Genomic DNA, 41388 nt, shown 5'->3' on the forward strand with positions numbered 1-41388 from the left:
GGTGGGGGTGGGTGGGGTGATCGTGCCCGTCCCCCGACGTCTCGTGGGCGGCTGCCTGTCGGTGGGGGTGGGTGGGGTGGAGCGTCGCCCTGCTCGTGCCTTGCGCTGGCGGCTGCCTGCCGGTGGGGTGATGTCCCGGGGACTGCGGTGCGCCCCCGACGGCGATGCACCCCGCGGGTGGACAGAAGGCCGACGTCCCACTTGCACGCGTGGTGGGGGTGGGGAACACCCCGCGCCGCCAGGCGCGGGAAGCCCCAGCGGTGGGAAGCCGTGCTCCCGGCGCGGGGGTGCGCCCCGCAGGGGCTACGTCGGGTCCGGGCGGGAGTAGGTGCGGCCCTTCCAGGCCGCCCCGCGGCCGCGGTAGTGCTGGACCGCGGAGTCGACGGTCATGAGGAGGTACAGGGCCGCCGTGCAGGGCAGGGTGAGGGCCAGCCACAGGGGCTGGGCGTAGTAGCGGAGCATCGGCAGGTACGTGAGCGTCATGACGGCCCACGCGGCGGCGCCCGCGGCGCACAGGGCCCAGGCGCCCGCGGCGGCGCCGCCGATCGCCGCGGCCGGGGGGACGAGGTAGATCAGGGCGAGCCCGAGCACCGTGCCGGCCAGTACCGCCGGGTTGTGGCGGAGCTGCGCGTACGCGCTGCGCGCGACCATCCGCCACAGCTCGGCGAGGTGCGGGTAGGGGCGGACACTGTCGACGCGCTCGGCCAGTCCGAGCCAGATCCGCCCACCGGACCGCTTGACCGCGCGGGCGAGCGCGACGTCGTCGATCACGGACTGCCGGATGCTGTCCGGCACCCCGGCCGCGTCGACGGCCGCCGCGCGGATCAGCACGCACCCGCCCGCGGCCGCCGCCGTGCGCGAGCGGTGCCGGTTGATCCAGCGGAAGGGGTAGAGCTGCGCGAAGAAGTACACGAACGCCGGCACGATCAGCCGCTCCCAGCCGGTCTCGACGCGCAGCCGGGCCATCAGCGACACCATGTCGAGGTCCGCGCCGGTGGCCGATGCGGCGAGCGCGCGCAGGCTGTCCGGGCGGTGCGCGATGTCGGCGTCGGTGAGCAGCAGGTACTCCGCGCCGGTGCGCTCGCGGGCGAGAGCGATGCCGTGCCGCACGGCCCACAGCTTGCCGGTCCAACCGGCGGGTGGCTCGCCGGGGGAGGACACGGTGAGCGGCAGTCCGCCGTGCCGGGCGGCGAGCTCGCGGGCGAGGTCCCCGGTGCCGTCGGTGCTGCCGTCGTCGACGAGGAAGACCTCGGCCCTCCCGGGGTACTCCTGCGCCAGCAGCGACGGCAGGCTCGTCCCGAGCACCTCCGCCTCGTCCCGTGCGGGCACCACGACGGCGACCGCGGGCCACCGCTCGGGCTCGGAGGCCGGGCGCGGCAGCCGGACGTCCGTGCGCCAGAAGAAGCCCTGTCCCAGCAGCAGCCACACCCACACGAGCAGGGACAGCCCTGCGATCACTGTCGTCACCGTCACCCGCGCAGTCTGCCGCACCGCGGGTGCCGCCCGGTGGCGCGGTCCCGGCGGCGCCTATTGTGAAGGCGTGAAGATCGCACTCGTGGACTCCGGGATCGGACTGCTGGCCGCCGCCGCGGCCGTACGGAACCTGCGGCCGGACGCCGACCTGGTGCTGTCGTGCGACCCGGCGGGCATGCCCTGGGGGCCGCGGACCGCGCAGGACGTCAGCGACCGCGCGCTGCGCTGCGCGCTGGACGCCGCCGAGCGCGGACCCGACGCGCTGATCGTGGCCTGCAACACCGCGTCCGTGCACGCCCTGGCCGCGGTGCGCGCCGCGCTGGAGCCGGGCCTGCCGGTGGTGGGCACGGTGCCCGCGATCAAGCCTGCCGCCGCGGGGGGCGGAGCCGTCGCCGTCTGGGCCACCCCGGCGACCACGGGCAGCGCCTACCAGCGCGAGCTGATCGCCGAGTTCGGCGGCGCCGCCGAGGTGACGGAGGTGCCCTGCCCGGGCCTCGCCGCCGCCGTGGAGGCGGGCGACGGCGTGGCGGTGGGGGCCGCGGTGGCCGCCGCCGCGGCTCTGACCCCGGTAGGGGTGCGCGCGGTCGTGCTGGGCTGCACGCACTACGAGCTGGTCGCCGACCGCATCGCGGCGGCCGTGCCCGGCGCCGAGCTGTTCGGCTCCGCGGGGGCGGTGGCCGCGCAGGCGCTGCGCCGGATCGCCGCCGTGGGAGGTGTGACCGAGGGCGGTGGGGGCCTGGAAGTGCTGCTCAACGGGGTGAGCGCGCCGCTGCAGGCCGTCGCGGCGGGCTACCCGCAGGGCGCGGCGCTCGCCGTGACCCCCGCCACGGCTTGACGCGTCGGGGCTGCCCGAATCGTGCCGGGTGAGTACGCTTCGAGCATGACGCACGCTCCCCGCTCGGAGTCCGTCGCGCCTCAGGTGTGGACGGGCCGCGCCAGCAACCGCATGCAGTGGGTCCTCGCCGTCGTGGGTGCCGCCTGCCTCGCACTCGGCGTCGAGCTGGCCGTTGACCAGCCGGCCACGACCGATCTCGTACCCCTGGTGATGTCGGTCGTCGGCTGCCTGGCCGCCGGGCTGCTGATCCTCTTCGGCACGGTCGCCTTCACGCATGTGAAGGTGCAGGTCGACCAGGAGTGCGTGGAGGTGCGGTGCGGCCACATCGGGCTGCCGCGCCGCCGTATCCCGCTCGCGGACGTCAGCGGCGCCCGGCTGGCCCCGCTGATCAGCCCGCGCAGCTGGGGCGGCTGGGGCTACCGGTGGCGCCCCGAGAAGGGCACCGCGGTGATCGTCCGGCGCGGCCCCGGCATCGTCATCGACCTCGGCGGCGACCGCCGCTTCACCGTCACGGTGGACGACCCGGAGGGCGCCGTGCAGGCCATCGCCGCATGGCTGCGGCTGCGCCCGCGCCCGGTGGCCAGCTCCTGAACCCCGTCGGCGGTGTCGCCGGCCGCCCTTTGCGGTGGAGGAGGGCACCTTCCCGGGCGGTCACGGCGGCCATGTCACCCGTCCGGCTCAGTCCTCCGGCGGGAGCTTCTCGGGCGCGAGCGGGCGGGCTGTCGCCACGCCCGCGAGGAAGCCGGCACCCGCGGTGACGACGGCGTAGCTCAGCACATGGTCGACGGCCGCGAGCATCGCCAGGCCGGTCAGCGTGGTGGCGGCGGTGAGGACGACGGGGGTGGGACGCGGGGAGCGCCACAGCGCCGCGAGCAGCCACCCGAAGGACACGGCCAGCAGCACCACCCCGGGAATGCCCTGCTCGGCGGCGAGCTGGAGCGGCGCGGACTGCGGTGACCGGGCCGGCAGGCCCTCGGCGAGTGTCACGTCCGGGTACGCGTCCGCCCCCGCGGAGTCCACGGGCGTCGAGTCGGCGAAGCGCTCGGGGCCCACGCCACGCATCGGGTGGCGTTCCGCGAGCGTGACGGCCTCGTGCCACAGGTCCACGCGCTGCTGGGTGAGCTGACCGGTGAGGGACGCCGAAAGGCCCGCCGGCAGCGCGTCCACGGCGGCCGCGCAGGTCGTGCCCACCGCGAGGGCGGCGGCCAGGGCGAGCGCGGCCAGCGCGGGGAGGCGGCGGCGCAGGCGCGCGACGGCCGGCGAGCACAGCACGACCGCCAGCCCCGCCGCGAACCCTGCGGCCGAGCCCAGCGCCAGCGCGGCGGCGGCGGCACCCAGCCCCGCCGCGCGCAGCGCGAGCCGCCGCCGCCTGCCCCGTACGGTCCAGGCGGCGCAGCACGCGGCGCCGGTGGCCAGCACCAGCAGCGCGGCGTCGGCGTTGGGGTAGCCCAGCGGGGGCGCGCCGGGGTGGGCGGTCAGCCGGCCGGCCGGGGCGAGGACCAGGGCCAGGACGGCTGCGGCAGCGGCGGTGGGCGCGAGCGCGGGCAGCAGCGCGCCCAGGATGCGGCCGAGCGCGTAGCCCGCGGAGACGGCGAGGACCGCCAGCAGCGTGCCCTCCGGCCGGGCGGGGCGCCCCGCGGCGGCGACGAGCGCCCATACCGAGGCGCAGCCGAGCACCGCGATCCCGGCCGCGTCGGTGAGACCACCGCCCTGGCGGCGCCCCCCGGTGCGCTCGTCCGGACCCTGCGCACGCCGCGTGTGTGCGGCGCCCGGCGGTTCGCCGGCCGTCGTGTCCATGCCCCCGTTACCCCCCTGACCCACGAGGGCGCGACGGGCTGCCGTCGCGCCCGCGTTCCCCGCGCGGGCGCTCTTTCCGGGGTCACGGTAACGGCTGGGCGGGCCGCGGGGGACACTTGCGCAGCAACCTTGTCGCCCTTGGGAAACGTGGTGCGAATGTGGTGTTCACCCGGCGTCTCGTAGGCTCGGGCCATGGCGACTCCGCAATTCATCCTGGACATCCGTGCCAAGGCGGGCGACACGCTCCTCTTCCTGCCGGGCGTGGTGATGGTGGTGTTCGACGACCGCGGGCGGGTGCTGCTGAACCGGCGGACCGACACCGGCAGATGGGCGCTGCTGAGCGGGATCCCCGACCCCGGTGAACAGCCCGCGGAGGCGGCGGTGCGGGAGGTCGAGGAGGAGACCGGAGTCCTGGCGATCGTGGAGCGGGTGCTGAGCGTCTTCACCAACGAGCCGGTGGTCTACCCCAACGGCGACCGGGCGCAGTACATCGACATCGTGCTGCGCTGCCGCGCGGTCGGCGGGGAGGCGCGGGTCAACGACGACGAGTCGCTGGACGTGCGCTGGTTCGCCGTGGACGAGCTGCCCGAGCTCGGCCCGACCGCCCGCGGCCGGATCGAACTGGCGCTGCGCGACGACCCCACCTGGTTCGCGCCCGCCGCCGTCCCCGGCAGCGCCGACCGCGGCTACCGGGCGCCCTGACCTCGGCCGGGCGGGGCCGCCGCGCCCCGCCCGCCCGGCCGGACCGCCCCCGGCGAACCGCACCCCGCCGCGATGTCACATCGCGCCGCGCGGCGCCCCTCTGACTGGCAGGAGCCGGGAGGGCGCGCCGAGCGCACCGGCTCGTCCGCGTACCGCGCCCGCCGTCCCGTACCGGGACCGCGAGCGGTACGACCACGAGGCCGCGAGCGCGCGCACGCACGCGGCGAGGAGGGAAAAGTGAGTTCAATGCGGGGCAACCCGTGGGCGGTCCTTTCCGTGCTGTCCGTCGGGTTCTTCATGACGCTGCTCGACCTGACCATCGTCAACATCGCCATTCCCGACATGGTGGGCCGGCTGGGCGCCTCTCTCGACCAGATCCTGTGGATCACCAACGCCTACACGCTGGCCCTCGCCGTGCTGCTGATCACCGCGGGCCGGCTGGGCGACCTGAACGGCAAGAAGAACCTCTTCATCGGCGGTGTCGCGCTGTTCACCGTCGCCAGCCTCGCGTGCGGGCTGTCGCAGGACCCGGGCCAGCTGATCACCTTCCGCGCGGTGCAGGGCGTGGGCGCGGCGCTGCTGCTGCCGCAGACGCTGTCGCTCGTCGTGGACGTCTTCCCTGCGGGCAAGCGCGGCGCCGCGCTCGGCGTGTGGGGCGTCGTCGCCGGGGTGTCGGGGGCGGCCGGGCCGACCGTGGGCGGCCTGCTGGTCACCCGGCTGGACTGGCGCTGGATCTTCTTCGTCAACGTCCCGCTCGGCGTGCTGTGCGTCGTCGGCGCCCTCGCGTGGTTCCCGGCGCCGGTGCGCACCGTGCGGCACCGCTTCGACGTCCCCGGCACGCTGCTGTCCACGGTCGCGCTGTTCCTGCTGACCTTCGGCCTGACGGAGGGCCAGCGCTACGACTGGAACGGCTGGATCATGGCGTGCCTGGCCGCCTCCGCGGTGGTCGGGGCGGGCTTCCTGCTGCACCAGCGGGGCCGTCAGGACGGCGAGCCGCTGGTGCCCTTCGGGCTCTTCCGGGACCGCAACTTCACCCTCATGAACGTCGTCGGCGTCGCCATCTCGTTCGGCATCGTCGGCCTGTTCCTGCCGCTCACCGTCTACCTCCAGTCGGTCCTGGGCTACAGCGCGCTCAAGGCGGGCGTGGTGCTGCTGCCGCTGTCGGTCGGGACCTTCGTGACGGCCGGGCCCGCCTCGGTGCTCGCCGACAAGCTGGGCGCCAAGTACATCCTGCTGGCCGGGCTGCTGATGTTCGGCGGCGGCCTGGCGTGGATCGCGCTGGCCGCGGACGCCGGCGGCAGCTGGACCGGCGTCGTGACACCGCTGTTCGTGATGGGCCTGGGCACCGGATGCACCTTCTCGCCCATGGCGGGCGAGGCGATGCGCAACGTGCCGCCGCAGCAGACCGGCGCCGCCTCGGGCGTCAACAACGCGCTCCGGCAGATGGGTTCGGTGCTGGCCGGGGCCGTCGTCGGGGCGGTGCTGCAGGGGCGGTTCGCGGCCGGGCTGAAGGACCAGGCCGCGCGGCACGCGGGCGAGGTGCCGGCCGAGTACCGCACCGCCTTCGTGCACGGCTTCGACGCGGCCGGGCGGCGGCTGGACGTCGCCTCCGGGACGGCGGGGCCGGTGCTGCCGAAGGACGTCCCGGCGGGCACCGCCGCGCGCGTCCGGGAGGCCGCGGGCACGGTCTTCGGGCACGGCTTCGTCGACGCGATGGGGCCGACGCTGCTGGTCTCCGTCGGCGTGCTCGCGGTGGGCGCGCTGAGCTGCCTGTTCGTCAAACCGCACGCGGGCGCGTCCGGCAATCCGCACGGGCTGCCGCTGACGGAGGAGGAGATCGCGGCCGCGCAGGCGGGCACCGCCGCCGCGGGGTGACAGGGCGACGGGGTGACGGGGGTGACGGGTCGGCAGGAGGCGTGGGGGCGGCTCGGCGGTGATGCGGTCGCGCGGTCGTACAAACATTCGTCATATGGCGTCTGGCCAGCGGACTTTGTCAGTGGTCGGCAGTAAAATAGGCAGTGTTCGAGAGGTTCGGCCGACGCCGCAGGAGGTTGCCGATGCCCGCTGCCGTACTGTCCCCGCCGAAGAGCCCGTTGCTGAAGAGTCCGCTGCCGAAGCGGGCGCTGCCCGCCGGCCGTCCGCGTGCGTGGTACATCGCGCACAACCGGCGGTTGAAGTCCATGCGCCTGGTGATCGCCCTGCTCGACTCGGGCGTGTACGAGCCGGCCCAGGCCGGTAACGGGCGGATACGCGACGCCGCCGAGCGGATCGGCGTCCACGAGCCGTCCGACACCACCTGCCGCATGGTCCGCACGCTGCTGGTCTACGGCCGCTGAGCCGCCCTTCCGGCGCGCACGGCCCGCGGTCCCTCCCCGCTCACGACGGGGGAGGGGCCGCGGGCCTCCCGCTCAGACCTTGCGGTAGGCGTACGCGTCCGCCGCCGCGGCAGCCACCGCGTCCAGGTCCGCGCCGGTCGAGGCGGTGACCACCGCGGCGACCGCGCCCTCCAGGAAGGGGGCGTCCACCAGCCGCGTCCCCGCGGGCAGTTCGTCGTCCGCGAGCAGTGCCTTGACGGTGAGCACCGCGCTGCCCAGGTCCGCGAGCACCGCCACCCCCGCGCCCCGGTCCACCGCGCTCGCCGCGGCCGATATCAGGTCCGAGCTGGTGCCGAAACCGCCGTCCGGGGCGCCGCCCGCGGGCGCGACCGGCACCGTGCCGCCCGCCCCGCTCAGCCCGGCGGCGAGGTCGGCGACCGCCTGGGCGGCCTGCGCGCTGTGCGAGACCAGCACTATTCCGACCAGCGGGGTGCTCATGCGTCCTCCCGTGCTGCCTCGGCGAAGGCCTCGACCAGCAGCGCCGAGGACGTCGCGCCCGGGTCCTGGTGGCCGATGCTGCGCTCGCCCAGATAGCTGGCCCGGCCCTTGCGGGCCCGCATCGGCGTCGTCGCCGTCGCTCCCGCCCCGGCCGCTTCCGCCGCCGCTGCGAACGCCTTGGCAGCGCCGTCGCCCGCGTCCAGCGCGCCGCCCAGCGCGTCGAGGGCCGGCAGCAGCGCGTCCAGCATCGTCTTGTCGCCCGGCACCGCGCCGCCCAGCTGCGCGACCCCGTCGACCCCCGCCCGCAGCGCGTCCCGCAGCCGCGTGACCGGCACCGCCGGCTCCTCGCCCAGCTCCTTGCCCGCCCGGCGCAGCAGCGTCCCGTACAGCGGCCCGGAGGCGCCTCCGACGGTGCTGATCAGCGTGCGGCCCACCAGCACCAGAACCCCGCCCGGGGTCTGCGGCGCCTCCTGCTCGACGGCGGTCCGCGCGGCCAGGAAGCCGCGTCGCATGTTCGCGCCGTGGTCGGCGTCGCCGATGGGGGAGTCCAGCTCGGTCAGCCGCGCGGCCTCGCGCTCGACGGCGGCGGTCGCCGCCGCGAGCCAGCGGCGGGCGAAGGCCGCGTCGACCGGTGCCTCGGGATCGGGGGTTGCGTTCATCGGGGTCGCGCGGTCCTTTCGCCGGTGGTGCGGGAGGAGGTGCGGAAGTACGGGCCGGGCGGCGGTGCGCCGGGGCGCGGGCGGGACCGGGGTCAGCAGCCCCAGCGCAGGCCCGGGGTGGCGACCGGGGCGTCGTACAGCCGCAGCAGCTCCTCGTCGGCCCGGCATATCGTCACCGAGGCGCCCGCCATGTCGAGGGACGTCACATAGTTGCCGACCAGGGTGCGGGCGACCGGGACCTTGCGCTCGGACAGCGCGCGCTGCACCTCGGCGTTGAAGCCGTACAGCTCCAGCAGCGGGGTGCCGCCCATCCCGTTGACCAGCAGCAGCACCGGGCCGTCCGGCTGCAGGTCGGACACCACCGCTTCCACGGCGGCGTCCGCGATCTCGCCGGAGGTCATCATGGCGCGCCGCTCCCGGCCCGGCTCGCCGTGGATGCCGACGCCCAGCTCCAGCTCGCCCTCCGGCAGGTCGAAGGTCGGCCCGCCCTTGGCCGGGGTGCTGCACGCGGTGAGCGCCACGCCGAAGGAGCGCGAGGACGCGTTGACCTGCCGGGCGAGCGAGGCGACCCGGTCCAGAGCCGCGCCCTCCTCGGCCGCCGCGCCGGCGATCTTCTCGACGAAGAGCGTCGCGCCCGTGCCGCGCCGCCCCGCGGTGTACGTGCTGTCGGTCACCGCCACGTCGTCGTCCACCAGCACGGTGGCGACCTGCACGCCCTCGTCCTCGGCCAGCTCGGCGGCCATCTGGAAGTTCAGCACGTCACCGGTGTAGTTCTTCACGATGAAGAGCACCCCGGCGCCGCTGTCCACGGCCGCCGCGGCGCGCACCATCTGGTCCGGGACCGGCGAGGTGAAGACCTCGCCCGGGCAGGCCGCGTCCAGCATGCCGCGGCCGACGAAGCCGCCGTGCAGCGGTTCGTGCCCCGACCCGCCGCCGGAGACCAGGCCGACCTTGCCCTCGTAGGGCGCGCCACGCCGTACGATCACCCGCTTCTCCACGTCCACGATCAGCTCGGGATGCGCGGCGGCGACACCCCGCAGCGCATCGGCGACCACGTTCTCGGCGACGTTGATCAGCATCTTCATCGGCTACTCCGTCCGCACGGGCCACGGGATCTCCAGCCTACGGTTCTGCCGCCCGCGGGGCACCATGTACGGCGGGGCCCGCGGGCCCTGCGGTATCCTCCCGGCCCCCTCCCCGGCGGGCCGGGGGCGCGGTTACGGTGGGCCGGTGAAGGAGGCCGCCATGAGCGACGCCGACCCCGGACTCTTCGGGCCCGACTCGGTGACCTGGCAGATGCACGCCGACCCGGTCATGTGGGTGGCGGGCATCCGGGCGCTCTACCTCCAGGCGCTGCACCCGAGGGCGGTGCGGGGCGTCGTGCAGAATTCCGACGTCCGGCACGACTCGTGGGGGCGGCTGCTGCGCACCGCCTCCTTCGTCGGCGAGATCACCTACGGCACCGCGCCCGCCGCCGAGCGCGCCGGCGCCCGTATCCGCGGCATCCACCGCAGGCTCTCGGCGACCGACCCGGACACCGGCGAGCGCTACGGCGTCGACGACCCCGAACTGCTGCTGTGGGTGCACTGCGCCGAGATCGACTCCTACCTCGGCGTCGCCCGCCGCTCCGGCTACCCGCTGACCGCCGCCCAGGCCGACGCGTACGTGGCCGAGCAGCGCGAGTCCGCCCGCCTCGTCGGCCTCGACCCCGCGGGCGTGCCGGGGAGCACCGCCGACCTCGCCGGCTACTTCGACGCCGTACGGCCGCGGCTGGCCGCCACGCCCGAGTCCGGTGACATCGTCCGCTTCCTCGCCGCCCCGCCCGTGCCCTGGCCCCTGCTGCCGCTGCGGCTCGCGGTGTGGCGCGCGGTGTCCGGCACCGCCTACGCCGCACTGCCGCCCTGGGCGCAGGAGCTGTACGGGCGGCCGGGGCCCGCGCCGGCCGCCGCCGACCGGCGGCTGCGCACCGCCGGACGGCTGCTGCGGGCCGTTCCGGCGCGGGTGCGGTGGCAGCTGCCGCCCGGCCACATCCTGCGGGCCGTCGCCCGGCTCGGCCCCGGCACGCGCCCCTCCTCCCGCAGGCTGCCGCTCGCCGCGGGCGCGGGCGGCGGCGGGCCTTGAGCGGATATGCCCTGATGCGAGGTGACGTGTTCGGCGCGGCCCGGCCATACTGAGTGCGGGGAAGCACCGAGGACCACGGGGGCGGGTACGCGATGGCGGCGGGACATCACGGGGACCACCACGGGCAGAGCGGCGGGGCGGAGCAGGCCGCGGTCATCCAGGGGCGCTACCGGCTGCACGAGCTGATCGGGCGCGGCGGCATGGGCGAGGTGTGGCTCGCGCTCGACGAGTCGCTGGGCCGCAAGGTCGCCGTGAAGTGCCTCAAGCCGCTGGGCCAGGCCAGGGACGCCGGATTCACCCGGGTCCTCCAGGAGCGCTTCCGCCGCGAGGCGCGGGTCGCGGCCGCCCTCCAGCACCGCGGGATCACCGTCGTCCACGACTTCGGCGAGCACGACGGCCTGCTCTTCCTGGTGATGGAGCTGCTCGACGGGCGCAACCTGCTCCAGGTCCTCGACGACGCCCAGCGGCACCCGCTGCCCGTCCCCGACGTCATCGACATCGCCGAGCAGGTCGCCGACGCGCTCGCCTACACCCACTCGCAGGGCATCGTCCACCGGGATCTCAAACCGGCCAACATCATGCGGCTCACCGACGGCGGCGTGAAGATCTGCGACTTCGGCATCGCCCGGCTCGGCCACGACATCGGCTTCACCTCCCGCCTCACCGGCACGGGCGTGGCCATGGGCACCCCGCACTACATGTCGCCCGAGCAGATCGGCGCCTCCGGCGAGGTCGACCACCGCAGCGACCTGTACTCGCTGGGCTGCGTGCTGTACGAACTGGCCACCGGGGCACCGCCGTTCGACCTCGGCGACACCTGGGCGATCCTGGTCGGCCACCGGGACACCGCCCCCGACCCGCCGCGCGCCCGGCGCCCGGAACTGCCCGCCGAGCTTGACCGGCTCATCCTCGACCTGCTCGCCAAGGCCCCCGACGACCGCCCGCAGGACGCCGCCGGCGTCTGCGGCCGGCTCAAGGCGCTGCGCGGCGGCGGGCTCCCGCACCCGCCGCCGGCCGTCCCCGGCGGCGCCGTGCCGACCGCCGAACTGCCCGGCTGGGCGCAGTACCTGACCACCGGCACCGCCGCCGTCCCGCTCCGTCCGGTGCCCGCCCCGCACCACGAGCTGACCGGCGCGTGGTCCACCCGCGGGGTGCGCCCGCCCGTGCCCGGCCCGCCGCCGGGCCCTGCCGCCGGCGTGCAGGCGGAGCTGGCAGGGCGGCACGCCGAGGCCATCGACCTGGCGCGGGCCGGCAAGTGGCGGCAGGCACACGACCTGCACGCCGCCGTGGCGGCCGCCCGCGAGAACATGCTGGGCGCCGAGCACCCCGACACCCTCGGCAGCTGCTACGAGACGGCCTACTGCCTCACCGGCCTCGGCCGCACCGAGGAGGCGCTGCGGCTGTACGCGTACGTGGGTGAGGCCCGCGGCCGCGTCCTCGGGCCCGACCACCACGACACGCTCGCCGCGCGGCACGAGGCCGCGTACGCGCTCGGGGTGCTCGGCCGCCACGAGGAGGCGCACCGCGAGTACGCCGACGTGCTCGCCGCCCGGCTGCGCGCCTCGGGACCCGACGACCCCGACACCCTGCAGTGCCGGCACAACCTGGCCTACAACCTCGGGTGCCTCGGCCGTACAGAGGAGGCGTACGCGCTGGCCGCCGAGGTGGCGGAGGCGCGTACCCGGGTGCTCGGCGCGGACCACCCGCAGACGTTGACAACGCTCTTCGAGGTCGGCCACATGCTCGGCAAGGCCCGCCGCTGGCCCGAGGCGCTCGACGTCTACCAGGACGTCGCCGCCGCGCGCGGCCGCGTCCTCGGCCCCGACCATCCCGACACGCTCGCCGCCCGCTACGAGACCGGCATCTGCCTCGGCCGGCTCGGCCGCAGCGCGGAGGCCCGCGCCCTCTACGAATCCCTCGTCGAGGCCAGGACGAGGACCGCGGGCTCCACCGACCCCGAGACGCTGCGCGCCCGGCACGCGCTCGGCGTCAACCTCGGCCGGCTCGGCGACTGGGAGCGCGCGCTCGTCGAGGCCCGCGACGTCGCCGCCGTCCGCGCCCGCGTCCTGGGGCCGTTCCACCCCGACACGCTGGTCAGCAAGCGGGAGATCGCCGTCGCCCTGGGCTGGCTCGGCCGCTGGTCCAGCGCGCTCGCCGTCTACCACGAGGTGGCCGACGCCCGCGAGCAGGTGCTCGGCGCCGACCACCCCGACACCCTCGCCAGCCGCAGCGACGAGGCGCAGTGCCTGCGCCGCCTCGGCCGCACCGCGGAGGCCCAGGCCCTCGACGAGCGCGTCGCCGCCCGCCGCGACGCGCCTTCGCCGCCCCCGCTGCCTTCCGGCGGTTGAGCCCGCCGCGAACGGGGGCGGCGCGGGCGGCGGGCCGGCAATAGGGTCCGGGAGCATGAACGCCATGCGCACCTTCCGCTCCGGCGGCGTCCGGCTGGCCTACGAGCAGGACGGCCCCGCCGGCGGGGCCCCGCTGCTGCTCCTGCACGCCCTCGGCGAGAACCGCGGCTCCTGGGTGCGGGTCGTCCCCGCGCTCGCCGCGGACGGCTGGCGCACCACCGCGCTCGACCTGCGCGGCCACGGTGACAGCGACCACGCCGACGACTACGCCTACGAGGCGATGCGGGACGACGTGTTCGCGCTGCTGGACGAGCTGGGGCTCGACGGGGTCACCGTCGTCGCGCACTCCGTCGGCACGGTGGTGGCCTCGCTGGTCGCCATGGACCGGCCCGCCGCCGTCCGCCGCATGGTCCTGGAGGACGGCCCGCTGCCCTTCCCCGCCGACCCGCCCCGTCCGGTTCCCGCGGGGCCGGGGCCGGGCGCCGAACCCACCGGCTACGACTGGCGGGTCGTCGCCGCGGTCGCCCGCCAGCGCAACGCGCCTCCGGCGCGGCATCGGGAGGGGCTCGCGGAGATCACCGCGCCGACGCTGATCCTCGGGGGCGGGCCGAGCAGCCACATCCCGCAGGACCAGCTCGCGGACGTCGCCGCCCGCATCCCCGGCGCCCGCTTCACCACGATCCCCGCGGGCCACATGATCCACGACGACCGCCTCCCGGACTTCCTCGCGGCCACCCGCGCATTCCTCTCCGAGGGGTGAGCCGGGTACGTCCCGGGCCGCCCCTTGCGGTGGACGCCGCGACCTTCTGCCAGTGGTGGGCTGGTCGCGCGGTTCTCCCCCAGGCTTCGCCCGGGAGGCCCCCACGCGCCCCCGATTGCTTGCCCTCTGCCCGCAGGGTGGGCGTTTTTCAGGGGCGCGGGAACTGCGCGCGCAACCATCCACCGGGGGAAGGTCGCGGCGTCCACCGCGAGAGACACCCCGGAGCGTCCGGGACGCGGGCCCTACGGGGTCCAGGGGGCGGAGAAGGCCCGCGCGGGGTTGCCGGCGAAGACGGATTCCGCCGCGGCGGGGCCCAGCTCGCGGACCAGGCGGGGGCGCAGGGTGCGGAGGAGGTAGGCCGCGCCGGGGCCCGCGCCCGGCGCGGTCGTGTCGGCGCCGAGCAGCAGCTGGGAAGCGTGGCCCGCCGTGGCGAGGGCCACGAGCGACTCGACCAGCCACGGATCGGTCGCGCTGTGCGCCCGGCTCGGCCCGTCGAAGGCCAGGTACGCCCCCGCGGCGGCGAGCTCGCGGTGCACCCCGGGGTCGGGGAAACGGTTGAGGTGCCCCAGCAGCAGGCTGCCCGCGGGCACCCCGAGCTCGCCGTGGAGCAGCCCGAGGACGTCCACCGCCGCGGTGCCCATCTCGTGGTGGATGCCGATGGGCGCCCCCGTGGCGTGATGGGCCTGCGCGGCCGCGGCCATGACCCAGCGGGTGTGGTCGTCGAGGGCGTGGAACATCCCGGCGACCTTGATCATCCCGGCCCGCGGGCCGGTCCGCGCTCCGTCCGGGTCGTCGCCCGTGACCGTGCCCTCGGTGAGCTCGGCGACGAAGAGCTCGGCGAGCGCGTCACCGCGGCGCAGCTCCCGCAGCAGCTCGGGGTCGTAGTGCACCTCCTGGTGGAGGCCGGTCGCGGCGATCACGTGCACCCCCGTGGCACGTGAGACCGCGGTCAGCCGCTCCGACCGCCGCCCCATCGCGAAGGGCGTCCACTGGGCCAGGGCCCGGCCGCCGAGCCCGTGGAAGGCGCGCAGCGTGCCGAGCGCGGCCCCCTCGTCGTCGAGGGCGGCGGCGGACAGCGCGGGGCTGCGCAGGAAGAGGTGGTCGTGCGCATCGACGACGCCGAGAGCTGCGGGCCCGATGTCGCCGAGCACCGTGCGGACGGTGCGGGGGCCGGTCACGGCGCCTCCGTCCCCTCGGTCTCGCGCAGCACCGCAGCGGCGACGCGCAGGCCCGCGAGGGCCTTGGGCACCCCGACGTAGGGAGCCAGATGGACCATCACCTCGATGATCTCCCGCGGTTCGACGCCGATCCGCAGGCTGTTGCGGACGTGGTCGTCCAGCTGCGGCTCGACCCCGCCGAGTGCGGTGAGCGCGGCCGTCGTGGCGATCTGCCGGTCGCGCAGCTCCAGGCCGTCGCGCTGGTACGTCCCGCCGAACAGGCTGGTGACGATCCAGTCGGCGAAGCCGGGCGCGAGCGCGTCCAGACCGGTCAGGGTGCCCTCGACCGTCCCGGGCCCGGCCAGCTCGGTGAGCAGCCGGTAGCCGGCCTCGCGGTCGATCACGGCCTTGCGTATCACCACATCCTCCCCGCGGGCAGCTTGTCGAGTTCCGGGCGCGACAGGTGCAGCACTTGGTAGCGCTCCTCGCCGGGTGTTCGGGGCACGGTGTCCTCCCAGAGGGTGAAGTGGAGCATTTCCCAGTGACGCGGGTCGACGACGAGTGCGGTGGAGTGCACGCCGGGCCGGGCCGCGGTGCGCGCCAGGTCCTCCAGGCCGCGCTCGACCGCCTCGGCCGGGGCCGTACCGGGCGGGACGGGGTACGCGCGGCGGGCGGCGGCACGCGGCACGGCGTCGTAGGCGGAACCGCGGGCGAAGCCGAGCCCGGTCCAGTGCTCGACGGCCGGGCGCCCGAAGTCGGCGCACAGGCCCTGGAACCCGGCTCCCCACAGGAAGCTGTTCATGCCCTCGGGGGTGTTCCACAGGTAGAAGGGCGCGTACTGGTTGACGGGCGAGCCGTCGATGCCCCGCTCCCGTATCAGATAGGCCTTCTGGCCGAGCCCGGGGAAGTCGTCGAGCAGATGGCCCTTCGTGGCGACCCGGTGGCGGATGATCCGCATGTCGTAGTCGGCGGGCAGGGTGATCCGGTAGTTCATGGCGTGCACGGGCACGTTCTCCTGGAGTCTCGGCCGGCAGCGGACGTACGGCCGCGGGGTTCAGGCACCGGGCGCGGCCTGGGCCGCGAGGAGGGCGACCGCCCCGCGGACGGCGGCGTCGAAGGGCTCCTGCGAGTCGGCGGCGCGGGCCAGCACGTAGCCGCCCTGGACGACGGCGACGATCGCCGCCGCGGTGTCGTGCGGGTCGAGGCCGGGCCGCAGTTCGCCCGCCGCGACGCCCTCGGCGATGACGCCGGCGAGGTGGCCGGTCAGCCATGCGAAGGTCTCCTCCACCGGCGCGCGCAGCTCGGGGCTCGCGATCACGTCGGGGTCCATCGCCATCCGCCCGACGCGGCAGCCGCGCATCGCGTCGCGCTCGCGGACGAGGTAGGCGGTGGCCCGCTCCAGCGCGGTGCCGCCGCGGGCGATCTGCTCCTCGGCCTGCGCCCGCAGCTGCGCGGCGCTGCGGCGCATCGCGGTGACGGCGAGGTCGGGCTTGCCGCGGAAGTGGTGGTACATGCTGCCCTGCCCGGCGCCCGCCCGCTCCTGGATGGCCTTGGGGCTGGTGCCGATGTAGCCGCGCTCCCACAGCAGCGCCTGCGCGCTCTCGATGAGTCGTTCCGACGTCTCCATGACTGCAGTGTACATACTAGTAGGTACAGAAAACCAGTCGGAAAAGCCGGAAGGCCGGGGCGGCCCCTCCCCCGTAGGGGGCCGCCCCGGCCCCGGTGGTGCGGGCCGGACGGGTCAGACGTGCAGCCCGGCGGTCGCCAGGCCGGCCTCGTCCGCGCCCGGCGCGCCCTGGAGGACGACGCCGCCCTCACCGGGGTGCACGCTCACGCCGCCCTTGCCGGGCTGCGTGGTGACGCCGCCGGCGCCGGGCAGGCCCTTCGGCGGCGCCGGGCACGCGCCGTCCTTGCCGATGTGCACCGAACCCGCGGGTGCGGGCTTGCCGTTGACGTAGACCGTCACCTTGCCGTTGACGATCTTCACCTCGATCTTGTCCCCGGTGCCGTTGCCAGGCTTGCCCGGCGTCCCAGGGTTCCCAGGCTTCCCAGGCTTCCCGGGCAGCGGCGGCAGCGGGACCGGGCCGCCCTTGCCGCCCGGCTTGCCGATCCGGACGATGCAGACGACCTGCCTGCCGCCCTTGGCCCCGCCCTTCCCGGCGCTCTTGCTCCCGCCCCCGGCGGCCTGCTTGGCGGGCTGCGCGTGGGCCGCGTGCGCGGCCGACGGTGTCGCGGCGCCGCTGACCGGCGCCGCCGCGACGCTCGCCAGGCCCAGCCCCGCCACGAGGGCGAAGCCCGCGGCAATTTTCTTGTCGATCATCGTGTGCTGTCTCCCGTTCGAGATCGCCGGACCGGCCGGTCCGGCGATCAACAGGCTCGTCCGCGGCGGCTGAAGCCGACCTGAAGGCCCGGCAGATGATCTTCATGTTCGCCTTAGGTGGCAGGCCGCACGCTGAGGAGGTGCGCATACTCGTGGTGGAAGACGAACGCAGGCTGGCCGAACTCCTCGGCGACGGGCTGAGCCGCGAGGGCTTCGCCGTCGACCTCGCCCACGACGGGCGCGAGGGGCTGTGGATGGCCACCGAGCAGAGTTACGACGCGATCGTGCTCGACGTGATGCTCCCGGAGCTGGACGGCTACGGCGTCTGCCGCAGGCTGCGCGAGGCCGGCGTGTGGACGCCGATCCTCATGCTCACGGCGATGGACGGCGAGTACGACGAGGCCGAGGGGCTCGACACCGGCGCCGACGACTACCTCACCAAGCCCTTCTCCTACGTCGTGCTGCTCGCCCGGCTGCGCGCGCTGGTGCGGCGCGGGCTGCGCGAGCGCCCCGCGGTGCTGGCGGTGGGCGACCTTCGGGTCGACCCGGCGGGGCTGCGCGCGAGCCGCGGCGACGTGCTGATCCCGCTGACGCCCAAGGAGTTCGCGATCCTGCACTGCCTGGCACGGCGGGCCGGCGAAGTGGTGCCCAAGTCCGAACTGCTCGCGCGGGCCTGGGATTTCGCCTACGACGGCGACTCCAACGTGGTCGAGGTCTACATCAGCGCGCTGCGCCGCAAGATCGACAAGCCCTTCGGCCGCAGCACGCTGCGCACCGTACGCGGCGCCGGCTACCGGCTGGAGGCCTGAGATGAGCGTCCGGCTGCGCACCACGCTCGCCGCGACCGCCGTGGTGGCCGTGGCCCTCGGCCTCGCCGCGGCCGCGCTCCTGCTGTCGCTGCACGCGAGCCTGACCCGCTCGGCGCGGGAGCTGGCCGTCCAGGACGCGGGGCGGAATGCCGCGATGTTCCTGGAGCAGCACGGCGCGGCGGGCGGCGGCACGCCGAAAGGCGGCACCACGGTCGCCGGCGGGAACGCGGGGCAGGCGCCGGACCAGCTGCCGCCGGGGATACCGCTGCCCGGGAACAGCGGCGGCAAGGTGGTCGTCTCCGTGAACGTGGACGCCGGCGCGGGCCCGGTCACCATTCAGGGCACCGCTTCCCTGGCGCCGGTCCGCGCCGCGATGCGCACCCTCACCTGGGTGCTGGTTCCCGGCATCCCCGCGCTGCTCGCGCTGGTCGCCCTGCTGTGCTGGCACACCACCGGGCGGGCGCTGCGTCCGGTGTCCGCGATCCGCGCGAAGGTCGCCGAGATCACCGCGCGGGATCTGCACGAGCGCGTTCCCGAGACGGACGCGCGCGACGAGGTCGCGGCCCTGGCCCGTACCGTCAACGCCACCCTCGACCGGCTGCAGACGGCGGTCGGCGCGCACCGGCAGTTCGTCGCCGACGCGGCGCACGAGCTGCGCAGCCCGATGGCGGTGCTGCGCACCCGGCTGGAACTGGCCGCGCCGCCGGAGCAGCACCTCGCCCGCGAGGCGCTCGCCGACGTCGAGCGCCTCCAGACGCTCACCGCCGACCTGCTGCTGCTCGCCCGGCTCGACGCCCGCGAGCCGATCCGCACCCGGGAGACGGACCTGGCGCAGATCGTCGCCGAGGAGGCGGCGCGGGCCCGGCCGCGCGGCGACGTCGCGGTGCGGATGCGGCTCACCCCCGACGTATTGATCGACGGCTCGCCGGACCACCTGCGGCGGATGGTGGCCAACCTCGTCGACAACGCGGTCCGGCACGCGGCGGGGGCGGTGACCGTCGAGCTGACCCGCGACGGGGCGTGCGGCCGGGCGCGGCTGGACGTGGCCGACGACGGTCCCGGTATCCCGGCCGAGCACCACGCCACCGTCTTCGACCGCTTCACCCGGCTCGACCACGCGCGGACCCGCGACACCGGCGGATCGGGGCTCGGCCTGCCGATCGCCCGCGACATCGCGCTCGCCCACCGCGCCTCGCTCCAGGTCGTCCCCGGCGGCGGGCCGGGGGCGACGCTGCGCGCGTCCTTCCCGCTCCGTGCCCCCGCCGGCCGCTGAGCTCGCCGGCCGCGCCTGCCGTTCAGCCCGCGGCGAAGCAGATCTGCGCCGCGCTCACCACGGTGCCGAATCGCGGGAAGTCCAGTGCGACCGCGGCCTCGTGCTCGGCGGCGGTCAGGGCCGCCATCGCGTCGGCCGCGAAGACCAGCCGGTAGTCCAGGTCCGAGGCGGCCCGGGCGGTGGACTCCACGCCCAGGTTGGTGGCGATCCCGGCGAGCACCAGGGTGTCCACGCCGCGCTCGCGCAGCAGCTCGTGCAGGCCGGTGTCCAGGAAGCCGCCGATGGTGCGCTTGACGACGACGAGGTCGCCGTCCCGTACCACGCCCGCCGCCAGATCGCTGCCGGCCGGCTGGTCGGCGACGCCGGGCCGCTGCGTCCGGACGGCCACCACGGTGGCGCCCGCGGCCCGGAAGGCGCCGGCCAGCTCCAGAGCAGCGGCGAGCACCGCGGGGCCGGGCACCGGGGCGAGGGGTAAGGCGACGATGCGGTCCATGAGATCGATGGTGACCAGCGCGGTGCGCGCCGGGTCGAGGCCGGGGGCGAGCGGGGATTCGCCGCGGCGTCCGTGATCATGTGCGGTCATGTGCGGTCACCCTACCGGCAGCCCCCGCCCGGCCGCCCGGTGTTCGCAACGGACCGCTTTCCGCTCGCGGACCGCCCCTGCAGTGGCCCCGGCGTGATCGGAACCAGCCCTGCCGCGGGCGGGTTCTGCCATCTTGTGTCGGCGTGCGCCACGGCCGCTAGTGTGGTGGACACGCAACGCAGCGGGAGGAGCACGACGTGGCGGAAAGCACCACGGGACAGCCGGTGGCCAACGGGAAGAAGCCGCAGCTCGATCTGACGGACGCCGAGTGGCTGTCGAGCAAGCAGGGCAACGGCGATGTGCAGATCGCCTTCGTCGAGGGCTACATCGCGATGCGCGACGGCCGGCACCCCGACGGCCCGGCGCTGATCTTCACCCCCGCGGAATGGCGGGCCTTCGTACTCGGCGCGCGCGACGGCGAGTTCGACCTGACCTGAGCGCCGCGGGGCCGGCCGGGGCACGCGCGCACGCGTACCCCGGCCCTTTCGTGTCAGGCCCGCGTCCCGGCCGTCACGGCCAGTTGCCCAGCTCCGGCAGCGGCCCGCCCTCCAGCGGCTCCTCCGGACGGCGCCCGGCGAACCACGCCGCGAGATCCGTGAGCCGGCCCTCGACCGCGACCGGCGTTCCACGGCCGAACGTCCACACCCCGCCGGTGTCGACGGCGGTGACCGTCAGCCCGACCCCGCCCGGTACCCGCACGGACAGGAAGTCGAGCAGGTGGGTACACAGCTGCGGCGACCAGCCGGACGGGCCCGCGCCGAGCAGCGCGTCCACCGTGTGGATCTCCAGCTCCCGCCACCAGGCCAGCCCCACCGTGCGCAGAGTGCCGTCGCGGTACGCCACCGGGCGCCCCCAGTCGCCGGGCCCGACCGCGGCCCAGGACGTCTCCGCCTCGTCCAGGGCGTCGGCCAGTGCCGCGGACAACCGCGCCGCGGGGCGGCCGTACCCGGCCTCGATCGCGGCGTCCCGCGCGGGCCTGCCGCCGTCGTAGACCTCGATCGTCCTGCCCCGCAGCGCGTAGCGCGCCTGCCGGGCGAGGGCCAGCCCGACACCCTCGATGTGGGTGAGTACATGGCCGCGCGTCCAGCCGGGCAGCGCGCTCGGGGCGCGCAGCACCTCGTCGGTCAGCCCCCCGGTGAGCCCGCGCAGCCTGGTCAGGCCCGCCGTGAAGGCCGCCTGCAGATCGGGCTGCGGCTGCTCCGCCGCGCCCTCGCCGTCCGTCCCGCCCGCAGTCCGCTCGGTCACGGCCACAGCAGTCCCCTTTCCCATCCCTCGCCGGTGTGCGTGTAGACGACCCTGGTGTGCCGCCGGTCCCGGTCGCCCTGCCAGAACTCGACGGTCTCCGCGTGCAGCGTGTAGCCGGTCCATCCCGGCGCGACCAGCCCGGGGTCGGCCTCGACGCGGGCGGCGGCCTCGCGCACCGCCGCGTCCAGGACCGCCGGCTCGGGCAGGGGCGTGGACTGCCGGCCCAGCAGCGCCTCGGCGCGCGCGGCGGGCGAGCGGGCCAGGAAGTCCTCGGCGCTGACGGCCGCGCTCCCCGGCTCCACCCGGCCGCGGATCCTGACCTGCCGGGCGAGCGGCGACCAGTAGAAGGTGAGCGCGGCCGCCGGCTGCGCCGCCAGCTCGCGGCCCTTGCGGCCGCCCGCGTCGGCGGCGAAGTGCCAGCCGTCGGGGGAGACGTCCTTGAGGATCAGGACGCGGGCGGCCGGGGCGCCGTCCTCGCCCGTGGTGGACAGGGTCATCGCGTGCGGCTCGCGGACCCCGGCCCGTACGGCCGCGAGCAGCCAGTCGACGAACAGCTCGCGCGGGTCGGGCGGCAGCGTGCCGAGGTCGAAGCCGGGCAGATCTCCGGCGAACACGTCCAGTCCGCGCAGCAGTTCACGCAGGTCGGACACAGACACCCCCTCTGTGTTAATGGTTTTCGCTGACGATACCATTAGGTCATGGCCGCTGATCATCTCGCGCTGGACCTCGCCGTCACCATTCGTCACGACGGGCACGGCGGCGTCGCCGACGACCTCGCCGAGCCGGCCGGGCTGACGCGCTGGGTGCGTGCGCACGCCGACGCGCTGGGGGCCGACCTCGCGGCGGGCGGCGGCGCCACCGCCCCCTTCGCCGCCGAGGACTTCACGGCCGACGCCGCCGCGCTCGCCGCCGCCGTCGAGGTGCGCACCGCGCTGCGTGCGCTCTTCGCCCGCGCGGTGCGGCCGGGCGCGGCCAGCTCCGCGGACGAGGGGCGGCTGCCGCCCGCCGGTCAGGCGCTGGAGCGGCTCAACGCGGCCGCCGCGCTGGTCCCGTACGCGCCCCGGCTGGAGTGGCCCGCCGACGGGCCCGCGACTGCCGCGCGCGCCGCCGCCCGCACCCCGCGGGCCGCCGACCTCGTCGCCGCCGCGCTCGCCCGGCACGCCATCGCCTTCCTCGCCGGGCCCGACCGGGAGCGGCTGCGGGCGTGCCCGGCGCCGCGCTGCGTGCGCTACTTCGTCAAGGAGCACACCCGCCAGGAGTGGTGCAAGCCGTCGTGCGGCAACCGCGCCCGCGTCGCCCGGCACGCCGCTCGGCAGCGCGCCGCGTCCGGCCTCGCCGACCAGGCGTAGCGGAGGGGTACGGCGGCGGTACGGCGGGGCGGCCGCGGGGGAGCCGCACGGACCCGCAGGGAGCCACCGCGCGCCACTGACGCAGCGTCACTCGTCCGGGTGAGTTCGGCCCGTGGGGGCTACGCGCGGTAACGGGGCGCACCGGGGGCGCACGGAGGAACGGGCCTGGCGGCGCGTACCCCCGGGAACGCCGTCCCGGCCCCGCGTGGCAGGCTCCGCAGCGGCCTTCCGGCCTTCCGGCCTTCCGGCCTTCCGGCCTTCCGGCCTTCCGGGCGACCGCGCTCCGCGTACGCTCCCCGCCGCCTCGCGAGCCGTGTCCGGCCGTGCCCCTGCCGGGCCGTGGCCGAGCGGATCCCGCCTGCCCGGCGGTGCCCGACACGCGCGCCTTCCCCTGCCTTCGGCGGGAGGTGCCCGGTGCGCTCTCCCCCTGGGTGTCGCGGCCCCGGAGGTGCTCCCACGCGGCTGAAGGCTGCTCCCGGGCGAAGCACCGTCGGGCACGGCCCGGTGGCCGACCGGCACGGCTGTTCCCGCTCACACACCGCACCTGACGGCGTACGCTGTGAGGCCGTACGAGGTCGACAGGCGGAGCGCGAGTGCGGCGGCGCGGCCGCCTGAGCCCCACCGGCCGCGAGGGGGTGCCCATGTCGCAGCGCCACACCCGGCTGCGGCCTGCGCTGCTCGAACGCGACGCTCAACTCCTCGCCGTGGAAGAGGCACTGGACGAGCTGACCGGACGGCGCGCCGACGGGACCGGGTGCGAGGAGGCTGCGCGCAGCGGCGGCCTGCTCGCCTTCTCCGGACCCGCGGGCCTGGGCAAGACCGCGCTGCTCGCCGAGGTGCGCCGGCAGGCCACCGGCCGCGGCTGCACCGTGCTGTCCGCGCGCGGCGGCGAGCACCAGCAGCACGTCGCCTTCCACGTCGCCCGGCAGCTGCTGCAGCCGCAGTTCGCCGCGGACGGCGAGGCCGAGGCCCGGGCCGCGCTGGGCAGCTGGTACGACGTCGTCGGCCCCGCGCTCGGCCTGTGCACCGCCGAGGGCGACGCGTCCGACGCCCAGGCGCTGCGCGACGGCCTCGACTGGGTGCTCACCCACCTCGCCGTGAAGCGCGCGCCCGTGGTGCTGGTCCTCGATGACGCCCACTGGGCCGACGCGCAGTCCCTCAACTGGCTGGCCGCTTTCGCCCCGCGCACCGACGACCTGGCCATGCTCCTGGTCATCGGCTACCGGCCGGACGAACTCCCGCCGGACGCCGAGGCGTTCCGCGGCCTGCCCGGCAGGTCCGGGCACCGCCCGATCGGGCTGCCACCGCTCACCGAGGCCGCCGTCGCCCGTATCGTGCGCGACGCCGTGGGCGCCCACGCCGACGACGCCTTCTGCCGCGAGTGCTTCGAGGTCACCTCCGGCAACCCCTTCGAGGCCGTCGAGCTGGCCGCCAAGGTCGCCGAGCACGGCGTCACCCCGGACCGCACCGCCCTGCACCAGCTGCGCGACCTCGCCGCCGCCGTCAAGGGCCCCGGTTTGGCCCGCCGGCTGGACCGGCTCGGCTCGTCCACCGTGCGGCTCGCCTGGGCCGTGGCCGTGCTCGGCACCGCCGGCACGCACGAGCTGGCCGCCGACGTCGCGGGGCTCGGCCACGAGGAGGCCGTCGACTGCGCCGAACGGCTGCGCGCCGCCCGTATCCTCGCCGGCGGCGAGACGATGGACTTCGTCCACCCGCTCATCGCCACCGCCGTCTACCGCGCCATCCCCGACACCATCCGGATCGGCCTGCACGCCCAGGCCGCGTGGTCGGTCGTGGACGCCGGGCTCGGGCCCAGCGCAGCCGCCCGGCACCTGCTGGAGACCCGCCCGGCCGGCGACCCGTGGGTCGTCGCCCAGCTGCGGGCCGCCGCCCGCGACACCCTGCGCGCCGGTGCTCGCGAGGCCGCCCGCAGCTACCTGCGCCGGGCGCTGCGCGAACCGCCGCAGGACGACGACCGGGCCGCGGTCCTCTACGAGCTGGCGTGCGCCTCGCAGCTGCTCGAACCCTCCGTCACCGTCGGCCATCTGAAGGCCGCCCTGGAGGAGCCCACGGGCGACCCGGCGCTGCGTGACGGCATCGTCTTCCGGCTGTCGCAGTCGCTCGCGCACAGCGACCAGCTCGGCGAGGCCGCCGAGGTCGTGGCCCGGGCCGCCCGCAGCGCCACCACCGCCCGCGGGCGGCTGCGCATGCAGGCCGAGCAGTTCATGTGGGACGCCTTCCGCGCCGACGAGCCCGACTCGCAGGGCCGCTCCAAGCGGTTGACCCTGCTCGCCGACCGGCTGACCGGGCGGGACGCCACAGAGCGCTACATCATCGGCCTGCGCGCGTGGGACGCGACGCTGCGCGGCGAACCGGCCGGCGAGGCCCTGCGGCACTCCGAACGCGCCCTGGCCGGCGGCCTGCCCTGGGCCGACGAGACGCGCGGCTTCGAGGTGCCGGTGCTCGTTGCCATGACCTACGCCTACGCCGACCGGCCCGAGCGCACCGAGGAGCTGTTCGCCACCGGCATCGATGAGTTCGAGCGGTTCGGCTTCCACGGCGCCCATCTCGCTTTCGGCCAGGTGCTGCTCGGCTACGTCCGCTACCGACAGGGCCGGCTCGCCGACGCCGAGCGCGCCGCCCGCGACGGCCTCCGGCTCGCCGAACGCGTCGGGCGCGGCACCCCGGTGCACTGGTACGCGGTGGCCGGGCTGGTCGCGGTGCTGCTGGCCCGCGGGCAGGTCGCACCCGCCGTCGAGGTCGCCGGCGACCAGGCCTTCCACGCGCCCTTCCCGTCCGCCGTCACCTTCCCCGACGCCCAGGCGGTGTACGGCGAGCTGCTGCTCGCCCAGGGCCGGTACACCGAGGCCGCCGCGGTCCTGGCCGAGACCGGCGGACGGCTGGACCGGCGCGGCTGGCGCAACCCCGCCTGGTGCCCTTGGCAGATCCACCTCGCGCTCGCCCAGCAGCACGCGGCGCCGGACAGCGCGCTGACCACCGCGCTGGACGCCGTGAGCCGGGCCCGGCACTACGGTGCCGGCTCCGCGATCGGGCAGGCGCTGCGGGCCGCGGGCCTGGTCTCCACGGGCGCCGAACGGCTGCGGCTGCTGGCGGAGGCCGTGACGTACCTGGACGCGTCGCCCGCGGTGCACGACCTCGCGGGCGCCCTCGTCGACCTCGGGAGCGCGCTGCGGGCGGCGGGCAGCCACGGAGAGGCCGCCGACCGGCTGCGCACGGGCCTCGCCGCCGCGGAGAAGTGCGCCGCGGACGGTACGGCGGAGCGGGCCCGGGCCGAATTGGCGCTGATCACCGCCGCACGGGGCGCTGCGGGCTGAGCCCGGCCCAGTACCATGGCGGCATGTCCTTCCTCCGCCGCCGCCCCGCCACGCCCACCGGGCCGGACTTCGACGTTCTCGCGATGGACCCGGGGGACTGGCCCGGCGACCTGGGCGCCGGCCTGCTGCCCGGCCCCGACGGGCGCTGCGAGGGCATCTACCTGCGCTACGACCTCTTCGGGGGCCGCGGTCCCGCGATGCTCATCGGCAATCTTCCGGAGGGCTCGCCCGCGCGCCAGCTGGAGGAGGGGCAGGTGCCCTTCGAGGTGGCGCAGCTGCTGGCCGCGCTCGGCAACGACGAGCCGGCGGTGGTGACCGAGACCGAGGACACCCCGGTCTGGCAGGGGGACGGGCTGCTCATCGTGCGCCGCATCAAGATCTCCGAGTCGCGCGTCGCCTGCGCGCAGTTCGACCGCAGCGACGGCGTCCAGGTGACGATCGCCACGTGGGACCGGCCGATCACCGACGACCTCTACCAGCTGCTCAAGCCGCTGCCCGCGGAGATGTTCCAGGCCGGCTGAGCCCCCGCGCTCAGCCCGACCGCTCAGCGGGTGCCGACCGCCGCGCGCACGGCCCTGCGGGCCAGCCCGCAGTCGTCGTGCAGCCGACGCAGCAGCAGCCGCTGCTCCTCGCCCGTCTCGGCGGCGCCCGGCGCCACCGGGGCCGTGGCGCGCATCGTGCGCTGGACGGCCGTCTCGTAGGTGCGGATCTCCCGCGTCAGCACGAGCATCAGGTTCACCAGGAACGCGTCCAGCGCGGCGGGCCCCTGACTCTGCGCCTGCTGGCTGATCTGGCGGCGCGCCGCCTCGTCGTCGCCGAGCACCGACCACAGCACCGCCAGGTCGTAGCCCGGCAGATACCAGCCCGCGTGCTCCCAGTCGACCAGCGACGGGCCGGCGGGCGACAGCAGGACGTTGGACAGCAGGGCGTCGCCGTGGCAGAACTGCCCCTGGGAGTGGGCCAGTCCGTGCAGCAGCTTCTGCAGGTCGCCCATGTCCCGATCGGTCAGCAGGCCCAGCTCGTGGTAACGGCCGAGCCGCGCCGCGTAGTCGATCGGCGCGTCGAAGGAACCGGGCGGCGGGCGCCACGCGTTGATCCGCGCGTACGCCGACAGGGCCGCCCGCACGTCACCGCGGGCCGGGGCGTGCGAAGGGTGGCGCTGCGGCGATACCACCCGGCCGGGCATCCGCTCCATCACCAGCACGCAGCTCTCCGGGTCGGCGGCGATCAGCCGCGGGACCCGCACCGGAGGGCGGTGGCGGACGAAGGTGCGGTAGGCCGCTATCTCGTGGCGGAAACGATCCGCCCACGCGGGGGAGTGGTCCAGCAGGCACTTCGCCACGGCCGGGGCGCGCCCCGAGGTGCCGACCAGCAGAGCGGTGCGGCCGCCGCGGCGCAGCAACTGGACGGGGGTGAACTCGGGGCAGATCCGCTGCACCGCGGCGACCGCGGTCCGCAGCTGGGCTCCCTGCGGGCCGGTCAAGTCGAGTCTCCCGCTGAGCGGATGGGGCCCGCCGAGCGTCGCGCGCCGCAGGCCGGCCGCCGGCCGCGGTCTGAGCGCCGGTTCGGGCACGACGGGGAAGCCCTGGCGGCTCGCAGCCGGCCGGGCAGGAGTGGGACGGGGCGGGGCGGACACGGAGGACGATGCCGAATACATGGGAGAAAGCAGATCCCTTCGTGTGCCAGCAGGCGAGGAAACGCCGGGCCCCGGCCCGGCACCGCACCCTGGGGAATGCGGCGCCGGGACGGGGTGGCGCGTTCCTACCTGACACCCTGGCAGCCGTGGCAGACCATCTGGCGGACCCTGGCGAACCCTGGCGAATAGTCACGGGGCCCATGTCGGGGGGATGTCGGGGGGAATAGTGTCAACAGCGCCGAGGAACCTGGGGGCTTGACGTGGGCAATGTGGCCAACACCCGACTCGCGGACCTGTTCGCACTCACCGGCTGGTCCAAGGGCGAGCTCGCACGGCTGGTCAACCGGCAGGCGGCGGCCATGGGCCACCCGCAGCTGGCGACCGACACCTCGCGGGTGCGCCGCTGGATCGACACCGGCGAGTCGCCGCGCGATCCCGTGCCGAAGGTGTTGTCCGTGCTGTTCACCGAGCGTCTCGGCCGTGTCGTGACCATCGAGGATCTCGGGTTCGACCGGCGCCGGCAGACGAGCAGGAAGAAGGCCGACGACGGCCTTCCGTGGGCGCCGGACAGAACGGCCGCGGTCCTCACCGAATTCACGGGAATGGACCTCATGCTCAACCGACGCGGTCTGGTGGGCGCGGGCGCCGCGCTCGCCTCCAGCACCGTCATCAGCAATGCCATGTACGACTGGCTGCACTCCGACCCGGTCCTCGCGGCCGACGCCCCGGTCCTCGACGATCCGCTGCACGCCGACCCCGCCGACTACGACCGCTACGAGGCGGCCCCGGTCGGCTCGCAGGAGGTCGACTCGCTGGAGGCCTCGGTGCAGGTCTTCCGCGCCTGGGACGCCTCACGCGGCGGCGGGCTCCAGCGCAAGGCCGTCGTCGGCCAGCTCAACGAGGTCGGCGGCATGCTCTCGTACCACCATCCGGCGCACCTCCAGCGCCGGCTGTGGGGCGTGGCCGCCAACCTGGCGGTCCTGGCCGGCTGGATGTCCCACGACATCGGCCTCGAACCCACCGCGCAGAAGTACTTCCTGATCGCCGCGCACGCCGCGCGCGAGGGCGGCGACCGGCCGCGCGCCGGCGAGGCGCTATCCCGTGCCGCCCGGCAGATGGTCCACCTCGGCAAGCCCGAGCAGGCACTGGACCTGATGAAGCTCGCGCAGTCCGGCGCGGGCGAGCAGTCGCTGCCGCGCACCCGTGCCATGCTGCACACCATCGAGGCCTGGGCGCAGGCGTCGATGGGGCGCGGCCAGGCGATGCGCCGCACGCTCGGCGAGGCCGAGGAGCTGTTCGTGTCGGACCGGACCGACGGCCCGGCCCCCGACTGGATGCAGAACTTCGACGAGGCCGACCTGCACGGCATGCAGGCCCTCGCCTACCGCACCCTCGCCGAGCACGACCCCGCGGCCGCCGTGCAGGCCCAGCACCACGCCAAGCAGGCGCTGGGGCTGCGCACCGAGGGGCACGAGCGGTCGACCATCTTCGACTACCTGTCGCTCGCCTCGGCCTGCTTCATCGCCGACGACCCCGACCAGGCCGACCGCTACGCCCGGATGGCGCTGCTCACCATCGGCCAGACCTCCTCGCACCGCACCTGGGACCGGCTGCGCGAGATGTACCGCCTCACCGGGCGCTACTCCGACTACACCCGGGTGCGGGAGCTGCGGCAGGAGATCGAGTCGAAGCTGCCGCGGCAGAAGGGGGGAGGCGCCGGCGGAGCCCGCTACCGTGAGGCCTGACGGCCTCGCCGGGCACCGGTACTGCGCACTCTCCTCACACCGTTTCCCGGACCGGAATCCGGCTGTCCGCTGCCGCTGACACGGCACCGTACGGCCGTCCCGTGGTGTGCGCCCCGCCGCTGCCGCTCAGCCGATCCTGGCGATCAGCACGCACGCGTCGTCCTCGCGGTCCGGGGTGCCGAACTCCTCCGCCACCAGCCGTACACAGTCCTGTGCGCTCCTGGTGGCGGTGAGCCGCGGTGCCATGGCGAGCAGCCGGTGCCCGCCCCCGTCGCTCTCCGGTGTGCCCTGGCCGTCGGCCGCGGCGCGCCGCGGAACGAGCCCGTCGGTGTGCAGCACCAGCAGGTCGCCGGGCGCCAGCTGCTCGCTGGCCTGGGCGTACTGCGCACCCGAGGTCGCGCCGAGCAGCACGCCGTCCGGCGCGTCCAGCAGCCGCCCTGCCCCGTCGCGGAAGAGCAGCGGGGCGGGGTGGCCGGCCTGCGCCCAGTGCAGCACCCGGGTGGCCGGGTCGTAGCGGCAGCACAGCGCGCTGCCCAGGGCGGGCTGCGGGGAGGTGTCGAGCAGTTCGTTGAGCCAGCCCATCAGCGGGCCGGGCTGGAGGCCCGCGACGGCCATGCCGCGCAGCGCGCCGAGCAGCATCGCCATGCCGGAGGTGGCGGCGACGCCGTGGCCGGTGAGATCCCCGACGGTCAGTAACGACGAGCCGTCCGGCAACTGCATCGCGTCGTACCAGTCGCCGCCGATCAGCGCGCTGGTCGCGGACGGCAGGTAGTGCGCCGCCAGATCCATCGTGGTCGGCCCCCCGTCCTGCGGGAAGCGCTGGGCGCCGCGCCACGGGGGCAGCACGGCTTCCTGCAGCTCGACCGCCATCCGCCGCTCGGTCTGTGCGATCTGCCGCTGCCGCTGCAGCGACTCCCTGGTCTCGCGCAGGGTGCGCTGGCTGCGCCGCAGGTCGCTGACGTCCCGCAGTACCGCCCACATCGACTCCGTGCCGCCGTCGGTGCCGAGCACCGGCTCGCCCACCATGTGCACGGTGCGGACCGAGCCGTCGCCGCGCACGATGCGGAACTCGCCGTCGATCGGCCGCCCGTCCACCAGGCAGCCGGTCACCATGCCGGTCAGCAGCGCCTGGTCCTCGGCGAACAGCCACGACGGCAGCTCGTCCAGCGTGAGCGGCCCGTCGTCCGCGGCGCGGCCGAAGATCCGGTACAGCTCGTCCGACCAGTGCGCGGTGTCGGTGAGCAGATCCCACTGGGCGCTGCCCGCCCGGCCCAGCGCGCCCACGGCGGCCGCGTCGGGCCCGCTGTCACGCAGCGGCACGTCCAGCAGCAGCGGCCGCCCGTCGGGCGTGCCGGTGTCGGTGAGGCCGTCCCGCAACTGCCCGAGGTGGGCGCCGAGGTCGTCGAGCTGGTGCACCGCGAGGTCGCACAGCGCGCGCCGCCAGCGCAGCTGGGGATCCCCGTCGCCGTCGCCGTCGCGCAGCATCGCGTCGACCCGGGTCCGCAGGTGGCGCGCCTCGGTGATGAGTGCGTCCACCGCACCGGGGTCGGGCAACTGTGCGGCGGTGTGATCCGCATGCGTTGGGGACGGCATGACGCACTCCGAACGTGTCTGCTGGCAGGCGCTCTCGGCCGTGGCGGACGGAAGGGGCCGGTAACGACTGTTGCACAGGGAGCGATGGCCCGTAAGGGTTTCCGCGATACCCGATCCGGTGGTGCTTCTGGCATATGCCACGTGCTCAGCGCGTTTTTGGCCGTCCGGTGGCCATCCGGCCGCCGTCCGGCCGCCGCCCCGCGGACGCGTCGACGCCCCCTGGGAGCCATCTTGCTCCTGGTGGCGAGGGTCCCGGAAGCGACAGCTCGCCTCCGAGTCGGTAGGCTGCCGCCGCCCGTCCCCCTCGTGGTCCACCCCTGCCGCCAGGCATGAAATGCCCGGTGGGAGGTAAGGATGCCGGGCATCAGCAGCGGAAATCCCGTTGCCATGGAATCCCCCGCACCGGATGCTGACCTCATGTTCGACCCAGACATAGCGCCCAGTGGCACTCTTCTCGGCCTCCTCCAGCGGGGGCGCGGAGACGGTCCCCTGCATGCCCTCGCGGCGCCGCGGGCCGAGGCACTCGCCGCCCTGGAGCACTGCGTGCTGCACGACCCCCGGCTGGACTGGCGGGTCGAGTCGCGCTCCCTCTACTACGCGCGGCTCTACTCCGACCTGGAGGGTCCGCTCGACGGGATCGAACAGCACCTCTTCCACCCCGACGACGTGATCGCCCCCGACGAGCACCGCTGCGGCTTGGCGCTGTCCGTCCTCGGCCACCTCGCCGGATACGGCCGGCGGGACGCGCTGCGGCTGCTGCGCCGCTACGCCGCGACCGGCGGCTGCTGGGAATGGGCCCTCGACGAACTCGCCGTCCGGGACGGGGAAGCCGGGCTGCGCGCCCTCGGCCCCGCCGTCGTCGCCCGCTTCCCGCGCACCCCCGAGGGCGACGCGGACCTCGCCCGTGCCGTCCGCGAGTCCTACGAGCCCCGGCCCTGGCAGCTGTGGGCCGAGGACACCGTGCACCCCGAGACCGCCGAACGCGTCCGGCGGGCCGGCGAACAGGTCAGCTTCGACCGCTGGCAGCGCCAGATGCGCTCGGCCGGCCCGACCCCCGGCTGGGGGGTCGCCGCCGTCCTGGACTGGGCGCAGCAGGGCCTCGACGCGCACCCCGCCGTCGAACGGGACCAGCCCGCCGCCCGCTGCCTGGCCGCCGTCGCCGGCCCCGAGGACCGCCCTGCGCTGCTGGCGGCCGCCGAGCACGGCCCGTCCGCCGCCCGCGCCGCCGCCCTGCGGTACATGTCCGACCGCCGCGACCCGCGCTGCCTCGACCTGATCGGCGCCGCCGCCGAATCCGCCGACGAGCGCGTGCTGCGGGCCGCCGTCGAGTCCTTCGAGCGCATGCACGACGCCGCCGCTCTGGACCGCGCCCGCAGCTGGGCCTCCCGCACCGACGCGCTCGGCGCCGCCGCCGCCCGCACCCTCGCCCGGCACGGCGAGCCCGCCGACAGCGACCTGGTGCTCGCCGCGCTGCGCCGCGCCGTCCGGAACGACGGGGCCGACGCCGAGGGCATCGAGCCGCTCGTCGAGGGTGCGGGGCGGCTCGCCGCCTCCCACGCCGCCCCGCTGCTGCGCCATCTGTACCGCGAGACCTCCAGCTCGCAGCTCCGCGGCACCGCCGCCCGCGCCCTGGCCGGCGTGGACCCCGGCTTCGCCGCGGGCTTCGCGGTGGAGTGCCTGTGGGACTGCGAGGAGGCCACCCGGGAGCTGGCCGCGCACCGCGCCGCCTCCGGTGACGTCCGGGTCCTGGCCCAGTTGCGCCGCCTCGCCGCCGATCCGGCCGAGGAGGCCGAGGTGCAGACCGCCGTCCGCGGCAGGCTCAGCTCCGGCGGCACCGGGCGCTGAAGCGCCCTTCGCGGTGCCGGGGCGGCGCCGGTCCGGGCCCGGGGCGCCGCTCGGGCCCGCGGGGTCTCCCGGACCCCACCGGGCGGGGGCGGAAGGCGGCTTGCGCCGCGGATTTCCGGGCCGGAGTGTGAGGCGCGGGCCAACGCTCACGGGGCGTTCCCCTTCGGGAAAGATCCTCGTGGCCGTGACAACGCCCGGTCCGGCGACAACCACCGTATGAGAGTCGCCATCGTCACGGAATCCTTCCCGCCCGACGTCAACGGTGTCGCCCACTGCGCCCTGCGCACCGCCGAACACCTCGCCAGGGCCGGCCACGACCCGCTGGTCGTCGCCCCCGCAGGACCCGGCGAGCAGGAGGCCGACGACCCTTGCCCGGTCGTCCGCGTCCCCTCCCTCCCGCTGCCCGGATACCCCCAGGTGCGCGTCGCGCTGCCCGGCCGCCGCACCGCCGCCGCCATCGCCGCGCACCGCGCCGACCTCGTCCACCTGGCCAGCCCCTTCGTCCTCGGCGTACGCGGCCAGGCCGTCGCGACCCGGCTGCGTATCCCCGCCGTCGCCGTCTACCAGACCGACCTGGCCGGCTACGCCAGGACGTATCTGAACGCCGGAGAGGCCGCCGCCTGGCGCCGCATCCGTGCCGTCCACTCCGCCGCCGCCCGCACCCTCGCGCCCTCCAGCGCGTCCGTCGCCGCGCTCACCGAGCACGGAGTCCCGCGCGTCCACCTGTGGCCGCGCGGCATCGACGCCGTCCGCTTCCACCCCCGCCGCCGCGACGAGGCACTGCGTCGCGAACTCGCCCCGCGCGGCGAGCTGATCGTCGGCTACGTCGGCCGGCTCGCCGCCGAGAAGCACGTCGAACTCCTCGCCGGGACGAGCGAACTGCCCGGCGTGCGGGTCGTCGTGGTCGGCGACGGCCCCAGCGGGCCGGGGCTGCGCCAGACGATGCCGCGCGCGGTCTTCCTCGGCCGCAGGACGGGTGACGACCTCGCCCGGATCTTCGCGTCCCTCGACGTCTTCTGCCACACCGGCCCCTTCGAGACCTTCTGCCAGACCGTCCAGGAGGCCATGGCCAGCGGCGTCCCCGTCGTCGCCCCTGCCGCCGGCGGCCCCCTCGACCTCGTCGACCACGGCCGCACCGGCCTGCTCGTGCCGCCCGGCGACGACCTCGCGGTCCGCACCGCGGTGCGGCTGCTGCACTCCGACCCGCGGCTGCGCGTCCGCTACGGCGCCACCGCACGCGAGACGGTCGCCGCCCGCAGCTGGGAAGCCGTCGGCGACCTGCTGCTCTCCCACTACGCGCAGGTCCTCGGCGAGCGCGCGAGGGTCGCCGCATGAGGACCGCCGGCCTGCGCATCGTCCGCGTCGCGAACTTCGTCACCCCCGTCTCCGGCGGCCTGCGCACCGCGCTGCGCCACCTCGGCGAGGGGTACGCGGCGGCGGGACACGAACCCGTCCTCGTCGTCCCCGGCCCCGAGGCGTCCGACGAGACCACCCCGCAGGGCCGCGTCATCACCCTGCCCGGCCCGGAGATCCCCGGCAGCGGCGGCTACCGCGTCCTCGCCCGCCGCGCCCCCGTGGCCGCCGTCCTCGCATCGCTCGCGCCCGACCGGCTGGAGGTCTCCGACCGCACCACTCTGCGCTGGACCGGCGAATGGGCCCGGCGGCGCAGGGTGCCCGCCGTCATGGTGTCGCACGAGAGCGCCGACGGTGTCCTCGGCACCTGGGGCGTCCCGCGCGGCGCCGCCCGCCGCGCCGCCGACGCGCTCAACCGCCGCACGGCGCACTCCTACACGCGCGTCGTGTGCACCACCGCGTGGGCCGAGGAGGAATTCCGCCGGATCGGGGCCCGCAACGTCGTCCGCGCCCCGCTCGGCGTCGACCTCGGCGGCCTGCACCCCGCCCACCGCGACCCGGGACTGCGGGAGCGGTACGCGCACGGCGCCGCCGTCATGCTCGTGCTCTGCTCCCGGCTCAGCCCCGAGAAGCGGCCCGACGACGCACTGGAGGCCCTCGCGCACCTGCGGCGGGCCGGCGTCGACGCCGCCCTCGTCGTCGCGGGGGAGGGGCCGCTGCGCAGCCGGCTCACCGCCCACGCCAGGACGGCACGCCTGCCCGTGACCTTCCTCGGCCACGTCACCCGCCGCGACGACCTCGCGGCGGTCCTGGCGACCGCCGACGTCGCGCTGGCTCCCGGCCCCGTCGAGACCTTCGGGCTCGCCGCCCTCGAAGCGCTGGCCTGCGGCACGCCCGTGGTGGCCAGCACGCGGTCGGCGCTCCCCGACATCATCGGCCCCGCGGGCGGCTGCGGCACGACCCCCGCGGAGCTCGCGGCCGCCGTCCGTGCCCTCCTCGCGGTGCCCGCCCCCGCCCGCCGTGCCCGCGCCCGCGACCGCGCCGAGCTCTACACCTGGCCGGCCGCCGTCTCCGCCTTCCTCGCCGCCCACACCGCCCTTCCCGCCGGAATCCCCCGATGAGGCCCCACTCGCCGCCCGCGCCAGGGGACACCCGAGGGGGAGGGCACACGTCGTCCAGGGGCGCGTGGGGGCACCTCCGGGCGAAAGCCCCGGGGGAGAACGGCGTGCTCAGCCCTCGACCGGCGCAGGGGCGCCGACACCCCCGACGCGGCACCCCGCGGCGAAGGAGGCGGTCTCATGGGTGAGTTCAGGTTCGCCGTGCTGGGCGACTCCGTCAGCGAGGGCCTCGGCGACCCCGCGCCGGCCGGCGGCTGGCGCGGCTGGGCCGGCATCCTCGCCACGAGCCTGGACGCCGACCTCCTCAACCTCGCCCGCAGCGGCGCCCGCACGGGCGACGTCGCCGGCCCGCAGCTGAGCGCGGCGCTCGACCACCGCCCGCACCTCGCCTCCGTCCTGGTCGGCGGCAACGACACCCTGCGCGGCGGCTTCGCGATCGACCGCGCCGCGGCCGACCTCCACGCCGCCGTGGGCGCCCTGCGCGCCCACGGCACGGTCGTGCTCACCGCCTGCCTCCCGGACCCCGGCGCCGTGCTGCGGCTGCCGTGGCCGCTGGCCCGCCCGCTGGGCCGCCGGATGAGCGCCCTCAACGACACCGTGCACGCCCTGTCCGCCCACCACGGCGCCCTGCACCTGCACGCCGCCCGGCGGCCCTGGGTGACGAGCCCGGGGGCGCTGAGCGCCGACCGGCTGCACCCGAGCGAGACCGGTCACCGGATGCTGGCCGCCGACTTCCACGCGCTGCTCGCCGGCGCGGGCCTGACCGCCGGACCCGCGCCGCGGCTCGCCCCGGACGGTCCGCCGCCGGGCCGCACCGCCTCCGTGTGGTGGATGGCGACCCGCGGCACGAAGTGGGTCGCGGACCGCTGCACGGACCTGCTACCCGACCTGCTGCGGCTGGCCGCCGAGGAATACCGGCACACCGGCCGCGGCACCGCGCCGCTGCTCGACCACGCCGCCCGGGAGGCGACCGCCCGGGCCCTGGAGTCGCTGGGCGTCGGGGCGGCGGCGCCGGTTCACACCGCGGGGCGGGCCGAACGCAGCACGACGAAGCGGATCCTGCTGCCCGGCACGGACTGGGCCGCGGCGGGCAGCGACTCCTCGGGCACCACGCCGATCACCGGGTAGCCGCCGGTCGTCGGGTGGTCGGCGAGGAAGACGACGGGGCGCCCGTCCGGCGGCACCTGGACGGCGCCCGGCACCATGGGCTCGCTCGGCAGCTCCCCGTCCCGCCCGGCCGCCCGCTCCAGCGCGGGGCCGACGGTGCGCAGGCCGATCCGGTTGGAGGCGGGGGAGACCGCGTACTCGCCGGTGACCAGCGCGGTCAGCGCGCCGGGCGCGAACCAGTCGTCCCGCGGCCCCGGCACCAGCGGCAGGACCAGCTCGCCGCCCGCGGGCCCGTACGGCAGCACGTCGGCGGCCCGGCCGGCACCCCGCTCGGAGCCGACCGGCAGCTCGGCGCCCTCGGCGAGCGGCGCGGGCCCGAGCCCGGAGAGCAGGTCGGCGGAGCGGCTGCCCAGCACCGGCTCGACCGCGAACCCGCCGGCCACGGCGACGTACGAGCGCAGGCCTGCCGTCGCCGCGCCGACCTCCAGCACCGCGCCGTCCGGCACCCGCACCGGCGCCCCCCACGCGGCGGGCCGGCCGCCGACCCGTACCGGGCAGGGCGCCCCGGTCACGGCGACGAGCAGCGGCCGCACCGCCCGCAGCGCGCAGCCGTTCACCGTCGTCTCCAGCGCCGCGGCCCCCTCGGCGTTGCCGACCAGCCGGTTCGCGAGCCGGTACGCGGGCACGTCCAGCGCCCCGGACCGCGGCACCCCCAGATGCGCGTACCCGGCGCGCCCCAGATCCTGAACGGTCGTCAGCGCCCCGGCCCGCTCGACGACGAACCCCACGGCGCTCACCGGACTCCTCCGCCCGCCGTAAGGCCCGGACCGTCGCCGACCACGGTGACGGTCACGCCCGCGTCCGGCTCCCGCCGGGCTCCGACCAGAAGCACGCACTCCCGCCCCGGGCCCGGCCCGTAGTGCTCACGAGCCGTGTCACGAGCGTGCTGCCCGCACCCCGACCGCCACCCGACGCGAGCCCGCGCCCAAGCCGCCCGGCTCACGTCCGGCTCCCGCCCCGCGCGGTGCGGCGGGCCGGTGCGGAGTGCTTGCTCGGTTCGGCTCCCGTCCGCCCGGGGGACGTCGCTCACGTCCGGCTCCCGCCGTGCGTCGACCGGCGGCGCAGTGGGGCGAGTCCGCTCGGCTCGGTCCCCGTCTGCCCGGCGGGCCCCGCTCATGCCGTCACCTCCACGAAGCGGACCTCGGTGCCAGGCGACAGCAGCGCGGCGGGCTCGCGGGACGGCTCCCACAGCGGGGCGTCCGTCGTGCCGACGAGCTGCCAGCCGCCGGGGGACGAGCGGGGGTAGGCGCCCGCGTACGGGCCGGCCAGGGCGACCGAGCCAGCGGGCACCGCGGTGCGCGGCGTCGGCCGGCGCGGGAGGTGCAGCTCCGGCGGCAGGCCGGTCAGATACGCGAAGCCGGGCGCGAAACCGCAGAAGGCCACCCGGAAGGGCGTCGCCGTGACGATGCCGGGCAGCTCCTCCGGCGCGACCGACCACAGCGCGGCCACCTCCGCCACGTCGGGCCCGTCGAAGCGCACCGGCAGCTCCCGCAGCTCGCCGCTGCCGGGGCCGACCGGCGGCACCTCCCAGCCCGTCACGGCGGCGGCGAAGCCCCGCGGATCGGCGAGACCCGCGACCAGCACCGTCCGCGCGGCGGGCACGATCTCCCGCACCTCCGCGAACTCCCCGGCCGCGCGCCGCCGCAGCAGCTCGGCGTGCAGCGCCTGCGCACCCTCGCCGTCCTCGGTCTCGACCAGCACCGCGTCACGCCCCATGGGCAGCACCCGGTACCTCACGACGAACCCGCCCCGTACGTCATACGAACGCCGCCACCCGCAACCCGGCCCCCTCCAGGGCCTCCCGGACCCGGGCGGCGAGCCGGGCGGCGCCCGGCGTGTCGCCGTGGACGCACAGCGAACGCGCCGCGACCGGCACCGCCTGCCCGTCGACGGCGACCACCCCCGCACCCGAGGCGATCCGCACCGCCCGCTCCACCACCGCGTCCGGCTCGCCGACCACCGCACCGGGCTCGCGGCGCGGCACCAGCGTGCCCCGCGGGGTGTACGCGCGGTCGGCGAACGCCTCGGCCACAGCGGGCAGTCCGGCGGCGGACGCGGCCGCGAGCAGCTCCGAGCCGGGCAGGCCCAGCACCGGCAGCCGCCCCGCCAGCAGCACCCCGTCGACGATCGCGGCGGCCTGCTCCGCGTCGTGCACCGCCCGGTTGTACAGGGCCCCGTGCGGCTTGACGTACGCCACCCGCGCACCCGCCGCGCGCGCGAAGACCTCCAGCGCCCCTATCTGGTACGCCACTTCCGCCGCCAGCTCGCCCGGCGGCACGTCCATCGCCCGCCGACCGAAACCGGCGAGATCGCGGTAGGACACCTGCGCCCCGATGCGCACCCCGCTCGCCGCCGCCCGCTCGCACACCCGCCGCATCGTCGCCGGATCGCCCGCGTGGAAGCCGCACGCGACGTTGGCGCTCGTGACGACCTCCAGCAGTGCGTCGTCGTCGGTGAGATGCCAGCGGCCGAATCCCTCGCCGAGATCGGCGTTGAGGTCGACGACCGCCCCGGCCGTACCGTCGCCCGAGCCCGCGGCCGACCTGTCACCGGCCACGTCCACCACGTCCGCTACGTCCGCTACGTCCGCCATGCCCGCCTCGCCGTCCTCTCCCTGCCTCCGCCCGCCCGCCCGCCCGCCCGCCCGGCCGGCCCCCGCGCCTGCCGTACGATGCCGGTGGACCGATCATGGCATCCCGCACCGACAACAGGCGCCCGCCCCGTGCCGATCCGTGCGGTTTCGTGCGATGTCGGTGGCACCGCCTAGTGTGTGGGGCGTGACCACGACCGTCCCGTATCCGCTGCCGGGCGCCGCGCGGCCGGCGCCGGGCCCCGCCGCAGACGAGGGGCTGGCCCGCCGCCTCAAGGCGCTCGCCTGCACCGCCCCGCTGCACGACCTGGACGCCCGCAAGGCGAATCTCGCGGGCGAGTACTCGGTGTACGCGATGGCGGAGGTCGCGCTCGCCGCGATCGACCTGGTCACCCTCCACATGGACTTCGACACCGGCGCCGACCACGACCAGATAGTGGCCAGGCTGATGCCCCGGGTCGCCGCCCAGACGCCCTCCCGCTCCCACGCCGAGCACGAGCGGGTCGCCCGCTGGGTGCTGGAGAACCTGATCAACGTCGGCAGCGCCGACCGCGGATTCCGCGCCGTCTACGGCACGTTCGGCCCCGACGGGGAGTACGTCCGCAGGGACTACGACTTCAAGCTCGTCGAGGAGGTGCCCGGCCCCGGCGGCGGCGTCTACCTGCGCGCCACCGACGAGGCCGTCAACGTCCTGGTGGGCGCGCTGGACACCGACGTCACCAGCGCCCAGATCGCCGCCGAGGTCAAGCTGGAGGTGCTGATCAGCCGCGGCCGGCTGGCCGACGCCCAGCTCGCCGCCGAGCAGGCCCGCTACCGCACGGTGCAGTACGCCGAGACGCTGCGCCGCACCCTGGAGGCGACCCGGCGCAACGTCCGGGCGGTGGACTGGCTGCGGCAGGTCCCCGACCTGATCTCCGAGGCCCTCGACCACGTCGCGGACCGCTACCGGCACGAGAACGCGATCCTGACCAACATCCGCAAGGCGCGCGACGAGGCGGAGGACCCCGAGCACAAGCGGCGCGCCGCCGAGCTGGTCGACATCGTCAAGGACTGCATCCGGCGGCACACCCAGCTCCAGTCCCGGCTGCTGGAGGCAGGCCCGCTCTTCCGCGCCGAGCAGGACCGGCAGGCCTTCGCCACGCCCCCCGCCCGCGCCGGGCTCGACCTGTACGGGCAGCTCGTCGCGCCGCTGCTGCCGCTGCCGGTCGAGCAGGCCTCCCGGGTCACCGACGCCTTCTTCGCGCGCGGCACCGGCCTGCGCACCCCGGCCGCCGTCCGCGTCACCGACCTGGTCGAGCTGCTGCTCACCCCGCCGGTGGAACGCGACCACCTCGGCGCCGAGATGCCCGAGCCGGACCTCGTCGCCACCCCGGACGACAGCCGCTTCTCCGACGAGCAGCTCGAAGCCGCCCTCGACCTGCTGGACCTGCCGCACGACGCGCCGCGCCGGCTGTCCGGCCTGCTCGCCCAGGCCCGCGCCCTCGACCCGGAACTGCCCTACCTCGTCGCGCTGCTGTCCCTGCACGCCGCGTCACCGCCGGTCGGCACCGCCGTACGGCAGGGCGAGCCGCAACTGCTCTTCGCCGTGGACGACGGCACGGAACTGGACGACCCGGAATTCGGCGGCGCCGACCTCGTCCTCGGCACCGCCCGCCTCGCCGCCCGCCCCGCGGAGCAGCCCAAGGAGCAGAAGGAGAGGACGCCGTGACCGACGACCGCGAGGAGCGCACCGACCGCCGGAGCGCGGCGGCCCCCGCGCCCGGCGCAGGAGCGGGCCGCGACACCGCGCGTGAGGCGTACGACGGGTACGACGCCCGCGACGCCTACGAGCAGCCCCGCGAGGCCCCGCGCGAGCGGGACGCGCTGCGCGACCGGGAGGGCGGCGCGCTGACCGCCGGCGACGTCGCCGATGCCGCGCGGCTGGTCGGCTTCGGCCTCCAGCCCAAGCTGCTGCCCGCCCGCGACGCCGAATACGCCGAACTGATCCGCCGCCACCGCGAGGACCCGGGCTTCGCCCGCACCGCCGACGCGGTCGCCGCCGGACTCGGCCTGATCGTCCTGGAGGTCTCGCCGCGCGCCGGGATGGCCGTCGCCGCCGCCGAGGACTCCGTCTTCGCCGTCCGCATGGGCGACTACACCCGCCGCGCCGCCTCCGACGCCGGCGACCGCTTCCTGCACGGCCTGGCCCACCTGGCCGCCGCCGCGCTCGCCTTCCCCCGCCCCGAGGACCTCGCGGACGACGGCTACATCGGCCGTATCACCGTCAACGGGGTGGACGCCTTCGTCCGCCAGGCCTGCCGCCGGCTGGAGGAGCGGGCCGGCGAGAGCGGCGAGATCACCGACCCGGCGAGTGACGCCCCAGGCCTCGAAGCCGCCTGGCGGGTCTACAGCAGGCGCAGCGCGACCGGCGCCACCAAGGACGCCCGGCGGCTGGCCGGTTCCACCACCGGCATCATCGCCAAGGCCGTCACCTTCCTGGTCGACTCCGGCTTCCTCCAGCGCACCGGCGACGAGGCGGGCGGCACGTACCGCACCACCGCCCGCTACCAGCTCCAGGTCCGCGACATGGCAGGCAGTTCGGCCATGGCCGAACTGCTGGAACTCGGTGTCGTACCCGTCACCGACGGCACCGCGAGCCTGCTGCCCGCCGCCTCCGACGACGGCACGGACCTGGTGGCCGACGCGGGACTGCCCTTCCACACCCCCGCCTGACGCCCTGTCTCTTATACACATCTCCGAGCCCACGAGACAGGCAGAAAACT

The 41388-nt window shown here is 76.1% G+C and carries 39 protein-coding genes; 21 read left to right on the forward strand and 18 right to left on the reverse strand.

The window, feature by feature from the left end; genetic code table 11:
* Nucleotides 1-303 precede the first annotated feature (303 nt).
* On the reverse strand, nt 304-1491 hold the full coding sequence (locus IH54_RS0131375; RefSeq protein WP_052398081.1) for a glycosyltransferase: 1188 nt from the start codon (nt 1489-1491) through the stop codon (nt 304-306).
* Between the two features lie 49 nt (nt 1492-1540).
* On the opposite strand from IH54_RS0131375, the gene IH54_RS0131380 reads away from it, so the two are divergent.
* Entirely contained in the window at nt 1541-2308 is a 768-nt protein-coding gene (locus IH54_RS0131380; RefSeq protein ID WP_031523408.1) for a glutamate racemase, read from the forward strand.
* 45 nt (nt 2309-2353) lie between these two features.
* Entirely contained in the window at nt 2354-2899 is a 546-nt protein-coding gene (locus IH54_RS0131385) for a hypothetical protein (RefSeq protein WP_031523410.1), read from the forward strand.
* A gap of 87 nt (nt 2900-2986) precedes the next feature.
* Here the strand turns inward: IH54_RS0131385 and IH54_RS0131390 are convergent, their stop codons facing one another.
* A complete protein-coding gene (locus IH54_RS0131390; protein WP_078862669.1) occupies nt 2987-4105 on the reverse strand; it encodes an O-antigen ligase family protein in 1119 nt (372 codons plus the stop codon).
* A 192-nt stretch (nt 4106-4297) separates the two neighbouring features.
* Between IH54_RS0131390 and IH54_RS0131395 the strand changes: the two genes are divergently transcribed.
* The 3 genes from IH54_RS0131395 to IH54_RS0131405 all read left to right on the forward strand — a co-directional run bounded on the left by IH54_RS0131395 (nt 4298) and on the right by IH54_RS0131405 (nt 7143).
* On the forward strand, nt 4298-4807 hold the full coding sequence (locus tag IH54_RS0131395; protein ID WP_031523414.1) for an NUDIX hydrolase: 510 nt from the start codon (nt 4298-4300) through the stop codon (nt 4805-4807).
* Between the two features lie 246 nt (nt 4808-5053).
* Nucleotides 5054-6682 (forward strand): DHA2 family efflux MFS transporter permease subunit, encoded by a 1629-nt coding sequence (locus tag IH54_RS0131400; RefSeq protein WP_052398082.1) that lies wholly within the window; start codon nt 5054-5056, stop codon nt 6680-6682.
* 182 nt (nt 6683-6864) lie between these two features.
* Complete coding sequence (locus IH54_RS0131405) at nt 6865-7143, forward strand: hypothetical protein (RefSeq protein WP_043182813.1); 279 nt, start codon at nt 6865-6867, stop codon at nt 7141-7143.
* A 72-nt stretch (nt 7144-7215) separates the two neighbouring features.
* On the opposite strand, the gene IH54_RS0131410 is transcribed toward IH54_RS0131405, so the two are convergent.
* The 3 genes from IH54_RS0131410 to dhaK all read right to left on the reverse strand — a co-directional run bounded on the left by IH54_RS0131410 (nt 7216) and on the right by dhaK (nt 9364).
* Nucleotides 7216-7620 carry a PTS-dependent dihydroxyacetone kinase phosphotransferase subunit DhaM gene (locus IH54_RS0131410; protein WP_031523420.1) on the reverse strand — a complete coding sequence of 135 codons (405 nt, stop codon included), beginning with the start codon at nt 7618-7620 and terminating at the stop codon, nt 7216-7218.
* Nucleotides 7617-8279 (reverse strand): dihydroxyacetone kinase subunit DhaL, encoded by a 663-nt coding sequence (dhaL, locus tag IH54_RS0131415; protein WP_031523423.1) that lies wholly within the window; start codon nt 8277-8279, stop codon nt 7617-7619. The genes IH54_RS0131410 and dhaL overlap by 4 nt, the downstream gene beginning before the upstream one ends.
* A 92-nt stretch (nt 8280-8371) precedes the next feature.
* On the reverse strand, nt 8372-9364 hold the full coding sequence (gene dhaK, locus IH54_RS0131420) for a dihydroxyacetone kinase subunit DhaK (RefSeq protein ID WP_031523425.1): 993 nt from the start codon (nt 9362-9364) through the stop codon (nt 8372-8374).
* A gap of 160 nt (nt 9365-9524) precedes the next feature.
* Between dhaK and IH54_RS0131425 the strand changes: the two genes are divergently transcribed.
* The 3 genes from IH54_RS0131425 to IH54_RS0131435 all read left to right on the forward strand — a co-directional run bounded on the left by IH54_RS0131425 (nt 9525) and on the right by IH54_RS0131435 (nt 13508).
* The gene (locus IH54_RS0131425; RefSeq protein WP_031523427.1) at nt 9525-10400 is read left to right on the forward strand and encodes an oxygenase MpaB family protein; all 876 of its coding nucleotides are present in this window, start codon (nt 9525-9527) and stop codon (nt 10398-10400) included.
* A gap of 92 nt (nt 10401-10492) precedes the next feature.
* Nucleotides 10493-12748: a serine/threonine-protein kinase gene (locus IH54_RS0131430; protein ID WP_052398083.1), complete on the forward strand. Its 2256-nt coding sequence runs from the start codon at nt 10493-10495 to the stop codon at nt 12746-12748.
* Between the two features lie 55 nt (nt 12749-12803).
* A complete protein-coding gene (locus IH54_RS0131435; RefSeq protein WP_043182815.1) occupies nt 12804-13508 on the forward strand; it encodes an alpha/beta fold hydrolase in 705 nt (234 codons plus the stop codon).
* A 242-nt stretch (nt 13509-13750) separates the two neighbouring features.
* Here the strand turns inward: IH54_RS0131435 and IH54_RS0131440 are convergent, their stop codons facing one another.
* From IH54_RS0131440 to IH54_RS45845, 5 genes are all read right to left on the reverse strand, one after another.
* Entirely contained in the window at nt 13751-14686 is a 936-nt protein-coding gene (locus tag IH54_RS0131440) for a phosphotriesterase family protein (RefSeq protein ID WP_031523434.1), read from the reverse strand.
* Entirely contained in the window at nt 14683-15084 is a 402-nt protein-coding gene (locus IH54_RS0131445) for a carboxymuconolactone decarboxylase family protein (RefSeq protein WP_234344094.1), read from the reverse strand. Before IH54_RS0131445 ends, IH54_RS0131440 begins: the two co-directional genes overlap by 4 nt.
* Nucleotides 15081-15668 carry a DUF4865 family protein gene (locus IH54_RS0131450; RefSeq protein ID WP_031523438.1) on the reverse strand — a complete coding sequence of 196 codons (588 nt, stop codon included), beginning with the start codon at nt 15666-15668 and terminating at the stop codon, nt 15081-15083. Before IH54_RS0131450 ends, IH54_RS0131445 begins: the two co-directional genes overlap by 4 nt.
* A gap of 51 nt (nt 15669-15719) precedes the next feature.
* Entirely contained in the window at nt 15720-16292 is a 573-nt protein-coding gene (locus tag IH54_RS0131455; RefSeq protein ID WP_031523441.1) for a TetR/AcrR family transcriptional regulator, read from the reverse strand.
* Between the two features lie 114 nt (nt 16293-16406).
* Complete coding sequence (locus IH54_RS45845) at nt 16407-16985, reverse strand: hypothetical protein (RefSeq protein ID WP_031523443.1); 579 nt, start codon at nt 16983-16985, stop codon at nt 16407-16409.
* Between the two features lie 140 nt (nt 16986-17125).
* On the opposite strand from IH54_RS45845, the gene IH54_RS0131465 reads away from it, so the two are divergent.
* Together IH54_RS0131465 and IH54_RS0131470 are read left to right on the forward strand one after the other, a co-directional pair.
* Nucleotides 17126-17794 (forward strand): response regulator transcription factor, encoded by a 669-nt coding sequence (locus IH54_RS0131465; RefSeq protein WP_031523445.1) that lies wholly within the window; start codon nt 17126-17128, stop codon nt 17792-17794.
* Between the two features lies 1 nt (nt 17795).
* Complete coding sequence (locus tag IH54_RS0131470; protein ID WP_043182817.1) at nt 17796-19067, forward strand: sensor histidine kinase; 1272 nt, start codon at nt 17796-17798, stop codon at nt 19065-19067.
* A 22-nt stretch (nt 19068-19089) separates the two neighbouring features.
* Here IH54_RS0131470 and IH54_RS0131475 read toward each other — a convergent pair whose 3' ends face one another.
* A complete protein-coding gene (locus IH54_RS0131475; RefSeq protein WP_031523450.1) occupies nt 19090-19650 on the reverse strand; it encodes an isochorismatase family protein in 561 nt (186 codons plus the stop codon).
* Nucleotides 19651-19847: 197 nt separating this feature from the next.
* Here IH54_RS0131475 and IH54_RS0131480 point away from each other — a divergent pair, with 197 nt between their 5' ends.
* A complete protein-coding gene (locus IH54_RS0131480; protein WP_031523452.1) occupies nt 19848-20087 on the forward strand; it encodes a DUF397 domain-containing protein in 240 nt (79 codons plus the stop codon).
* A gap of 73 nt (nt 20088-20160) precedes the next feature.
* Here IH54_RS0131480 and IH54_RS0131485 read toward each other — a convergent pair whose 3' ends face one another.
* Nucleotides 20161-20895, reverse strand: a complete 735-nt coding sequence (locus IH54_RS0131485; RefSeq protein WP_052398088.1) for a maleylpyruvate isomerase family mycothiol-dependent enzyme — start codon at nt 20893-20895, stop codon at nt 20161-20163.
* Entirely contained in the window at nt 20892-21545 is a 654-nt protein-coding gene (locus IH54_RS0131490) for a pyridoxine/pyridoxamine 5'-phosphate oxidase (RefSeq protein ID WP_234344095.1), read from the reverse strand. The genes IH54_RS0131485 and IH54_RS0131490 overlap by 4 nt, the downstream gene beginning before the upstream one ends.
* A 48-nt stretch (nt 21546-21593) precedes the next feature.
* Between IH54_RS0131490 and IH54_RS0131495 the strand changes: the two genes are divergently transcribed.
* From IH54_RS0131495 to IH54_RS0131505, 3 genes are all read left to right on the forward strand, one after another.
* The gene (locus IH54_RS0131495) at nt 21594-22244 is read left to right on the forward strand and encodes an ABATE domain-containing protein (protein WP_031523458.1); all 651 of its coding nucleotides are present in this window, start codon (nt 21594-21596) and stop codon (nt 22242-22244) included.
* A gap of 641 nt (nt 22245-22885) precedes the next feature.
* On the forward strand, nt 22886-25579 hold the full coding sequence (locus IH54_RS0131500; RefSeq protein WP_078862674.1) for an ATP-binding protein: 2694 nt from the start codon (nt 22886-22888) through the stop codon (nt 25577-25579).
* A gap of 23 nt (nt 25580-25602) precedes the next feature.
* The gene (locus IH54_RS0131505) at nt 25603-26100 is read left to right on the forward strand and encodes a hypothetical protein (RefSeq protein ID WP_031523462.1); all 498 of its coding nucleotides are present in this window, start codon (nt 25603-25605) and stop codon (nt 26098-26100) included.
* A gap of 23 nt (nt 26101-26123) precedes the next feature.
* Here IH54_RS0131505 and IH54_RS0131510 read toward each other — a convergent pair whose 3' ends face one another.
* Complete coding sequence (locus tag IH54_RS0131510; protein ID WP_031523465.1) at nt 26124-27236, reverse strand: aminoglycoside phosphotransferase family protein; 1113 nt, start codon at nt 27234-27236, stop codon at nt 26124-26126.
* A gap of 239 nt (nt 27237-27475) precedes the next feature.
* Here IH54_RS0131510 and IH54_RS0131515 point away from each other — a divergent pair, with 239 nt between their 5' ends.
* Nucleotides 27476-28960 (forward strand): hypothetical protein, encoded by a 1485-nt coding sequence (locus IH54_RS0131515; protein WP_031523467.1) that lies wholly within the window; start codon nt 27476-27478, stop codon nt 28958-28960.
* Nucleotides 28961-29086: 126 nt separating this feature from the next.
* Here IH54_RS0131515 and IH54_RS0131520 read toward each other — a convergent pair whose 3' ends face one another.
* On the reverse strand, nt 29087-30553 hold the full coding sequence (locus IH54_RS0131520; RefSeq protein ID WP_031523470.1) for a PP2C family protein-serine/threonine phosphatase: 1467 nt from the start codon (nt 30551-30553) through the stop codon (nt 29087-29089).
* Nucleotides 30554-30970: 417 nt separating this feature from the next.
* Here IH54_RS0131520 and IH54_RS0131525 point away from each other — a divergent pair, with 417 nt between their 5' ends.
* The 4 genes from IH54_RS0131525 to IH54_RS0131540 all read left to right on the forward strand — a co-directional run bounded on the left by IH54_RS0131525 (nt 30971) and on the right by IH54_RS0131540 (nt 35997).
* Nucleotides 30971-32398 carry a HEAT repeat domain-containing protein gene (locus IH54_RS0131525; RefSeq protein ID WP_031523472.1) on the forward strand — a complete coding sequence of 476 codons (1428 nt, stop codon included), beginning with the start codon at nt 30971-30973 and terminating at the stop codon, nt 32396-32398.
* A gap of 216 nt (nt 32399-32614) precedes the next feature.
* A complete protein-coding gene (locus IH54_RS0131530; RefSeq protein WP_031523475.1) occupies nt 32615-33733 on the forward strand; it encodes a glycosyltransferase family 4 protein in 1119 nt (372 codons plus the stop codon).
* On the forward strand, nt 33730-34872 hold the full coding sequence (locus tag IH54_RS0131535) for a glycosyltransferase (RefSeq protein ID WP_078862671.1): 1143 nt from the start codon (nt 33730-33732) through the stop codon (nt 34870-34872). Before IH54_RS0131530 ends, IH54_RS0131535 begins: the two co-directional genes overlap by 4 nt.
* A 177-nt stretch (nt 34873-35049) precedes the next feature.
* Nucleotides 35050-35997 (forward strand): SGNH/GDSL hydrolase family protein, encoded by a 948-nt coding sequence (locus tag IH54_RS0131540; protein WP_063762413.1) that lies wholly within the window; start codon nt 35050-35052, stop codon nt 35995-35997.
* On the opposite strand, the gene IH54_RS43795 is transcribed toward IH54_RS0131540, so the two are convergent.
* The 3 genes from IH54_RS43795 to IH54_RS0131555 all read right to left on the reverse strand — a co-directional run bounded on the left by IH54_RS43795 (nt 35886) and on the right by IH54_RS0131555 (nt 38629).
* A complete protein-coding gene (locus tag IH54_RS43795; RefSeq protein WP_078862673.1) occupies nt 35886-36773 on the reverse strand; it encodes a biotin-dependent carboxyltransferase family protein in 888 nt (295 codons plus the stop codon). The genes IH54_RS0131540 and IH54_RS43795 overlap by 112 nt on opposite strands.
* Before the next feature lie 376 nt (nt 36774-37149).
* Entirely contained in the window at nt 37150-37752 is a 603-nt protein-coding gene (locus tag IH54_RS0131550; RefSeq protein WP_031523485.1) for a 5-oxoprolinase subunit B family protein, read from the reverse strand.
* A gap of 40 nt (nt 37753-37792) precedes the next feature.
* Nucleotides 37793-38629 (reverse strand): LamB/YcsF family protein, encoded by an 837-nt coding sequence (locus tag IH54_RS0131555; RefSeq protein WP_052398085.1) that lies wholly within the window; start codon nt 38627-38629, stop codon nt 37793-37795.
* A gap of 154 nt (nt 38630-38783) precedes the next feature.
* Here IH54_RS0131555 and IH54_RS0131560 point away from each other — a divergent pair, with 154 nt between their 5' ends.
* Both IH54_RS0131560 and IH54_RS0131565 read left to right on the forward strand, forming a co-directional pair.
* Nucleotides 38784-40334: a hypothetical protein gene (locus tag IH54_RS0131560; RefSeq protein ID WP_234344097.1), complete on the forward strand. Its 1551-nt coding sequence runs from the start codon at nt 38784-38786 to the stop codon at nt 40332-40334.
* A gap of 155 nt (nt 40335-40489) precedes the next feature.
* On the forward strand, nt 40490-41338 hold the full coding sequence (locus IH54_RS0131565; protein ID WP_052398089.1) for a hypothetical protein: 849 nt from the start codon (nt 40490-40492) through the stop codon (nt 41336-41338).
* Nucleotides 41339-41388: the final 50 nt, after the last annotated feature.

Origin of the sequence: Streptomyces sp. NRRL F-5123 (assembly GCF_000721495.1) — a bacterium.
GTDB lineage: Bacteria > Actinomycetota > Actinomycetes > Streptomycetales > Streptomycetaceae > Actinacidiphila.

Bases quoted from the DNA above. Each gene is read 5' to 3' on its own strand.
- IH54_RS0131535 (WP_078862671.1), top strand. From the start codon at position 33,730: ATGAGGACCGCCGGCCTGCGCATCGTCCGCGTCGCGAACTTCGTCACC.
- IH54_RS0131560 (WP_234344097.1), top strand. From the start codon at position 38,784: ATGTCGGTGGCACCGCCTAGTGTGTGGGGCGTGACCACGACCGTCCCG.
- IH54_RS0131410 (WP_031523420.1), bottom strand. From the start codon at position 7,620: ATGAGCACCCCGCTGGTCGGAATAGTGCTGGTCTCGCACAGCGCGCAG.
- IH54_RS0131500 (WP_078862674.1), top strand. From the start codon at position 22,886: ATGTCGCAGCGCCACACCCGGCTGCGGCCTGCGCTGCTCGAACGCGAC.
- IH54_RS0131475 (WP_031523450.1), bottom strand. From the start codon at position 19,650: ATGACCGCACATGATCACGGACGCCGCGGCGAATCCCCGCTCGCCCCC.
- IH54_RS0131495 (WP_031523458.1), top strand. From the start codon at position 21,594: ATGGCCGCTGATCATCTCGCGCTGGACCTCGCCGTCACCATTCGTCAC.
- IH54_RS0131425 (WP_031523427.1), top strand. From the start codon at position 9,525: ATGAGCGACGCCGACCCCGGACTCTTCGGGCCCGACTCGGTGACCTGG.
- IH54_RS0131530 (WP_031523475.1), top strand. From the start codon at position 32,615: ATGAGAGTCGCCATCGTCACGGAATCCTTCCCGCCCGACGTCAACGGT.
- IH54_RS0131505 (WP_031523462.1), top strand. From the start codon at position 25,603: ATGTCCTTCCTCCGCCGCCGCCCCGCCACGCCCACCGGGCCGGACTTC.
- dhaL (WP_031523423.1), bottom strand. From the start codon at position 8,279: ATGAACGCAACCCCCGATCCCGAGGCACCGGTCGACGCGGCCTTCGCC.
- IH54_RS0131540 (WP_063762413.1), top strand. From the start codon at position 35,050: ATGGGTGAGTTCAGGTTCGCCGTGCTGGGCGACTCCGTCAGCGAGGGC.
- IH54_RS0131430 (WP_052398083.1), top strand. From the start codon at position 10,493: ATGGCGGCGGGACATCACGGGGACCACCACGGGCAGAGCGGCGGGGCG.
- IH54_RS0131525 (WP_031523472.1), top strand. From the start codon at position 30,971: ATGTTCGACCCAGACATAGCGCCCAGTGGCACTCTTCTCGGCCTCCTC.
- IH54_RS0131550 (WP_031523485.1), bottom strand. From the start codon at position 37,752: ATGGGGCGTGACGCGGTGCTGGTCGAGACCGAGGACGGCGAGGGTGCG.
- IH54_RS0131510 (WP_031523465.1), bottom strand. From the start codon at position 27,236: ATGTATTCGGCATCGTCCTCCGTGTCCGCCCCGCCCCGTCCCACTCCT.
- IH54_RS0131395 (WP_031523414.1), top strand. From the start codon at position 4,298: ATGGCGACTCCGCAATTCATCCTGGACATCCGTGCCAAGGCGGGCGAC.
- IH54_RS0131405 (WP_043182813.1), top strand. From the start codon at position 6,865: ATGCCCGCTGCCGTACTGTCCCCGCCGAAGAGCCCGTTGCTGAAGAGT.
- IH54_RS0131455 (WP_031523441.1), bottom strand. From the start codon at position 16,292: ATGGAGACGTCGGAACGACTCATCGAGAGCGCGCAGGCGCTGCTGTGG.
- IH54_RS0131520 (WP_031523470.1), bottom strand. From the start codon at position 30,553: ATGCCGTCCCCAACGCATGCGGATCACACCGCCGCACAGTTGCCCGAC.
- IH54_RS45845 (WP_031523443.1), bottom strand. From the start codon at position 16,985: ATGATCGACAAGAAAATTGCCGCGGGCTTCGCCCTCGTGGCGGGGCTG.
- IH54_RS0131385 (WP_031523410.1), top strand. From the start codon at position 2,354: ATGACGCACGCTCCCCGCTCGGAGTCCGTCGCGCCTCAGGTGTGGACG.
- IH54_RS0131435 (WP_043182815.1), top strand. From the start codon at position 12,804: ATGAACGCCATGCGCACCTTCCGCTCCGGCGGCGTCCGGCTGGCCTAC.
- IH54_RS0131400 (WP_052398082.1), top strand. From the start codon at position 5,054: ATGCGGGGCAACCCGTGGGCGGTCCTTTCCGTGCTGTCCGTCGGGTTC.
- IH54_RS0131390 (WP_078862669.1), bottom strand. From the start codon at position 4,105: ATGGACACGACGGCCGGCGAACCGCCGGGCGCCGCACACACGCGGCGT.
- IH54_RS0131470 (WP_043182817.1), top strand. From the start codon at position 17,796: ATGAGCGTCCGGCTGCGCACCACGCTCGCCGCGACCGCCGTGGTGGCC.
- dhaK (WP_031523425.1), bottom strand. From the start codon at position 9,364: ATGAAGATGCTGATCAACGTCGCCGAGAACGTGGTCGCCGATGCGCTG.
- IH54_RS0131555 (WP_052398085.1), bottom strand. From the start codon at position 38,629: ATGGCGGACGTAGCGGACGTAGCGGACGTGGTGGACGTGGCCGGTGAC.